Source organism: Achromobacter sp. 2789STDY5608621, from assembly GCF_001299375.1.
Classification (GTDB): domain Bacteria; phylum Pseudomonadota; class Gammaproteobacteria; order Burkholderiales; family Burkholderiaceae_B; genus Achromobacter; species Achromobacter insuavis.
Map to the genome: position 1 here is coordinate 1 of NZ_CYTU01000044.1, position 48,394 is coordinate 48,394.

42 protein-coding genes and 1 other RNA gene are annotated in these 48,394 nt (G+C 67.3%); 11 read left to right on the plus strand and 32 right to left on the minus strand.

Features of this window, described 5'->3' with window-relative positions; translation table 11 throughout:
- A partial coding sequence (mnmD, locus tag AOZ53_RS26980; protein WP_156333543.1) for a tRNA (5-methylaminomethyl-2-thiouridine)(34)-methyltransferase MnmC2 occupies window positions 1-783 on the minus strand: 783 nt, incomplete at its 3' end.
- A gap of 131 nt (window positions 784-914) precedes the next feature.
- On the opposite strand from mnmD, the gene AOZ53_RS26985 reads away from it, so the two are divergent.
- Window positions 915-1,790 carry an inositol monophosphatase family protein gene (locus AOZ53_RS26985; protein WP_054433521.1) on the plus strand — a complete coding sequence of 292 codons (876 nt, stop codon included), beginning with the start codon at window positions 915-917 and terminating at the stop codon, window positions 1,788-1,790.
- A 28-nt stretch (window positions 1,791-1,818) separates the two neighbouring features.
- Here AOZ53_RS26985 and AOZ53_RS26990 read toward each other — a convergent pair whose 3' ends face one another.
- Window positions 1,819-3,519, minus strand: coding sequence for an AMP-binding protein (locus AOZ53_RS26990; protein WP_054433520.1), 1,701 nt, complete (start codon window positions 3,517-3,519; stop codon window positions 1,819-1,821).
- A gap of 76 nt (window positions 3,520-3,595) precedes the next feature.
- On the opposite strand from AOZ53_RS26990, the gene AOZ53_RS26995 reads away from it, so the two are divergent.
- Window positions 3,596-4,792, plus strand: a complete 1,197-nt coding sequence (locus tag AOZ53_RS26995) for a M20 aminoacylase family protein (RefSeq protein ID WP_054433519.1) — start codon at window positions 3,596-3,598, stop codon at window positions 4,790-4,792.
- Window positions 4,793-4,799: 7 nt separating this feature from the next.
- On the opposite strand, the gene AOZ53_RS27000 is transcribed toward AOZ53_RS26995, so the two are convergent.
- Complete coding sequence (locus AOZ53_RS27000; RefSeq protein ID WP_054433518.1) at window positions 4,800-5,699, minus strand: LysR family transcriptional regulator; 900 nt, start codon at window positions 5,697-5,699, stop codon at window positions 4,800-4,802.
- A gap of 140 nt (window positions 5,700-5,839) precedes the next feature.
- On the opposite strand from AOZ53_RS27000, the gene AOZ53_RS27005 reads away from it, so the two are divergent.
- From AOZ53_RS27005 to pagP, 4 genes are all read left to right on the plus strand, one after another.
- Window positions 5,840-6,928 (plus strand): YeiH family protein, encoded by a 1,089-nt coding sequence (locus tag AOZ53_RS27005; protein WP_054433517.1) that lies wholly within the window; start codon window positions 5,840-5,842, stop codon window positions 6,926-6,928.
- Window positions 6,929-7,031: 103 nt separating this feature from the next.
- Window positions 7,032-7,442, plus strand: a complete 411-nt coding sequence (locus AOZ53_RS27010; protein ID WP_006392972.1) for an acyl-CoA thioesterase — start codon at window positions 7,032-7,034, stop codon at window positions 7,440-7,442.
- A 10-nt stretch (window positions 7,443-7,452) separates the two neighbouring features.
- A complete protein-coding gene (gene mgtE / locus AOZ53_RS27015) occupies window positions 7,453-8,925 on the plus strand; it encodes a magnesium transporter (protein ID WP_054490133.1) in 1,473 nt (490 codons plus the stop codon).
- Window positions 8,926-9,056: 131 nt separating this feature from the next.
- The gene (gene pagP / locus AOZ53_RS27020) at window positions 9,057-9,611 is read left to right on the plus strand and encodes a lipid IV(A) palmitoyltransferase PagP (protein ID WP_054433515.1); all 555 of its coding nucleotides are present in this window, start codon (window positions 9,057-9,059) and stop codon (window positions 9,609-9,611) included.
- Between the two features lie 78 nt (window positions 9,612-9,689).
- Here the strand turns inward: pagP and AOZ53_RS27025 are convergent, their stop codons facing one another.
- The 3 genes from AOZ53_RS27025 to AOZ53_RS27035 all read right to left on the minus strand — a co-directional run bounded on the left by AOZ53_RS27025 (window position 9,690) and on the right by AOZ53_RS27035 (window position 11,862).
- On the minus strand, window positions 9,690-10,301 hold the full coding sequence (locus AOZ53_RS27025) for a gamma-glutamylcyclotransferase (protein ID WP_054433514.1): 612 nt from the start codon (window positions 10,299-10,301) through the stop codon (window positions 9,690-9,692).
- 219 nt (window positions 10,302-10,520) lie between these two features.
- A complete protein-coding gene (locus AOZ53_RS27030; protein ID WP_006388798.1) occupies window positions 10,521-10,979 on the minus strand; it encodes an Lrp/AsnC family transcriptional regulator in 459 nt (152 codons plus the stop codon).
- A 103-nt stretch (window positions 10,980-11,082) separates the two neighbouring features.
- Window positions 11,083-11,862 carry an SDR family oxidoreductase gene (locus AOZ53_RS27035; protein ID WP_054433513.1) on the minus strand — a complete coding sequence of 260 codons (780 nt, stop codon included), beginning with the start codon at window positions 11,860-11,862 and terminating at the stop codon, window positions 11,083-11,085.
- Window positions 11,863-12,026: 164 nt separating this feature from the next.
- Between AOZ53_RS27035 and AOZ53_RS27040 the strand changes: the two genes are divergently transcribed.
- Window positions 12,027-12,563: a cysteine dioxygenase family protein gene (locus tag AOZ53_RS27040; RefSeq protein WP_054433512.1), complete on the plus strand. Its 537-nt coding sequence runs from the start codon at window positions 12,027-12,029 to the stop codon at window positions 12,561-12,563.
- 78 nt (window positions 12,564-12,641) lie between these two features.
- On the opposite strand, the gene AOZ53_RS27045 is transcribed toward AOZ53_RS27040, so the two are convergent.
- The 6 genes from AOZ53_RS27045 to AOZ53_RS27070 all read right to left on the minus strand — a co-directional run bounded on the left by AOZ53_RS27045 (window position 12,642) and on the right by AOZ53_RS27070 (window position 20,933).
- A complete protein-coding gene (locus AOZ53_RS27045; protein WP_054433511.1) occupies window positions 12,642-14,336 on the minus strand; it encodes a thiamine pyrophosphate-binding protein in 1,695 nt (564 codons plus the stop codon).
- A gap of 59 nt (window positions 14,337-14,395) precedes the next feature.
- Window positions 14,396-15,385, minus strand: a complete 990-nt coding sequence (locus AOZ53_RS27050; protein ID WP_054433510.1) for a tripartite tricarboxylate transporter substrate binding protein — start codon at window positions 15,383-15,385, stop codon at window positions 14,396-14,398.
- The gene (locus AOZ53_RS27055) at window positions 15,382-16,125 is read right to left on the minus strand and encodes a GntR family transcriptional regulator (RefSeq protein WP_054433575.1); all 744 of its coding nucleotides are present in this window, start codon (window positions 16,123-16,125) and stop codon (window positions 15,382-15,384) included. Before AOZ53_RS27055 ends, AOZ53_RS27050 begins: the two co-directional genes overlap by 4 nt.
- A 182-nt stretch (window positions 16,126-16,307) precedes the next feature.
- The gene (locus tag AOZ53_RS27060; protein ID WP_054490135.1) at window positions 16,308-17,027 is read right to left on the minus strand and encodes a VOC family protein; all 720 of its coding nucleotides are present in this window, start codon (window positions 17,025-17,027) and stop codon (window positions 16,308-16,310) included.
- Between the two features lie 12 nt (window positions 17,028-17,039).
- Entirely contained in the window at window positions 17,040-19,775 is a 2,736-nt protein-coding gene (gene secA, locus AOZ53_RS27065; protein WP_054433508.1) for a preprotein translocase subunit SecA, read from the minus strand.
- Window positions 19,776-19,949: 174 nt separating this feature from the next.
- The gene (locus AOZ53_RS27070) at window positions 19,950-20,933 is read right to left on the minus strand and encodes a M23 family metallopeptidase (protein ID WP_054433507.1); all 984 of its coding nucleotides are present in this window, start codon (window positions 20,931-20,933) and stop codon (window positions 19,950-19,952) included.
- A gap of 127 nt (window positions 20,934-21,060) precedes the next feature.
- On the opposite strand from AOZ53_RS27070, the gene AOZ53_RS27075 reads away from it, so the two are divergent.
- Complete coding sequence (locus AOZ53_RS27075; RefSeq protein ID WP_006392960.1) at window positions 21,061-21,468, plus strand: flagellar hook-length control protein FliK; 408 nt, start codon at window positions 21,061-21,063, stop codon at window positions 21,466-21,468.
- Window positions 21,469-21,666: 198 nt separating this feature from the next.
- Here AOZ53_RS27075 and lpxC read toward each other — a convergent pair whose 3' ends face one another.
- From lpxC to rnpB, 16 genes are all read right to left on the minus strand, one after another.
- Window positions 21,667-22,590, minus strand: coding sequence for a UDP-3-O-acyl-N-acetylglucosamine deacetylase (gene lpxC, locus AOZ53_RS27080; protein WP_054433506.1), 924 nt, complete (start codon window positions 22,588-22,590; stop codon window positions 21,667-21,669).
- Between the two features lie 240 nt (window positions 22,591-22,830).
- Window positions 22,831-24,015, minus strand: a complete 1,185-nt coding sequence (ftsZ, locus tag AOZ53_RS27085; protein ID WP_006392958.1) for a cell division protein FtsZ — start codon at window positions 24,013-24,015, stop codon at window positions 22,831-22,833.
- Window positions 24,016-24,204: 189 nt separating this feature from the next.
- A complete protein-coding gene (gene ftsA / locus AOZ53_RS27090; protein WP_006217473.1) occupies window positions 24,205-25,431 on the minus strand; it encodes a cell division protein FtsA in 1,227 nt (408 codons plus the stop codon).
- 4 nt (window positions 25,432-25,435) lie between these two features.
- Entirely contained in the window at window positions 25,436-26,260 is an 825-nt protein-coding gene (locus AOZ53_RS27095; protein ID WP_054433505.1) for a cell division protein FtsQ/DivIB, read from the minus strand.
- A 12-nt stretch (window positions 26,261-26,272) separates the two neighbouring features.
- On the minus strand, window positions 26,273-27,223 hold the full coding sequence (locus tag AOZ53_RS27100; RefSeq protein WP_054474641.1) for a D-alanine--D-alanine ligase: 951 nt from the start codon (window positions 27,221-27,223) through the stop codon (window positions 26,273-26,275).
- On the minus strand, window positions 27,220-28,626 hold the full coding sequence (murC, locus tag AOZ53_RS27105) for a UDP-N-acetylmuramate--L-alanine ligase (protein WP_054474642.1): 1,407 nt from the start codon (window positions 28,624-28,626) through the stop codon (window positions 27,220-27,222). The genes AOZ53_RS27100 and murC overlap by 4 nt, the downstream gene beginning before the upstream one ends.
- Complete coding sequence (gene murG / locus AOZ53_RS27110; protein WP_054490137.1) at window positions 28,623-29,702, minus strand: undecaprenyldiphospho-muramoylpentapeptide beta-N-acetylglucosaminyltransferase; 1,080 nt, start codon at window positions 29,700-29,702, stop codon at window positions 28,623-28,625. Before murG ends, murC begins: the two co-directional genes overlap by 4 nt.
- Window positions 29,699-30,892, minus strand: a complete 1,194-nt coding sequence (ftsW, locus tag AOZ53_RS27115; protein WP_006392953.1) for a putative lipid II flippase FtsW — start codon at window positions 30,890-30,892, stop codon at window positions 29,699-29,701. Before ftsW ends, murG begins: the two co-directional genes overlap by 4 nt.
- Window positions 30,889-32,421 (minus strand): UDP-N-acetylmuramoyl-L-alanine--D-glutamate ligase, encoded by a 1,533-nt coding sequence (murD, locus tag AOZ53_RS27120; protein ID WP_054474644.1) that lies wholly within the window; start codon window positions 32,419-32,421, stop codon window positions 30,889-30,891. The genes ftsW and murD overlap by 4 nt, the downstream gene beginning before the upstream one ends.
- Window positions 32,418-33,587 (minus strand): phospho-N-acetylmuramoyl-pentapeptide-transferase, encoded by a 1,170-nt coding sequence (gene mraY, locus AOZ53_RS27125; protein WP_006392951.1) that lies wholly within the window; start codon window positions 33,585-33,587, stop codon window positions 32,418-32,420. Before mraY ends, murD begins: the two co-directional genes overlap by 4 nt.
- Entirely contained in the window at window positions 33,577-36,441 is a 2,865-nt protein-coding gene (gene murF, locus AOZ53_RS27130; protein ID WP_054490138.1) for a bifunctional UDP-N-acetylmuramoyl-L-alanyl-D-glutamate--2,6-diaminopimelate ligase MurE/UDP-N-acetylmuramoyl-tripeptide--D-alanyl-D-alanine ligase MurF, read from the minus strand. Before murF ends, mraY begins: the two co-directional genes overlap by 11 nt.
- Window positions 36,438-38,165, minus strand: a complete 1,728-nt coding sequence (locus AOZ53_RS27135) for a peptidoglycan D,D-transpeptidase FtsI family protein (protein WP_054490140.1) — start codon at window positions 38,163-38,165, stop codon at window positions 36,438-36,440. Before AOZ53_RS27135 ends, murF begins: the two co-directional genes overlap by 4 nt.
- Window positions 38,162-38,452 (minus strand): cell division protein FtsL, encoded by a 291-nt coding sequence (gene ftsL / locus AOZ53_RS27140; RefSeq protein ID WP_054490143.1) that lies wholly within the window; start codon window positions 38,450-38,452, stop codon window positions 38,162-38,164. Before ftsL ends, AOZ53_RS27135 begins: the two co-directional genes overlap by 4 nt.
- Window positions 38,452-39,549 carry a 16S rRNA (cytosine(1402)-N(4))-methyltransferase RsmH gene (gene rsmH, locus AOZ53_RS27145; protein WP_054490145.1) on the minus strand — a complete coding sequence of 366 codons (1,098 nt, stop codon included), beginning with the start codon at window positions 39,547-39,549 and terminating at the stop codon, window positions 38,452-38,454. The genes ftsL and rsmH overlap by 1 nt, the downstream gene beginning before the upstream one ends.
- A gap of 7 nt (window positions 39,550-39,556) precedes the next feature.
- The gene (mraZ, locus tag AOZ53_RS27150) at window positions 39,557-39,985 is read right to left on the minus strand and encodes a division/cell wall cluster transcriptional repressor MraZ (protein WP_006392946.1); all 429 of its coding nucleotides are present in this window, start codon (window positions 39,983-39,985) and stop codon (window positions 39,557-39,559) included.
- A gap of 325 nt (window positions 39,986-40,310) precedes the next feature.
- Window positions 40,311-40,716: RNase P RNA component class A (rnpB, locus tag AOZ53_RS27190), an RNA gene on the minus strand.
- 109 nt (window positions 40,717-40,825) lie between these two features.
- On the opposite strand from rnpB, the gene AOZ53_RS27155 reads away from it, so the two are divergent.
- Window positions 40,826-42,661: an ATP-binding cassette domain-containing protein gene (locus AOZ53_RS27155; protein ID WP_054490147.1), complete on the plus strand. Its 1,836-nt coding sequence runs from the start codon at window positions 40,826-40,828 to the stop codon at window positions 42,659-42,661.
- Between the two features lie 119 nt (window positions 42,662-42,780).
- Here AOZ53_RS27155 and pyrC read toward each other — a convergent pair whose 3' ends face one another.
- Together pyrC and AOZ53_RS27165 are read right to left on the minus strand one after the other, a co-directional pair.
- The gene (gene pyrC / locus AOZ53_RS27160; protein WP_156333546.1) at window positions 42,781-43,860 is read right to left on the minus strand and encodes a dihydroorotase; all 1,080 of its coding nucleotides are present in this window, start codon (window positions 43,858-43,860) and stop codon (window positions 42,781-42,783) included.
- On the minus strand, window positions 43,856-45,049 hold the full coding sequence (locus tag AOZ53_RS27165; RefSeq protein WP_054433494.1) for a M20 aminoacylase family protein: 1,194 nt from the start codon (window positions 45,047-45,049) through the stop codon (window positions 43,856-43,858). The genes pyrC and AOZ53_RS27165 overlap by 5 nt, the downstream gene beginning before the upstream one ends.
- A gap of 147 nt (window positions 45,050-45,196) precedes the next feature.
- Between AOZ53_RS27165 and AOZ53_RS27170 the strand changes: the two genes are divergently transcribed.
- Window positions 45,197-45,475, plus strand: a complete 279-nt coding sequence (locus tag AOZ53_RS27170; protein WP_006217453.1) for an SWIB/MDM2 domain-containing protein — start codon at window positions 45,197-45,199, stop codon at window positions 45,473-45,475.
- 419 nt (window positions 45,476-45,894) lie between these two features.
- Here the strand turns inward: AOZ53_RS27170 and gcvA are convergent, their stop codons facing one another.
- Window positions 45,895-46,797 carry a transcriptional regulator GcvA gene (gcvA, locus tag AOZ53_RS27175; RefSeq protein ID WP_054490149.1) on the minus strand — a complete coding sequence of 301 codons (903 nt, stop codon included), beginning with the start codon at window positions 46,795-46,797 and terminating at the stop codon, window positions 45,895-45,897.
- 135 nt (window positions 46,798-46,932) lie between these two features.
- Between gcvA and AOZ53_RS27180 the strand changes: the two genes are divergently transcribed.
- Window positions 46,933-47,541, plus strand: coding sequence for a LysE family translocator (locus AOZ53_RS27180; RefSeq protein WP_054474678.1), 609 nt, complete (start codon window positions 46,933-46,935; stop codon window positions 47,539-47,541).
- 45 nt (window positions 47,542-47,586) lie between these two features.
- Here AOZ53_RS27180 and AOZ53_RS27185 read toward each other — a convergent pair whose 3' ends face one another.
- A complete protein-coding gene (locus AOZ53_RS27185; RefSeq protein WP_035359985.1) occupies window positions 47,587-47,952 on the minus strand; it encodes a DUF4870 family protein in 366 nt (121 codons plus the stop codon).
- Window positions 47,953-48,394 lie beyond the last annotated feature (442 nt).

The window sequence follows — 48,394 nt, forward strand, 5'->3', positions numbered from 1 at the left end:
GCCCGCCCCCACCACCAGCGCGTGGCGGCCCTCCTCGGCCGCCGCGGCCGGCGCGGCGTCGGCGCCGGGCGTGGCGGTGCCCACCGTCATGTGCCATTTGCCGCCATAGCCCGGCGCCCGCCGGACATCGAACCCCGCATCACGCAGGGCCTGGCGCAATTCGCCGGTGCAGGCCCAGGTGGCCACCGTAGCCTGCGGCGCGGCCAGCCGCGCCAGGTCCTTGAGCAAGGCGGCCTGCCACATGCGCGGATTGCGCTCCGGCGCGAAACCATCCAGGAAATACGCGTCGACCCGCGCCGCAAGCCGCGGTGCCAGCGCCTGCGCATCGCCGAAACCGAGCGTCAGCGTCACCACGCCGCCCTCGAATTCCAGCCGGTGCAGGCCGGGCAGCAAGGCCGGCCACTGCGCCGCCAGTTGCGCCGCCAGCGCGGCCAGGGGTTCGGGCGCATGGCGCGCCAGCAAGGCCTGCAAGTCCGCGCGGCCGAACGGGTGCGCCTCCAGCGACACCACGTGCAGGGTGCGCGAGCGCTGCGGATCATCGCGCCACGCACGCCACAACGCCAGGAAATTGAGCCCCAGGCCGAAACCGGTCTCGCAGACCGTGAAGGCGCCGCGTCCGCGCCAGCGTTCAGGCAGGCCGTTGCCGCGCAGGAAAACGTGTTCGGCCTGGCCCAGCGCGCCCGACGGCGAGTGGTACACGTCGCCATAGGCCGGGCTGTAGAGCCGGCCCTGCGCATCGAATTCAGCGACCGCGGGGGTCAGGGGCACGTAGGACGAAGACATGGAAACGGCGGCGATCGGAAAAGATGGATTATCGGCTGGCGCGGCCGGCTGCGTTGGATGCGCGCCACGGGCGTCCGGGCTTTTGCCGCGCCGCCACGGATTTGACGCATGGCTGGGCTTACACTGGTTTCATGGAAACCTATGACCCGCCCCGCTCGCTCGCCTCGCCCGTAGACCTGTGCGCCGCGCTCGACGCCGCGGTCACGGCAGCCCATGCCGGCGCGGCCATCCTGCAATCCTACGCGCATCATCGCGCCGATCTCGTGATCGATCGCAAGGCGCGCAACGATCTCGTGTCCCAGGCCGACCGCGAGGCCGAGGCCGCGATCATCGAGGAATTGCAGGCGCGCACGCCCCAGTTCGGCATCGTCGCCGAAGAGACCGGCGGTCAGGCGCAAGGCGCCGCCACCTGGTACATCGACCCGCTCGACGGCACCACCAATTTCCTGCACGACATTCCGCATTACGCCGTGTCGATCGCGCTCATCGCGCACGCCGGCACCGCGGTGTCCCCCACCGAACGCCTGGCCCGCGAAACGCCCGTGGCCGGCGTGGTCTACGACCCTTGCCGCGAAGAGCTGTTCACCGCCGTATATGGCCTGGGCGCCTGGCTCAACGGCCGCCGCATCAATTGCTCGCGCACCCGCACGCTGGACGACGCCGTGCTGGCAACCGGCTTTCCCTTCCGCGACTTTTCCTTCGCCAGCCAGTACATGCCGATGCTGCATGACGCCATCAACCGCGCCCGCGGCGTGCGGCGCATGGGCGCGGCCGCGCTGGACCTGGCCTGGACCGCCTGCGGCCGTTACGACGGCTATTGGGAAATGGGACTGGCGCCCTGGGACGTGGCCGCGGGCACGCTGATCGTGCGCGAAGCCGGCGGCGCCTGCAACGACATGCACCAGCAGGACTCCTGGCCCATCGGCGGGCGCGTCGTGGCCGGCAATCCCGACATCGAACGCGCCCTGCACGAGATGATCGCCCCGCACCTGGACCAGCCGGGCTGAGGCCCGGCCGCCCGCGCGGCCCGCGCGATCAGGCCGCCTGGCCCTGCGGCGCGGCGGCCTCGGCGTCCGGACGCAATTCGCGCCGCAGGATCTTGCCGACGTTGCTCTTGGGCAGCTCGTCGCGGAATTCGACGAAGCGCGGCCGCTTGTAGCCGGTCAGCTTGTCCTTGCACCACTGCTGCACCTGGGCCTCGGTCAGCGACGCATCCTTCTTCACCACGAACACCTTGACGGCCTCGCCCGAATGCTCGTCCGGCACGCCGATGGCGGCGCATTCGAGCACGCCCGGCATCTGCGCCACGGCCGCCTCGACCTCGTTCGGATAGACCTTGAAGCCGGACACCGTGATCATGTCCTTCTTGCGGTCGACGATGCGGGTGTAGCCCTTGTCGTCCATGATGCCGATATCGCCGGTGCGGAAGAAGCCGTCGGCGGTCATGGCGTGGCGGGTCTCTTCCGGCTTCTGCCAGTAGCCGGCCATGACCTGCGGCCCGCGGATGGCCACTTCGCCGCGCTCGCCCAGCGCCACCTCGTTGCCCGCGTCATCCAGGATCGCGACATCGGTGGACGGCAGCGGCAGGCCGATGGCGCCGGAGTAGGCGTCGGTGTCGGTCGGATTGACCGTGGCCACCGGCGAGGTTTCGGACAGGCCATAGCCCTCGACCAGCGGCCGGCCCGTGACCTTGAGCCAGCGCTCGGCCACCGCCTGCTGCACCGCCATGCCGCCGCCCAGCGTCAGCCGCAAGCCGGAGAAATCCAGCTTGGCGAAATCCTCGTTGTGGACCAGCGCGTTGAACAGCGTATTGACGCCCGGGAACACATTGATGGGCGTCTTGCGCCACGCGCCGATCAGCGATGGCTGGTCGCGCGGATTGATGATCAGCACGTTGCGCATGCCGGCGTGCAGCCCGTACAGGCCGCAGACCGTCATGGCGAACACGTGGTACAGCGGCAGCGCGCTCAGGATCGTGATCTGCTGCCCCGCCAGGTCATGCAGCGCGGGCGAGGCCACCGCTTCCATCTGCATCACGTTGGACGTCAGGTTGCGATGCGTCAGCATGGCGCCCTTGGGTACGCCAGTGGTGCCGCCGGTGTATTGCAGCACCGCCAGGTCGTCCATCGAGATGACCGGCGCCGTGAACGGCAGGCCCGCTCCCCTGGCCAGCACCTTCGGCAGCATCTGCGCGCCGTCGATATGCCACGCCGGCACCAGCTTCTTGATATAGCGCGCCGCCAGGTTCACCAGCGGCGCCTTCAGGCCGCCCAGCAGGTCGCCCGGTCCGGTCACCACGACGTGCTTGAGCTGACCGCGGTCGGTCACGCTCTGCAGCGTGTGGGCGAAATTCTCCAGAATGACGATGACCGCCGCGCCGCTGTCCTGCAACTGTCGCTGCAGTTCATCGGGGGTATAGAGCGGGTTGACGTTGACCACCGCGTGGCCGGCCCGCAGCGTGCCCAGCAGCGCCACCAGGTAGGCCGGCACGTTGGGCATCATCAGCGCGACCCGCGACCCCTTGGGCAGCCCCAGGCTCTGCAGCCAGGCGGCGAACCCGCGGCCATGCGCGTCAAGCTGCGCATAGGTGATGTCGCTGCCCATGGCGGTGCAGGCGATGCGGGTCGCGTACTGCTTGCAGGCCCGGTCCAGCAGGTCGGTGAGCGACGCATAGCCGTCGATGGAGATATCGGCGGGCACCCCTTTCGGGTAATGGGCAAGCCACGGACGGGTCATGGTGTTTGTCTCCATTAAATTGGTTTTTGATTGATGATAACCTTGTTGCGTTCCCAAATTCCGCCTGATTCTTCCCATGAAACTCCTCGATCCCATCGTCGCCTGGCGCGACGATATCTCCCAGATCCGACGCGACATCCACGCGCATCCCGAATTGGCGTTCGAGGAATTCCGCACCGCCGACGTGGTCGCGGCCAAGCTCGAAGAATGGGGCATTGAAATCCATCGCGGCCTCGGCGGCACCGGCGTGGTCGGCATCATCCGCGGCGACCGTCCCGGCGAACGCGCCGTCGGCCTGCGCGCCGACATGGACGCCCTGCCGATGCAGGAAGCCAATACCTTCGCCCACGCCAGCAAGCATGCCGGCAAGATGCACGCCTGTGGCCACGACGGCCACACCGCCATGCTGCTGGCCGCCGCGCGCTACCTGGCGCAGCACCGCGACTTCGCCGGCACGGTCTATGTGATCTTCCAGCCCGCCGAGGAAGGCGGCGGCGGCGCCAAGCGCATGATCGACGACGGCCTGTTCACGCGCTTCCCCATGGAAGCCGTGTTCGGCATGCACAACTGGCCCGGCATGGCGCCCGGCCAGTTCGGCGTGACCGCCGGCCCCATCATGGCCTCCAGCAACGAATTCTCCATCGTGGTCAAGGGCAAGGGCACCCATGCCGGCATGCCCAACCTGGGCATTGACCCGGTGATGGCGGCGGTGCAACTGGCACAATCGCTGCAGACCATCATCACGCGCAACCGCAATCCGCTCGACGCCGCGGTGCTCAGCATCACGCAGATCCACGCCGGCAGCGCCGACAACGTGGTGCCCAACCACGCCGAACTGCGCGGCACGGTGCGCACCTTCACCCTCGAGGTGCTGGACCTGATCGAACGCCGTATGGAAGAGATCTCGCGCCACACCTGCGCCGCCATGGATTGCGAAGTGGAGTTCACCTTCCAGCGCAACTACCCGCCCACCATCAACCATCCCGAGGAAGCCGCGTTCTGCGCCGACGTGATGCGCGACATCGTCGGCGACGACAAGGTCAACGACCACGTGCAGCCCACCATGGGCGCCGAGGACTTCGCCTTCATGCTGCAGGAACTGCCGGGCTGCTACGTCTGGATCGGCAACGGCGTCGGCGACCACCGCGCGGCCGGCCATGGCCTGGGCCCGTGCATGCTGCACAACGGCAGCTACGACTTCAACGACGACCTGCTGGCGCTGGGCGGCACCTATTGGGTGCAGCTGGCGCTCAAGCGCCTGGCCAAGCCCTGACCTCCCGCTAGAAACCGCCCCCCTGCCCCGTCCGCACCGCCAGGCACATCGCCAGGAAGCGCTGGGCGGCGCGGGCGGCGGCATCCGCGTGCGGCACCAGGATGCTCAGCGTGCGCGTCAGCGGCCGCGGCAACAGCCGCAACGCGGCCAGCGCGCCGTCCTCGTGCCGCATCGACATGGCGGACACGAAACCCACGCCCAGTCCGGCGCGCACCGCCTGCTTCACCCCCTCCACCCCGGCCAGCTCCAGCCCGATCGACGGCGCCAGGCCGGCATCGGCAAACGCCCGCTCGACCAGCCGCCGCACGCCTGACCCCGGTTCCCGCATCACCAGCGCCGACAGCGCCAGGTCGCGCAGCGTCACCGCGCCCTTGCCGGCCAGCGCGTGATCGGCGCGCACGATCGCCACCACCTCGTCCTGCCGCCACGCGTGCACCGCGGTATCGGCGGGCAGGCCCGTCGGCACGTCGCCCTCGATGAAGGCCAGGTCCAGCGCGGGCAGGCGCTCGACGATCTCGCGGGTATTGCCATCGGACAGGTGCAGGCTGACGGCCGGGAACGCCTGGCGGAAATCCGCCACCAGGGCGGGCAGCAGGTAGCTGGCGGGCGTGGTGCTGGCCCCCAGCCGCAGCGCGCCGGTTTCCAGGCCGCGCCAGGACTCCCGCACCGCCTGGGCCTGGCGATACACCTGGCGCAGCTGGCGCGCCTGCTCGGCCAGGCGCTCGCCCGCTTCGGTCAGGGCGATGCCGTGGCCGCTGCGGCGGTACAGCGGTTCGCCGAACCATTCCTGCAAGGCGCGCAGCTGGCCCGACACGGCCGGCTGCGACAGGTGCAGCTGCTGCGCCGCGCGGCTGATGTTGCCGGCATCGGCCACCGTGGCAAAGGTGAGCAATTGATCGGGCGTCATGGATCGTTCCAGGCCGGGGCCGCCACGGCGGCTTGATTATCAGAATTTCCGATATTTCATATCAAAAATGAAAATTTTCCAAATAACGGCTATGAAATTAATATTTCGTCCAGTTATTTAGATATGCACAAAGGCCCGCCATGAGCACCGCCAGCACCACCGTCCCCCAACAGGCCGCCGCCCCCGCCGCGCCAGCCTCCCCGGCCGCCACGGCCACGCCCTGGCGCGACAAGCTCAACGGCGTCCTGTTCGTCGGCCTGATGTCGGCCGCGGTCATGCAGCTGGCGGACCTGCCCGCCATCCGCCAGCTGGGCTTTTCGCCGCTGGTGGTCGGCATCGTCTGTGGCATGCTGTACGGCAACTTCCTGCGCGGCACCATGCCGGTCGACTGGGGCGTGGGCGTCAACTTCACCGCGCGCCGCCTGCTGCGCATCGCCGTGGCCTTCTACGGCCTGAACATCAGCATCCAGCAGATCGCCGCCGTCGGCCTGCCGGGCCTGGCGGTCTCGGTGGCGGTGGTGGTGGGCACGCTGCTGATCGGCACCTGGGTCGGCCAGCGCCTGCTCGGGCTGGACCGTGACACTGCCATGCTGACCGCCGCCGGCAGCGCCATCTGTGGCGCCGCCGCCGTGCTGGCCTTCGAACCGACCCTGCGGGCGCAGCCGCACAAGAGCGCCGTGGCGGTCGCCACCGTGGTGCTGTTCGGCACGCTGTCGATGTTCCTGTACCCGGTGCTGTACCACGCCGGCTGGCTGCCGTTCGACACCCAGTCGCTGGGCATCTACATCGGCGGCACCATCCACGAAGTGGCGCAGGTGGTCGGCGCGGCCAGCAACATCGACCCCGCCACCACGGAAGTCGCCACCATCGTCAAGATGACCCGCGTCGCGCTGCTGGTGCCGGTGCTGCTGATCCTCGGCCTGTACCTGCGCAGCGCCGCCAGCCATGCCGGCGGCAACGCCAAGGGCGCCAGGCTGCCGATTCCCTGGTTCGCGGTCGGCTTCCTGGTCCTGGCCATCATCAACTCGCTCAACATCATCCCCGCCGACGTGGTCGCCGCCATCCGCCGCCTGGACGTCTTCGCCCTGACCATGGCCATGACCGCGCTGGGCATCGAGACCCGCTTCGCCAACATCCGCAAGGCCGGTCCGCGGGTGATGGCGCTGGGCCTGATCCTGTACGTCTGGCTGCTGGTCGGCGGCTACGGCATCGTCAAGCTGGCGTCCTGATCCACACCCGCTTCGATAAAGCGTCCCGACGGGGCGCCGGCCCGCGCCGGCGCCCCGTTTTTCCTGCATAATCGGCTGGTTGCCTTGCATTGGAGCCGGCCGCATGACCTCCAGCACCAAAACCCCCTTCACGACTTTGCCCGCCAATCGCGACGCGGTATTGCGCGTCATGCCGATGCCCGCGGACGCCAACATCCACGGGGACGTTTTCGGCGGCTGGATCATGTCCCAGGTCGACATCGCCGGGTCGATTCCCGCCGCCCGCCGCGCGGCCGGCCGGGTCGCCACGGTCGCCGTCAACGCGTTCCAGTTCAAGCAGCCCGTGTTCGTGGGCGACCTGCTCAGCTTCTATACTTCCATCATCAAGACCGGCAAGACCTCCATCACCGTCTCGGTCGAGGTCTACGCGGAACGCCAGCGCCTGGATGCCGAAGTCGTCAAGGTCACCGAAGCCACGCTGACCTACGTCGCCACCGACGAAGCGCGGCGCAGCCGCCCTCTCCCCATTCTTTGAGCCGTATCGCATGACGCAGTCCGCCGCCGCGCAGAAACCGCCCGCGACGCCCCGCCGCCTCGACCCGGAAGACGCGCAGCACGCCCTGGCGGAAGTCCAGGAGCGCCTGCGCCGCCAGCAGCTGGTCGCCGACCTGGTGCATCGCCAGGAAGAAGGCGACGCCAAGGCCAACCTGGTCGAAGACCTGGTGCACCGCCAGCACGAGGCGGAGCTCAAGACCCTGCTGGACGGCCTGCACCCCTCGGACATCGCCTTCATCCTCGAATTGCTGCCCAAGGATGAACGCCAGACGATCTGGAAGCTGGTCAGCCCCGAGCACGACGCCGACGTGCTGCTCGAGGTCGAAGACTGGGTGCGCGAATCGCTGATCGAGGCGATGGACCGCCAGGACCTGGTAGCCGCCACCGGCAACATGGACGCCGACGAACTGGCGGACCTGGCGCCCGACCTGCCGCCGGACGTGGTGGCCGAGGTCCAGAAGGGCCTGACCGAGGAAGAGCGCGCGCAGCTGCTGGAAGCCATGGGCTATCCGGAAGACAGCGTCGGCGCCATCATGGACTTCGAGATGGTCCGGGTGCGCGAGGACGTCACGCTCGAAGTGGTGCTGCGCTACCTGCGCCGCCTGCATGAACTGCCCGACCACACCGACCAGATCTTCGTGGTCGACCGCCAGGACAAGCTGCAGGGCATCCTGCCGCTATCGCGGCTGTTGGTCAGCGAACCTGAAACCGAAGTTCGCGCGGTCATGAACGCCGACTTCCTGACGCTCAACCCGCTGGATTCCGATGCCGACGCCGCCGGCGCGTTCGAACGCTACGACCTGGTGTCCGCCCCCGTGATGGACGACCAGGGCCGCCTGATCGGCCGCGTCACCATCGCCGACGTGGTCGACGTGATGCGCGAAGACTCGCAGGAACAGGCCCTGTCGCGCGCCGGCCTGCAGGAGGAAGACATCTTCGCCCCGGTCAGCACCGCGCTGCGCAACCGCGCCCCCTGGCTGCTGTTCAACCTCTGTACCGCGGCCACGGCGTCGTTCGTGGCCTCGCAATTCGAAGGCACGGTCAGCCAGATCGTGATTCTGGCGTTCCTGATGTCCATCGTCGCCGGCATCGGCGGCAACTCGGGCAACCAGACCATGACGCTGATCATCCGCGCCCTGGCGATGGGCCGGATCACCGGCCGCAACCTGTGGCAGCTGGTCAAGCGCGAACTGTTCGTGACCCTGATGGTGGGGCTGTGCGGCAGCCTGGTGGCGGCCCTGTTCGCCTGGGTGATTTCGCACTCGCTGTCGATCGCCCTGGTGATGATGGCCGCCATGGTCTGCAACATGCTGGTGGGCGCCTCGGTCGGGGTGCTGGTGCCGATGGTGCGGGCCCGCTTCGGCAAGGATCCGGCCATGGGATCCTCGGTCCTGCTGACCTTCGCGACGGACTCCCTGGGGTTTTTCATCTTCCTGGGCCTGGCCACGATTTTCCTGCTGTAGCGCGTCTGCAACGGACCCACGCACGAATGTTTCACGGGATGTCCTGAACGCTTATTTGACAGCGGCATGACAGTCAATATGGCGACTGCTCCGTTACAGTAACGAGGTTGTCATCATTTTCTGTCCCTGCAATGACCGCCAGACTCCGGGCAGCGCTTTTTTGCCTGCTGCTCTCCACTTTCAGCGCCGCCGCGCACGCCTGCGACAACCTGCCGTCGTGGGCCCAATCCGCCTGTCAGCGCCTTGACCAGATCTGGTCCGAAGGCGGCAACGACCTCTATTTCAGCGGCTACGCCTGGCACAACCGCGCCATGTACAGCCGCGAAAAAATCAACAGCTTCAATGAACTGGCCTGGGGCGGCGGCTATGGCCGCAGCATCTACGACGAAGACGGCGACTGGCAGGGCCTGTACGCCATGGCCTTCCTGGATTCCCACAGCAAGGTCGAGCCGATCGCCGGCTATGGCTTCCTGAAGATCGGACGGGTCAGCGAGAATTTCCGGCTGGGCGCCGGCTATACGGTCTTCCTGACCGCGCGCCACGACATCATGAGCTACGTGCCCTTCCCCGGCGTGCTGCCGCTGGTCTCGGCCGGCTACAAGGACACCATGCTGTACGCCACCTACATTCCCGGTTCGCGCGGCGCGGGCAACGTGCTGTTCATGTTCGGCCGCTGGGCCTTCTGACGGCCCGGCGCGACGCCGCGGGACTTTCCCAGGCGCCCGCCGCAGGGCGTTCCAATGGCCCGCCGGCGGGCCGCCCGTTCAGCAGGGCTGCAGGCCCAGCCGGCGCACCAGTTCGCCCAGGCGCCAATCATCGATGCCGTGGGCGCGCAGCGCCTTCTCGGTTTCCACCACGTAATCCAGGCACGGGCCCGAATGCCCGACCGCATTGCGCACCGACGCCAGCAGGCGGTCGTCGCTCAGGTCGGCGGCGTATTCCTGGCAGGCGCGATTCAATAGGAACACCAGCCCGCGCACCGGCGCCTGTTCGGTATGGCAGGCCAGCCAGCGCGGCGTGTAGGCGCCGGTGACCATCTCGCGGCGCCACAGCGCCTCGAACACCGCAGGCACGTCACAGGCGGCAATCTGGAACGCCACGCCGCGGCAGCAGCCGCCGCGATCCAGGCCGAACACCAGCCCGGGATTGTCGGGCGAGCCGCGATGGTCGTGCGACCACAGGCACAGCGAGCGGTGATAGCCGCGCACCGTGGCCAGGCGCCGTTCGCGCCAGGCAAAACCGGGATGCCAGATCAGGGAGCCGTAGGCGAACACCCACAGGTCGTCGGTGCCGTTCCATCCCACCAAAAGCTCTTCCACCGACGCGGGTTGCGCCTTCGCCAATCCGGCACAGCCGGCGGGTACTGCCAACGACATAGGGTCCTCTGATATCCCGGGTTCATTCCCATGGCGGGAATGACGGATATGCTACGCCGCCTGCCGCGCAAAAGAATTGCGAGATGGGCCGCGCGCAACACGCCGAAAGAAATTTGTATTCGCCGGAAGGCGGCGCCAGGGAAAAAAAATTGCGCTCCGCCCCAAGGACCGCTTTCACCCCGGCCGGACGGCCGCCGGCAGCCCGGCCGGCCGGTCCGCCTAGAGCGCGTCCAGCGGCAGTTCGGTGGTGCTCTTGATGACTTCCATCGAGAAGCTGGCGCTGACGTCCAGCAGGTCGACCGCGGCGATCAGGCGGCGGTAGAAGCGGTCATAGGCCGCCATGTCCTCGACCACCACCTTGAGCAGGTAGTCGATGTCGCCGGCCATGCGATGGAACTCGACCACATTCGGCAGCGCCATGACCGCGTTGATCAGGCTCTGGGTCCATTTCTCGTTGTGCTGGCTGGTCTTGATCGAGACGAACACGGTCAGGTTCAGCCCCAGCGCGCGCGGGTCCAGCAGGATGGCGTTGCGGGCGATGACGCCATCGTCCTTGAGCTTCTGGATGCGGCGCCAGCAGGGGGTGACGGACAGATTGACCTGCTCGGCGATCTCGGCGACCGAGCAGGTGGCGTCCTTCTGCAGCAACGCCAAGATCTTGATGTCCGTCTGGTCCATGGGGATTCCTCAAGCGATATCGCCGCAATCTTGCCCTGACACCCCGCCCGCGTCCAGCCGCGGAACACCCTAAGCGGCCCCACGGACCGCCCGGGGCGCGGATTCAGTACGTGCCGGGGTAGCCGCCGCCATCGAGCAGGATGTTCTGCGCCGTCATGTAGCCCGCGTGCGCCGAGCAGACATAGGCGCACAGCGCCCCCAGCTCCTCGGGCTGGCCGTAGCGGCCGGCCGGGCTGGCGCGGCCGCGCTCGTCCCACAGCTGTTCGAAGGTCTTGCCGCCTTCCTCCAGCATGCCGCGGATGTGGCGCGCCTGCGCGTCGGTGGCGAAGGCGCCCGGCAGCAGGTTGTTGATGGTGACGTTGTGGCGCACGGTCTGGCGCGCCAGGCCGCTGACGAAGCCGATCAGCCCGGCGCGCGCGCCGTTGGACAGCCCCAGCTCGGCGTGCGGCGCCTTGACGCTGCGCGAGACGATGTTGACGATGCGCCCGAAGCGCCGCTCGATCATGCCGTCGACCACGCGGCGGATCATGTCGATGGGGCCCAGCATCATGGAATCGAGCGCCGCGATCCAGTCGTCATGGCTCCAGTCGCGGAAATCGCCGGGCATGGGGCCGTCGGCGTTGTTGATCAGGATATCGGGGTGCGGGCACGCGGCCAGCGCGGCGTCGCGCCCCTCGGGCAGCGTCAGGTCGGCCGAGACCCAGCCCACGCCGATGCCCGTGGCGCGCGCGATCTCGGTCGCGGCCTGCTCCAGTGTCTGCGGATTGCGCGCCGCGATGGTCACCGCCACGCCCTCGCGCGCCAATTGCAGGGCACAGGCCCGGCCCATGCCGCGGCTGCCGCCGAATACCAATGCCGTCTTGCCGCTGATCCCCAGATCCATGCCTGACTCTCCAGAGTGGTGCCGTGAAGCGGACCAGTATAGGAGCGGCGGGCCGCCGCGGGGGTGGAAATTTTTTCTAATGTTCGGGCCGGGACGGCCGAATTTGGCAAAGGCATTCCAGCGCAAATCCCTAAGATGAAACCTTGTCATCCAGGGGCCTGCCCATGACCTCCGTCCAACTTGCCACCGCAGACCTGCGCTCGCTGTGCGAATCGGTGCAGGCCGCCCAGATGAACGCGGCCCGCGCCCTGCTGCGCGAGCTGGCCAGCAGCGTCGCCAATGCCGGCGATATGCTGCGCGCCCTGCCCGAAGACCTGCGCGCCGGCCGCGCCGACACCTACACCCGCCACATCGCCTACGCCGATCCGCATGGCGCCTTCACCGTCGCCTACCTGATCTGGCGCCCGGGGCAATTCAGCCCGGTGCATGGTCACAAGACCTGGTGCACCTACCAGGTCCTGCAGGGTGAACTGGCCGAAACCCACTACCGCTGGGACCCGGTCGCCGCCGCGGCCATTGCCTGCGGCGAGGTCAGCCGGCGGCCGGGCGACGTCGTCACCGCCGCCCCGGGCCTGCGCCAGATCCACCGGCTCGGCAATGCCGGCCCCGGCGTCGCGGTGTCCCTGCACATCTATGGCGTGGACCAGGCCGACCTCTGCACCGGCGTCAATCACCTGGTGCCGACGCCCGCCACGCATTGACCGCGGGATGCCAGTCTTCGCAACGGGATCCCCATAAAAAAAGCGGGGCCAATGGCCCCGCCCTGTCTTGCCTGCGCCTCAGCCCATCCACTGGCTGACCGGCGCCGCCGCATCCTGCAGCGGCTGCGCCACCACGTCGATCAGCGCCGGGCCGTCGTGCTCCATGGCCGCCTTGATGGCCGCGTCCAGCTTGGCCGGATCCTCGACCCGCCAGGCCTTCACGCCATAGGCTTCGGCGATGCGGGCGTGGTCGGTGCGGTCGAAGTCCACGCTGTAGTAGCGCTTGTCGTAGCCGGCCTTCTGGCTGGCCTTGATCCAGCCATAGACCGAGTTCGAAAACACGATCATCAGCAGCGGCGCCTTGTGGCGCACGATGGTCTCGAGCTCGCCGACGGTGAAGCCGAAGCTACCGTCGCCCATCACCGAGACGCACTTGGCGTTCGGCCGGCCGACCCAGGCGCCCAGCGCCGCCGACATCGAGAAACCCAATGCGCCATGGGCGCGGTTGGTGATGAAGTGGCGGCCGGGCCGCGACACGTCGTAATAGGCCGAGAAATACGGGCACGGCGTGCCGGGGTCGGCGCACACCACGGCGTCGTCGGGCAACAGGCGATTGAGCGACTGCACCACGCGCTCGGGGCGGATCGGCGCATCCAGGCTGTTCGCCAGCGGCTCCAGCTGCGCGCGGCGCGCGGCCTTGGCGCGGCCGGCCAGCACCGCGCCGTCGGCGGCGTCGGACGGCCGGTGCGCCAGGCGCGCCTGCACCTCGGCGCCCAGCGCCTGCAGGGCCAGCTTGGCATCGCCCACCATGCCGACTTCGGTCAGGTAGTTGGCGCCGATCACCATCGGATCGATGTCGATGTGCAGGATCGGCACGTCGCGGTTCGGGAAGCGCCAGTGCTCGGTCGAGGTCGACCCCGCGCGGCAGCCGACGAACAGCACCACGTCGGCCGCGGCCACCACGTCGCGCGTCGCCATCACGCCGCCGTTCGAGCCCACCACGCCCGCGTTCAGCGGATGCGTGTCGGCCAGGCTGCCCTGGCCGCTGACGGTCACGCAGACCGCCGCCTTCAGGCTCTCGGCCAGTTCCTGCAGCGCGCCGCTGGCGCCGGCGATCACCACGCCGCCGCCGCAGATGATGACCGGCGCGCGCGCGCCGACCAGGCGCTGCGCCGCGCGCGCCACGTCGGCCGGATCCGGCGCGTAGCGCAGCGAGGGGAATTGCGCGTGTTCCGGCTGGGCCCAGACATCGGCGCCATCGACCTGCTGCTTCATCACGTCATACGGGAAGCACAGGTGCGCCGAACCGGGCTTGCCGGTGGTCATGGCGCGGAACGCCGCGCGCACCATGCCGGGAATCTGGTCGGCGCGGTCGATGGTGCGGTTCCATTTGGTCAGCGGCCGGTACAGGGCCTCCTGGTCCAGTTCGGTCAGCGGGTACTTGCCGCGCGAGCCCACCGCCACGTCGGACGTGATGCCCAGCACCGGGATGGACGACTCGTTGGCCTCCACCAGCCCGGGCAGCAGATAGGTCGCGCCGCCGCCGCTCGGCCCTTCGCACACGCCGACCTTGCCGGTCACGCGGGCGTAGGCGTCGGCCATGTAGCCGGCGCTGCGCTCGTCCCGGGTCAGGATGTGCTGCATGCCATGATCGAGCCGGTAGAGCGCGTCGTAGAACGGCAGGCTGGTATCGCCGCACAGGCCGAAAATATGTTTGACGCCGTTGTGTTGCAGCATCCGCACCATTGCTTCGGCGCCGGTCAAGGTATCCATGTCTTCTCCACGCGATGCGCGGACCGGGCGGGACGCGATCGCGCCCCGCCGCCGGCCGCTCAGTTATCCAGGTTGATGTTGCTGCTCTTGATGAACTTGCTCCAGCGGTCGTATTCCGCCTTCACGTAGGCATCCAGCGCCGGGCCGTTCGACGCCACGATCTCGAAGCCCGCCTCTTCCAGCTTCTTCTTGACGTCCGGATCGGCCAGCACGGTGTTGAAGGCCTGCGTCAGCTTCTTCACGGTCGCCTCCGGCGTGCCCTTGGGGGCGAACATGCCGCTCCACGAATAGGCGACGAACCCGGGGAAACCGGACTCGGCCACCGTCGGCACGTTGGGCAGGTCGGGCAGGCGCTTCTCGCCGGCCACCGCCAGCGGCTTGATCTTGCCGGCCTGGATCTGGCCGCGCAGCGCGGCGAAGCTCAGCCAGGTCATGTTGGCCTGACCGCCCACCACCGCCTGGATGGCCGGTCCGCCGCCGCCGTACGGCACGTGCAGCAGCTCCACCTTCGACAGGCGCTTGAGTTCCTCCGGCGCCAGGTGATTGAGCGAACCGACGCCGGTGGAGGCGTAGTTGAACTTGTTGGGCGGCTGCTTGGCCGCGGCCGCCAGGAAGTCCTTCAGGTTGTCGCCCGGCACGCCCGGGTTGGCGCCCAGCACCAGCGGAAAGCGCACGGTCTGGGTGATGGCGACGAAGTCCTTGAAGGTGTCGTAGGGCAGCTTGGGTTTGACCGCCGGATTGATGCCGTGGTTGTCGAAGCTGACCAGCAGCGTGCTGCCGTCGGGCTCGGCCCGCGCCACGAAGGCGGTGGCGATCTGGCTGGCGGCGCCCGGGCGGTTTTCCACCACCACGGCGCGCCCGCCCAGCTCCTTGGACAGCCGCGGCTGCAGGATGCGGGCCAGGATATCGGTGCTGCCGCCCGGCGGATACGGCACCACCAGGATCAGCGGCTTGTCTTCCGCCCGGGCGGGCGCGGCGGCCAATCCGCCCCCCAGCGCGGCAAGCGCGCAAACGGCCGCCAAGGCGCGCCGCATCGTTGTGTAGGTCATGTTTTTTCCCCTGCTGTTGTGGTGTTGGCCGGCGCTACCGTGGCGGGTTCGGCCTGGTCCCGCATGTAAATCGTTGAAAAGCCGGTGCGAATGACATCGGTGATCTGGTCCAGCCGCCGGCCGATGTGGCTGCGCATCATGTCCGGCAAGGCGTCGATGTCGCGCCGCTCCAGCGCCTGGACGATGCGCATGTGCTCGCCCTGGGTATGGCTGCGGCGGCCCTGCTGCATGTCGATCCAGCGCACGAAATGGATGCGGGCATTGACGCTTTCCAGCGCCCGCACGAATTCCTCGTTGCGCGAATAGCGCGCCAGCGTCAGGTGGAATGCCTCGTCCAGCTCCAGCAGGCGGGTCGCGTCGCTGTCCTCGGGCACGTCGCGCGAGCGTTCGACAAACGCGCGCAGCGCCGCCAGTTCCTCGTCGGTGGCGCGCTCGCAGGCGGCGCGCACGATGCCGGCCTCGAGCACCGCGCGGTATTCATAGAGGCTGTGGATCTGCTTGGCGTCCAGCAGCCGCGCAATGAAGCCGCGGTTCACCGAACGGGTCAGGAAGCCCTCCACCATCAGCTGGTTGAGCACCTCGCGCAAGGGCGTGCGGCTCACGTTCAGGCGCCGGGCCAGCTCGACTTCGTTGATGCGTTCGCCCGGCTTGAACTCGAAACTCACCGCCATCGCCTTGACGGCGTTGTACAGCTCGGCCTGGCCGGCCATGGTGCGGGCTGCGGGTCGGGATGGCGTCATGAGAGTGTCGGCCGCCTGGGCGCTCCGGGTGGGGATGAAGTGCATACTAAAGTGCATACACTTTGCGCCACAACCCGGGTTTGCCCGCAAGACGCGCGACAACAATCCGTCCCCAAAAATTTGGGAACGGGGAGATCAGACAGGGAAAAGACCCGCGCGCCAACCGCGCGCGGAAGTCAGGATCAGACGCCCGTGTCGAGCGTGTAATGAGCGCCGTCGCGGTTTTCCAGCGTCAGCGTGGACAGCACCGGCGTCACCGCCGTGGCGTCCTCGCGCACGTGGATATGCAGATTGGCCAGCGGCACGTCCCAGCCGCCCGCGGCGGCTTCGGCCGTCACGCCGGCCACCAGCGCCAGCCGTTCGGCCACCTGGCGCGCCTGGGCGGCGCGGGCGTCGATCCGCAGCAGGCCGCGGGCGCCGTTGGGATGCGCCATCAGCTCGGGCGACCAGACGCACTCGGGCGTCAGGTGACGACAGAAATACATGCGGATGCCGGGCAGCGGTTGCTCGGCGAAACGCACGGTATGGAAACGGGCCTCGACTTCCTGGCCATCCAGCATGGCGGGACGGGACAGTTCCTGCATCGGATTGACGGCGAAGCCCGCCTTGAGCAGGCGCTCGCGCGTGGCCTCGGCGTCATAGGTGCGGAACACCAGCGCCTCGAGCCCGAAGGGCGAATCGGCGATTTCCTTGCGCGCCGGCGGCGCGCCGGGCGGCCAGCCCAGCAGTTCGACGTAGGTGCCTTCGAGCACGATCAGGCGGTTGCACGAACCGAGGTTGTGCACCGCCTTATCGCTCAGGTGGAAACCCTGGCGCTCGAAGTGCGGCGCCAGCGCATCCAGCCGGTCCCGCACCATGACCACGGCGTGGTCGAACTCGGTCTGGCCGACGGCATGCAGCATGGCGTTATCCGCTCAGACCAGCTTGCCGTGGCACTGCTTGTACTTCTTGCCGCTGCCGCACGGGCACGGATCGTTGCGGCCCACCTTGGGCAGCACGTTGCGCACCGGCTGGGCGCCCGTGTCCTCGGCCGACTGGGCCAGGGCCTCGTCGTAGTCGGAGTGGTGATACTGCACGTTCTGCACGTGGGACTGGGCGGCTTCGGCCTCGGCCTGCTCGACCTGTTCGGACGACTGCACGCGCACCGTCATCAGCACGCGCACCACGTCGTCGCGGATGCGGTCCAGCATGCCCGAGAACAGTTCGAAGGCTTCGCGCTTGTATTCCTGCTTGGGGTTCTTCTGCGCATAGCCGCGCAGATGGATGCCCTGACGCAGGTAATCCAGCGCCGACAGGTGTTCGCGCCAGTGCGTGTCGATCGCCTGCAGCATGATCGAACGCTCGAACTGCGACCACGACTCGGTGCCGACCTGGTCGACCTTGCCCTGATAGATGTCGCGGGCCGCCGCGATCACGCGTTCGCGCAGATCCTCGTCGGTCAGGTTGGCTTCCTTCTCGAGCATCTCGGTCAACGGCAGGTGGACCTGCCAGTCGGCCTCCAGCGCCTTTTGCAGGGCCGGGATGTCCCACTGCTCTTCCACCGATTCCGGCGGCACGTAGGTGTTGAACAGGTCGACCACCGCGGCGTCGCGCAGGTTCTCGACCGTGGCGCCGACGCTGGCCGCTTCCAGCACGTCATTGCGCTGCGAGTACAGCACCTTGCGCTGGTCGTTGGCGACGTCGTCATATTCCAGCAGTTGCTTGCGGATGTCGAAGTTGCGGCCTTCCACCTTGCGCTGCGCGGTCTCGATGGAACGCGTCACCATGCCGGCCTCGATCGGCTCGCCCTCGGGCAGCTTGAGGCGCTCCATGATGGCGCGCACGCGGTCGCCCGCGAAGATGCGCATCAGCGAATCTTCCAGCGACAGGTAGAAGCGCGACGAACCCGGGTCACCCTGGCGGCCGGCACGGCCGCGCAGCTGGTTGTCGATACGGCGCGATTCGTGGCGCTCGGTGCCGATGATGCGCAGGCCGCCAGCGGCCTTCACCTGCTCGTTGAGCGGCTTCCAGTCGGCGCGAACCTTCTCGATGCGCGCGGTCTTTTCGGCTTCGGACAGCGATTCGTCGGCGCGGATCAGGTCGATCTGCTTGTCGACGCTGCCGCCCAGCACGATGTCGGTGCCGCGGCCCGCCATGTTGGTGGCGATGGTGATGTGGCCCGGCTTGCCGGCTTCGGCGACGATCTCGGCTTCACGCGCATGCTGCTTGGCGTTCAGCACTTCGTGCGGCAGCTTGGCCTTTTTCAGCAGGCCCGACAGCAGCTCGGAGTTCTCGATGCTGGTGGTGCCCACCAGCACCGGCTGGCCGCGTTCGTGGCAGTCGCGGATGTCTTCGAGGATGGCGTTGTACTTTTCCGCATCCGTCTTGAAGACCTGGTCGTTCTGGTCCTTGCGGATCATGGGCTTGTTGGTCGGGATGATGACCGTCTCGAGCCCGTAGATTTCCTGGAATTCGTACGCTTCCGTATCGGCCGTGCCGGTCATGCCGGACAGCTTCTCGTACATGCGGAAGTAGTTCTGGAAGGTGATCGACGCCAGCGTCTGGTTCTCGTGCTGGATCTTCACGCCTTCCTTGGCCTCGACCGCCTGGTGCAGGCCATCGGACCAGCGGCGGCCCACCATCAGGCGGCCGGTGAATTCGTCGACGATGATGACTTCGCCGTCCTGCACCACATACTGCTGATCGCGGAAGAACAGCGTATTGGCGCGCAGCGACACCATCAGGTGGTGCATCAGCGCGATGTGGCGCGGGTCGTACAGCGACTCGCCCTCGGGCAGGATGCCCAGGCGCGCCAGGATGCCTTCGGCGTTGACGTGGCCGGCTTCCGACAGGTAGACCTGCTGGCTCTTCTCGTCGACCCAGTAGTCGCCCTCGGGTTCCGGTTCCTGCGGCTTGGGCTCGCTGGCCATGCGGGTCAGCAGCGGCGGCACCGCGTTCATGCGGATGTAGAGCTCGGTGTGGTCTTCGGCCTGGCCGGAGATGATCAGCGGCGTGCGCGCCTCGTCGATCAGGATCGAGTCCACTTCGTCGACGATGGCGTAGAACAGGCCGCGCTGGCGCCGGTCGTCAACACGGTATTCCATGTTGTCGCGCAGGTAGTCGAAACCGAATTCGTTGTTGGTGCCGTAGGTGATGTCGGCGGCGTAGGCGGCCTTCTTTTCCTCGTTCGGCTGCTGCGGCACCACCACGCCCGTGGACAGGCCCAGGAAGTGATACAGGCGCCCCATCCACTCGGCGTCGCGGCGGGCCAGGTAGTCGTTCACCGTGACCACGTGCACGCCCTTGGCGGCGATCGCGTTCAGGTAGACCGGCAGCGTGGCCATCAGCGTCTTGCCTTCACCCGTGCGCATTTCGGCGATCTTGCCGCTGTGCAGGGCAATGCCGCCCAGCAGCTGCGCGTCGAAGTGGCGCATGCCGAATACCCGTTTGCCAGCCTCGCGCACGACGGCGAAAGCTTCGGGCAGCAGGTCGTCGAGCGACGTGCCCTGTGCATGGCGGGAACGGAATTCCGCGGTCTTGGCCGCCAGCTCCGCATCGGAGAGCGCGGAGATCTTGGGCTCCAGCCCATTGATCTGGGTTACCAGCTTGCGATACTGCTTAAGCAGCCGGTCGTTGCGGCTACCTATGAGTTTTTTGAGCAGAGAAACCATGCGTATGTCGGCCGCACGAGCCCCGCCGCGCCCGCATGGGGCCAGGGCGGCGTCGCCCGTGACTTGATTTATTTGGTTGAGCGGGGGTCCGCTGGGAAACGAACCAGTTTAACGCACCTGGCGCGTAATAGCCTGGACCTATGGCCAGGGTGGCACTGTAGCCCGGATCGGGCGTCAGCGCGCGGCGCTGCCGCCGCCGGCTTGCGCCACCGTCGGCGGGGCATTCTGCTGCGGCCCGAGGAACAGCCGCGGATCCAGCGGCTGCCCGGCCAGGCGGACCTCGAAATGCAGGTGCGGCCCGGTGGAACGGCCGGACGAACCGACCCGCGCCACCTGCTGGCCCCGCTCGACCAACTGCCCCTGCTTGACCATCAGGGACGAGGCGTGGGCATAGCGTGTAATCAGACCGTCTCCATGGTCGATCTCGACCATGTTGCCGTAGCCGGGTTGAAACTTGGCTTCCAGCACCACGCCGCCCGAGGCCGCCAGGATCGGCGTGCCCGGCGGCGCGGCGAAGTCCAGCCCCTCATGCATGGCCGAGCGCCCGGTCACCGGGTTGCGGCGCCAGCCGTAGGAAGAGCTGAGATAGGGGTAATCGGTGATCGGCATCGCCGTCGGCATGCGGGCCTGGTCGGCCGAACGCCGGGTCAGCGCCGCGTCCAGCAGCTTGAGGTTGTCGGTCTGCAGGGCCAGCCGCTCCTGGATCTCGTCCAGCTGGCGGCCCAGGGCTTCGGCCGAGGCGGCGCTGGGCGGCGTGCCCTCGGTGAACAGATCGTCCATCACCTGGGTGGCCTCGGGGGCATGTTGGGGGTCGGCCGGGACCGACGTCAGCTGCTTGGCCACTTCGGGGTCGGTGTAGGCCACGCCCGCCACCTTGGCCACGCGCTGGCCCAGGCCATCGATGCTGGCCAGCTTGGCCTGCAGCGCGCCCACCTTGGCGGCCAGCAGGTTCATGTTGCCGCGCAGGAAGTCCGCATCGCGTCCCGGCTGTTCCGACAGCGGCCAGCCGACCGTGTGTACGGCGGGCAGGATGGGTGTAATGTAGCGCTGAAGGGCGGCGCCAAAGATGGCGGCCGTCATCAGCGCGCCCCCCAGAAACAACGCCAAGCGCGCGCCTCCCAGGGTGAAATGCCCGTCCTGCCCGTCGCGGGCGTGCATAATCACGATTTTCAAGGTTTGCTTCCTAATTCTCAGAGCCGGGATGAATAGACCCACTTCATACCGTCAACGTTCCAGTTCCAGCCGGCGAGGGGAAAATACCGCCCTGGGATGGCTGGGTCATGACATGCGGGGCGCCGGGGTACTGGCGACCGCCCGCAAGCACTTGCAAATCCAATATGCGGTGGCGGCGATCCTGCCCGCCCCGTTGGGCTCCGTCTGCCAGGTCGGCAAGCTGGAAAACCAGCGCCTTCAACTGGTGGTGCCCAGTGCCGCGCACGCGGCGAAGATGCGTCAATTGGCCCCGCGCATCGCGCAGGCCTTGGCGGACCAAGGCTGGAACCTTAACGAAATTGCGGTGAAGGTACAAGCCGGCCTGCCCAAGCCCGGCGCCCGCAAGCCGCTGCCGCCCAAGGAGGCCCAGCCGCTCGGAACAACCGCGCTGGGCGCCTTCGAGACCCTGCACGACAACCTGCGCCCCGGCCCGCTGGCCGACGCGGTCGCCAAGCTATTGAAGCACCACAAGGGTAGCTGAGATAACCGGACTTGTCCGGACGCCCGCCATCGGGATGGCGCCTTCGGACCGATGTCCGGGTGTGGCGCGCCCCGCGGATTGCACCTGGACGGCGCTGGCGGGCACAAGGATGGCGACCGGCGCCATCCAATGAAAATGGCCGGATGTCAGCCGGGGACTGTCCCCGGCGCACCGGCCATCAGCGACGACAAACCAGCCTCAGGCCAGCTGCCATTCGTGCCGGAACGCCTGCGGCGCTTCGGCTTGCGATTCGTAGGTCACCAGTTCCCAGGCGTCGCGCTGCGCCAGCAGCGCGCGCGCCAGCTGGTTGTTCAGGCCGTGGCCCGACTTGCACGCCACGTAGCGCGCCACCAGCGGCTTGCCCAGCAGATACAGGTCGCCGATGGCGTCCAGGATCTTGTGCTTCACGAATTCGTCGTCGTAGCGCAGGCCGTCGCTGTTCAACACCCGGTATTCGTCCATGACGATGGCGTTGTCCAGGCTGCCGCCGCGGGCCAGGCCCATCGAGCGCAGCGCCTCGACTTCGTTGACGAAGCCGAAGGTGCGGGCGCGCGCGATCTCGCGCACGTACGAATGGGTGGCGAAATCGATTTCGGCGAAATTCGCGGTCGAGTCGATGGCGGGGTGGCGGAAGTCGATCGAGAAGGCCAGCGCGTACCCTTCATGGGGTTCGAGCCGGGCCCACTTCTCGTTGCGGCCTTCGCCCTCGCGCACTTCCACCGTCTTCAACACGCGGATGAACTGCTTCGGCGCGTTCTGCTCGACGATGCCGGCCGAGCGCAACAGGTACACGAAGGTTGCCGCACTGCCGTCCATGATGGGGACTTCTTCGGCAGTGAGGTCGATATGCAGGTTGTCAATGCCCAGGCCGGCCAGCGCCGACATGAGATGTTCCACCGTGGACACGCGCACGTTGCCCTGCTGCAGCACCGAGGCCATGCGCGTATCGCCCACGCCGGTGGCCTGCGCGGGCAGGTCGACGACTTCGGGCAGATCGACGCGGTGGAACACGATGCCCGTATTGGGCGCCGCCGGGCGCAGGGTGAGCTCGACCCGCCGTCCGGAGTGGACGCCGACGCCTGTCGTGCGGACGAGATTCTGAATGCTGCGCTGTCGGAACATGAGACTAAGGTATTTTGAGCCAGGAAGCCGGCAAGATGACAAGAGATTGCCGGCGTAACTGACGTATTGTAACTCTGTCCGGTTCTCAACGCCATCAAAGCGTCAGGACCGACCGATAAAACCGTCCCCTATTCAAGCCGTGCAAGGGAAACACGGGCCGCTCCGCCTCCGGCTTGCCTGCGGGGACAGGCAAGCCGGAGATGAGGGAGTGCATGTAGAGCCTGAAACCAGGCTCCAGGTTCAATCCGCCTGCTTACGCAGGAACGCCGGGATGTCGAAATGATCCATGCCCGAGCTTTCCAGCGCGCGCACCTGGGCCGATGCCTGGCTGCGCGGGTTGCGCATGACAGACGGCATGTCCAGATTGCGGTAATCACCCTGACCGGCGGCCGGCATCGTGCCCATGGGCATGTTGTCGGTGCCGGTGCGCAGCACTTCAGCGGTGGTCTGCACCAGTTGCGGACGCGCCTGCGCACGGCCCAGGCCGGTCGCAACCACGGTCACGCGCAGGTTTTCACCCATCGATTCGTCGTAGGCGGTGCCGAAGATCACGGTCGCGTCGTCCGAAGCGTAGCTACGGATCGTTTCCATGATTTCGCGCGTTTCGCGCATCTTCAGCGAGCGGCTGGCGGTGATGTTGACCAGCACGCCGCGCGCGCCGTTCAGGTCCACGCCTTCCAGCAGCGGGCAGGCAATCGCGTGCTCGGCGGCGACGCGGGCGCGGTCAGCGCCCGAAGCCGATGCCGTGCCCATCATGGCCTGGCCCTGCTCGCCCATGATCGTCTTGACGTCTTCGAAGTCGACGTTGACGTTGCCTTCGACGTTGATGATTTCGGCGATACCCGCGCAAGCATTGTGCAGGATGTCGTCGGCCGAACGGAAGCAGTCTTCCTGCGTCGCGTCCTCGTCCATCAGCTCATACAGGTTCTCGTTGAGCACCACGATGAGCGAATGCACGTGCTTGGCCAGTTCGGCGATGCCGTCCTCGGCCATCTTCAGGCGCTTGTTGCCTTCGAACGTGAAGGGCTTGGTGACCACGCCCACCGTCAGAATGCCCAGCTCCTTGGCGACTTCGGCCACGACCGGGCCTGCGCCCGTGCCGGTGCCGCCGCCCATGCCCGCGGTGATGAAGACCATGTGCGCGCCGTTCAGGGCGGCACGGATCTCTTCACGCGCGGTTTCGGCCGACGCGCGGCCTTGTTCGGGCTTGGCGCCCGCGCCCAGGCCGGTGCGGCCCAGGCGGATCTGCACCGGGGCGTTGGTCGCCGCCAGTGCCTGCGCATCGGTGTTGGCGCAGATGAAATCCACGCCGTGCACGCCGCTGCGAATCATGTGCGCCACGGCATTGCCGCCCGCACCGCCCACACCAACGACCTTGATTACGGTCCCTTTGGTGTTGTTCTCAAGCATCTCAAAGTTCATCATGATGACTCCCTCACAAGTCCGATTTGCAAATCACAAAAATTCCCCAACAACCTATATTTTGTGAATCGCCTCAAAGCCGAAGCCGACTGCTTTGGTCCGCAACGGGTTTGAGACGCCTCCCCTTTCTGGCCCGACCCGCCCTACCGCTGCGGATCGTGCCAAGGAGCAGGCCCCAACCTGCCCCCCTCTTTAATTCATGAACCATTCCTTCATGCGCGCCAGCAGGCTCTTGAAATTGCCGGTCTGCGCGGCCACCTTGCGGCCGCGCACACGCTGCATGCGCGCTTCCTGCAGCAGGCCCATCACGGTCGAGAAGCGCGGATTGCGCATCACGTCGGCCAGGCTGCCTTCGTATTCGGGCACCGCCACGCGTACCGGCTTGAGGAACACGTCCTCGGCCAGTTCGATCATGCCGGGCAATTGCGCCGAGCCGCCGGTCAGCACCACGCCGGAAGCCAGCAGGTCCTCGTAGCCAGAGTCGCGCACCACCTGCTGCACCAGCGTGAACAGCTCTTCGACGCGCGGTTCGATCACGGCGCCCAGCGCCTGGCGCTTGACCTGGCGCGGGCCGCGGTCGCCCAGGCCCGGCACTTCCACCGACTCGTCCGGGCTGGCCAGCACCTGCTTGGCCACGCCGTAGCGCAGCTTGATTTCCTCGGCATCGGGCGTCGGCGTGCGCAGCATGGCCGCGATGTCGTTGGTGATCTGGTCGCCAGCGATCGGCAGCACGGCGGTGTGGCGGATCGCGCCGCCGGTGAAGATCGCCACGTCGGTGGTGCCGCCGCCGATGTCCACCAGCACGACGCCCAGTTCCTTTTCGTCGGCGGTCAGCACGGCCAGGCTCGAGGCCAGCGGCTGCAGGATCAGGTCCTGCACTTCCAGGCCACAGCGGCGCACGCACTTGACGATGTTCTGCGCGGCGCTGACGGCGCCGGTCACGATGTGCACGCGCACTTCCAGGCGCAGGCCGCTCATGCCGATCGGCTCGCGGATGTCTTCCTGGCCGTCGACGATGAACTCCTGCGTCAGCACGTGCAGCACCTGCTGGTCGGTCGGGATATTCACCGCCTTGGCGGTCTCGATGACGCGGGCGACGTCGGTGGCGGTGACTTCCTTGTCCTTCACGGCGACCATGCCGCTGGAATTGAAGCTGCGGATATGGCTGCCGGCGATGCCGGTGTAGACGTCGCGGATCTTGCAATCCGCCATCAGCTCGGCTTCTTCAAGCGCGCGCTGAATCGAATTCACAGTGGTCTCGATATTGACGACCACGCCCTTGCGCATGCCGCGCGATTCATGCTGGCCGAGGCCGAGCACTTCGAATCGCCCTTCGGGCAGGATTTCAGCCACCACAGCCACCACCTTGCTGGTGCCGATATCGAGGGCGACGATAAGGTCCTTGATGTCACGGGTCATGGCGTTAGCGTTTCTTGGGAGGTTTCGGTGTGGATTTGGGTTTGTTTGCTGACGGAGGCAACGGGGCCAGCGCCAGGGCGAAACCATTGGGATAGCGCAGGTCGGCCTGTGTGATGGTGCGCCCTTCCAGGCGCCCCGCCACGGCGGGCCAGGCCTGCACGAAACGTTGAATGCGCGCCGCGAACGGCAGCGCGCCGGGCAGGCCGTGCGGATCCGGCGCATCGGCGCCCGGATCGCGGCCCAGGTCCAGCAGCATGCCGTTGGACAGCACCACGCGCCAGGCGTAGCGCGGACTCAGCTCCAGCTGCTTGACGTGCATATCGAGCGGCGCGAACCAGCGCGCCAGTTCGGCGTAGCGTTGCACCACCAGCGACTCGGTGCCCTCGGGCCCGGAGAACTGCGGCAGCACCGTCTCGTCGTCCACCTCGCCCGTGTTGGCCGTGAACGCCTCGCCCCAGGTGTTGATCATCTGGTTCTCGTTCCACAGCGCCAGCGGCTGCTGCTCCTCGATGCGCACGCGCAGCACATTGGGCCAGATCCGCCGCACGGTGGCATGGCGCACCCACGGCACCGACTCGAAGATCTCGCGCGCGTCGTCCAGGTCCACCGTGAAGAAGTTGCCCTTGAAGCGCCCCGCGATCGCCGCGCGCACCGCGCCCGGCGACACATAGTGCAGCTCGGTGTCCGGCGTGGACTCCAGCTCGATCGCCGACAGCGTGAAATACGGACGCTGCGCCACCCACACCACGCCCGCCAGGAGCATGGCGCAGACCGCCAGCACGGCGAGCGTGTTGGCGATCAGGTTGGTCGTGCGAGCGTCGTTCCACACAGAATGTCCGGGTCAAGTATTGCGGGCGGCGCTGTGCAACTTGCACGAGGCGTCGGCCAAGATCGCCACGCACAGCTCGGCATAGCTCATGCCGGTGGCGCGGGCCGCCATCGGCACCAGCGAATGGCTGGTCATGCCGGGCGAGGTATTCATTTCAAGCAGCCAGGGGCGGTTGTCGGCGTCCAGCATGAAGTCGGCGCGGCCCCAGCCCTCGCAACCCAGCACGCGATAGGCGCGCACCGCGATGTCGGCGACTTCCTCGGCCACGGCCGGCGGCAGCGCCGCCGGGCAGAAGTACTGCGTGTCGTCGGAGAAGTACTTGTGCTCGTAGTCGTAGTTGCCACCGGGCGCGGCGATCTCGATCACCGGCAGCGCGCGCGCGGTCTTGCCGCTGCCCAGCACTGCCACGGTCAGCTCGCGGCCCTGGATGAACTGCTCGGCCAGCACCTCGGCGTCGAACTTGGCGGCCAGGGCGTAGGCGTCCTTCATGTCGGAATAGCCCACGACCTTGGTGATGCCCACGGTCGAGCCCTCGTGCGGCGGCTTGATGATGAGCGGCAGGCTCAGGCGGTCCGGCACCAGGCGCAGCTCGGTGTCGGCGTCCAGCAATTCGAATTCCGGCGTGGGCAGGCCGTGCTGCAGCCAGACGCGCTTGGTCATGGTCTTGTCCATGGCCAGCGCCGAGGCCAGCGGGCCGCTGCCGGTGTAGGGAATGCCCAGCAATTCCAGCGCGCCCTGGATCGAGCCGTCTTCGCCGAAGCGGCCATGCAACGCGATGAACACGCGCTCGAAGCCTTCGGCGGCCAGCTCGGCCAGGCTGCGTTCGCCCGTGTCGAACAGGTGCGCGTCGACGCCGGCGCTGAGCAGCGCCTGGTGCACGCCGGCCCCGGACATCAGGGACACTTCGCGTTCGGCGGAACGGCCGCCGTACAACACACCCACCTTGCCGAATTTCGCGCTCATGCCAATTCTCCAACTTGGGCCGGGACCTTGCTGATCGAGCCCGCCCCCATGACGATCACCACGTCGCCATCGCGAACGAAATCGACCACCGCCTGCGGCAGGTCGGCCACGTCCTCGACGAACACCGGCTCAACCTTGCCCGCCACGCGCAGGGCGCGCGACAGCGCGCGGCCGTCGGCGGCCACCAGCGGCGGCTCGCCGGCGGAATAGACCTCGGTCAGCAGCACCGCGTCGGCCGTGCCCAGCACGCGCACGAAATCCTCGAAACAGTCGCGGGTGCGCGTGTAGCGGTGCGGCTGGAACGCCAGCACGATGCGGCGGTCGGGCCAGGCGCCGCGGGCGGCGGCCAGTGTGGCGGCCATTTCCACCGGATGGTGGCCGTAGTCGTCGATCACCGTGAAGGTGCCGCCGCCATGCGCGGCCGGCACCGGGAATTCGCCCGTCTGCGTGAAGCGGCGGCCCACGCCCTTGAACGAGGCCAGCGCATCGCAGATGGCTTCATCGGCCACGCCCAGCTCGGTCGCCACGGCGATCGCCGCCAGCGCGTTGCGCACGTTGTGCAGGCCCGGCAGGTTCAGTTCCACCTGCAGCGGCGGCAGCAGCGTGTCGCGGTGGCTGCGCTGCACGTTGAAGCGCATGCGCGTGCCGTCGGCCTGGACCTCGTAGCCGCGCACCATCGCGTCTTCGTTCAGGCCGTAGGAGGTGATCGGACGCGACACGAACGGCATGATCTCGCGCACGTTGGCGTCGTCGGTGCACAGCACCGCGCTGCCGTAGAACGGCAGGCGCTGGGTGAATTCGATGAACGCGCTCTTGAGGCGGGCCACGTCGTGGCCGTAGGTGTCCATGTGGTCCGCGTCGATGTTGGTCACGATGGCCATCACCGGCAGCAGGTTCAGGAACGAGGCGTCGGACTCGTCGGCCTCGACCACGATGTAGTCGCCCTGCCCCAGCCGCGCGTTGGCGCCGGCCGAATTCAGGCGCCCGCCGATCACGAAGGTCGGGTCCAGGTCGCCCGCGGCCAGGATGCTGGCCACCAGGCTGGTGGTGGTGGTCTTGCCATGCGTGCCGGCCACCGCGATGCCGCGCTTCAGGCGCATCAGCTCGGCCAGCATGATGGCGCGCGGCACCACTGGAATGCGCGCGGCGCGGGCCGCGATGACTTCGGGGTTGTCGCCCGCCACCGCCGTCGACGTGACGATGGCGCCGGCGCCGGTGACGTTGCTGGCGACGTGGCCGATGGCGATGTTCACGCCCAGGCCGGCCAGGCGGCGCGTCACGGCCGACTCATTCAGGTCGGAGCCGCTGATGGTGTAGCCCAGGTTGAGCAGCACCTCGGCGATGCCGCTCATGCCGGAACCGCCGATGCCTACGAAATGGATATGCTGGATTCTGTGTTTCATGATGAACGCCCCGCTGCTTGTTCACAGACGTCGGCGATATGCGCCGCCGCTTCCGGGTGCGCGTGCGCGCGGGCCCGTTCTGCGACGGCTTGCAGTTCTTGACGGGAACGCTGCCCCAGCCAGTCCGCCAGCCACTCGGGGCTGAAGGCGTTCTGCGGCTGCAGCCATGCGGCCTGCGCGTCGCTCAGGAAGCGCGCGTTGGCGGTTTGATGGTCATCGATGGCATGCGGCAGCGGCACGAACAGCGCCGCCACGCCGACGGCGGCCACTTCGGACACCGTCATGGCGCCCGCGCGGCAGACCAGCAGGTCGGCATCGCCCATGGCGCCGGCCATGTCATCGATGAAGGCGCGGCAGTCGGCCGCCACGCCCGCCTGGGCGTAGGCCTGCTGCAGCGCCGGCAAATGTTGTTCGCCGGCCTGGTGCACCACCACCGGACGGTTTTCCTGCGGCAGGCGCGCCAGCGCTTGCGGCACGGCGGTATTGAGCGCCTGGGCGCCCAGGCTGCCGCCCACCACCAGCAGCCGCAGCGGACCGCTGCGGCCGGCATAGCGCTGCGCCGGATCGGGCAAGGCGCACAGGTCGGCGCGCACCGGGTTGCCCATGGCTTCGCCCTTGGGCAGCACGCCGGGGAAGCCGCTCAGCACGCGGCGCGCCATCCTGGCCAGCCACTTGTTGGCGGTGCCGGCCACCGCGTTCTGCTCGTGCACCACCAGCGGCGTGCCGCGCAGCGTCGCGATGACGCCGCCGGGGAAGGCGACATAGCCGCCCATGCCCAGCACCACGTCCGGACGCACCGACGACAGCCGCGCCCAGGCCTGGGCGAAGGCGCGCACCAGCAGGAACGGCAGCTTCAGCAGCGCCGTCACGCCCTTGCCGCGCACGCCGGCGAAACGCAGCGGCACCAGTTCGATGCCGCGCGGCGGCACCAGCTTGCCTTCCATCTTGTCCGGGTTGCCCAGCCACATCACGCGCCAGCCGCGCTGGCGCAGCACATCGGCCACGGCCAGGCCGGGCATGATGTGGCCGCCGGTGCCGCCGGCCATGATCAGGATGGTACGCGACGACGCGGTCATACCCGTCCTCCGCGCATCATGATGCGGTTTTCCACATCGACCCGTATCAGCATGGCCAGGGCGCACAGATTCATCACCACGCCCGAACCGCCATAGCTCATCAGCGGCAGCGTCAGGCCCTTGGTCGGCAGCAGCCCCAGGCACACGCCCATGTTGATGAAGGCCTGTACCCCGAACCACATCGCCACGCCGTGCGCCACCAGGCCCGCGAACGTGCGTTCCATGGCAATGGCCTGGCGGCCGATGTCGAAACCGCGATAGACGATGATGGCGAACAGCGTGATCACCAGCATCACGCCGGCGAAACCCAGTTCCTCGCCCACCACCGCCATCAGGAAGTCGGTATGCGCTTCGGGCAGGTAGTGCAATTTCTCGACGCTGGCGCCCAGGCCCACGCCCAGCCATTCGCCGCGTCCCAGGGCGATCAGCGAATGCGACAGCTGGTAGGCGCTGCCGTAGGCGTTGTCTTCGTTCCAGGGATCCAGGTAGGCGAACAGGCGCGCGCGGCGCCACGGCGACAGCCAGATCAGCATCAGGAAGGTGCTGACCAGCACCGCCAGCAGGCTGCTGAAGTACTTGCCGTTGATGCCGCCCAGAAACAGGATGCCGATCGCGATCGCCACGATCACCATGAAGGCGCCCAGGTCGGGCTCGAGCAGCAGCAGCATGCCGACGCCGGCCAGCGCGAACGCCATCGGCAGGAAGCCGCGGGCAAAGGCCTGCATGTGTTCCTGCTTGCGCACCGTGTAATCGGCGGCATAGAGCAGCGCGGCCAGCTTCATCAGTTCGGACGGCTGGAAATTCAGCGGACCCAGCGGAATCCAGCGATGCGCGCCGTTGACCTCGCGGCCGATGCCGGGCACCAGCACCGCCACCAGCAGCACCATCGCCACCACGAACAGCGGCACCGCCAGGCGTTGCCACACGCGGATCGGAATCGCCAGCACGACGGCGCCCGCCACCAGGCCGGCGGTGACGAACAGGCCGTGGCGGATCACGAAGTAATAGCGGCCATAGGAGGCATAGCGCGGGCCGTCGGCCAGCGCGATCGACGCCGAATACACCATCAGCAAGCCGAGCAGCAGCAAGGTCGACGCCGCAATCGCGAGCGGCATGTCGAAGTTACGCATGCGGGTACGGCCGGGCCGTACGGCGTTGACGCTGGCGGTGAGATCGGCGATCAGGCTCATGCCACCTCTCCCCGGTCGCGGGCCAGGTCTTCGACCTCTTCCACGAACACTTGCCCGCGGTGCGGGTAATTGCGGAACATGTCCATGCTGGCGCAGGCGGGCGACAACAGCACGGCGTCGCCGGGCTGCGCCAGGTCGGCGGCGCGGCGCACGGCGTCGCGCAGCGAGTCCACGGCGATGCAGTCGACGCCGGTCGCGGCCAGCACGCGGCCGATCTCCGGACCGTCCTGGCCGATCAACAGCACCGCGCGCGCATGGCGCGACACCCCCGGGATCAGCGGCGAGAAGTCCTGCCCCTTGCCCAGCCCCCCGGCGATCAGCACCACCGGCTGGCCCAGGCCTTCCAGCGCGGCCACGGTGGCGCCGACGTTGGTGCCCTTGCTGTCATTGATGTAGTCGACGCCGCCGATGTTGCGCACGAAGGCGGCGCGATGCGGCTCGCCCGCGTACTCGCGCAGGGTGCGCAGCATGGCGCCCCAACCCAGGTCCAGGCAGCGCGCAAGCTGCAATGCGGCCAGCGCGTTCAAGGCATTGTGGATGCCGCGGATGCGCAGCGCATCGACCGGCATCAGGCGGCTCATGCGGCCCTTGGCGCGCACCGGCTCCGGCGCGTCCTTCTTGCGGCGCACGGGCGCCACGGGCTCGTCGAAATCGACCGGTTCGGCCGCGACCAGCCAGGCCACGCCCTGGCCCAGCTCCAGGCCCATGTCGCCGACCAGCGCCGGCACGTCACGGCCGAAACTGCGCACGGGCATGGCGTCCAGCGACGGCACCATGTCCACGGTATACGGATCGTCGCGGTTGACGATGGCGATGCGCGCCATCTTCAGCAGGCGCGCCTTGGCGCGGGCGTAGGCGTCCATGCCGCCGTGCCAGTCCAGGTGATCCTGCGTCACGTTGAGCACGACGGCGGCATCGGCCATCAGCGTGTGCGTGGTCTCGAGCTGGAAGCTCGACAGTTCCAGCACCCACGCCTGCGGCAGGTCGTCGGCGTCCAGCGCCCCCATCAGCGCGGTCAGCGCGGCCGGGCTGATGTTGCCCGCGGCCAGCACCGACAGGCCGCTGGCCTCGAGCAGGTCGCGCGTCAGCGCGGTGACGGTGGTCTTGCCGTTGGTGCCGGTCACGGCCAGCACGCGCGGACGGTATTCACGGGTCTCGGCCAGCTCGGCCAGCGCCCGCGCAAACAATTCGATCTCGCCGATGACTTCGATGCCGCGGGCCTTGGCCTCGCGCAGCAGATCGCCGGCCGGCGCGCCTTCGGGCGCCAGTCCCGGGCTGATGACGACCTGGTCCACGCCATCCAGCAGCGCGACATCGAAAGACGTGTCGCAGCCCAGGCGGTATTCCACCTCGGCCTGCGCCAGCGCGTCTTGCAGCGCCGCCAGGCCGCCCGGCTCCGCGCGCGTGTCGGCCACCCGCAGGCGGGCGCCCTGGCGGGCGCTCCAGCGTGCGGCGGCGACACCCGACTCGCCCAATCCGAGGATCAGGACGAGCGGCGCATCGGCGCGGGAGGTTTCCATCGTATTCATCGCAACTTCAGGGTTGAGAGGCCAATCAGCACCAGCATCATGCTGATGATCCAGAAACGCACGACCACCTGGGTTTCCTTCCAGCCGCCCACTTCGAAGTGATGATGCAGCGGAGCCATGCGGAATATGCGTCTACCTGTTCCATAACGTCGCTTGGTGTACTTGAACCACGTCACCTGGATCATCACCGACAGGGTCTCGACCACGAACACGCCGCCCATGATGAACAGCACGATCTCCTGGCGCACGATGACCGCGATGGTGCCCAGCGCGCCGCCCAGCGCCAGCGCGCCGACGTCACCCATGAAGACCTGCGCCGGATACGCGTTGAACCATAAAAATGCCAGCCCCGCGCCGCCGATCGCCGCGCACAGCACCATCAATTCCGACGCGCCGGGGATGTACGGGAACAGCAGGTACTTCGAATAGTCGACGCGGCCGACCACGTAGGCGAAGATGCCGAGCGCGCTGCCGACCATCACGGTGGGCATGATCGCCAGGCCATCCAGGCCGTCGGTCAGGTTGACGGCGTTGCTGGTGCCGACGATCACGGCCCAGGTCAGCGCCACGAAGCCGAGCACGCCGAGCGGATAGCTGACGGTCTTGAAGAACGGCACGATCAGGTCGGCGCGCGTCGGCAGCGACATGGTGAAGCCGCTTCCCACCCAGGCCTTGAAGAGCGGCCACAGCTCGGTGTTGGCGGGCGCCGACACGGCGAACGCCAGATAGACCGCAGCCACCAGGCCGATGGTCGCCTGCCAGAAGAACTTCTGGCGCGCCGGCATGCCTTCCGGATCGCGATAGACCACCTTGCGGTAATCGTCCATCCAGCCGATCCAGCCGAAGCCGAACGTCACCAGCAGCACCACCCACACGAAACGGTTGGTCCAGTCGGCCCACAGCAGCGTGCTGATGGCGATGGAAATCAGGATCAGCACGCCGCCCATGGTGGGGGTGCCGGTCTTGACCAGGTGGGTTTCCGGACCGTACGAACGCACGGCCTGGCCGATCTTCATCTCGGTCAGCTTGCGGATCACGCGCGGACCGGCCACCAGGCCGATCAGCAACGCCGTGGCGCACGCCAGCACCGCGCGCAGCGTGATGTACTCGAACACGCCCAGCGCGCGCACATCATCGGAAAGCAGACGGGCGATCTCAAGCAGCATGGTTGTCCCCCTGCCCCTTGGACGCTTGTCCGTCATTGGAAATAAAAGCCGTCACTACCCGCTCCATGCGCATAAAGCGCGATCCCTTTATCAATACGCAGGACGCGCGCAGGCCGCGCAATGCGGCAACGACTTCGTCTACCGATGCGCAGGCGTGCGCGCCCGTGCCGTAGGCGGCAGCGGCCGCCCGGCTGGCATCGCCTAGCGTGATGAGCGCGTCGAGGCCAAGCTCGCGCGCGTAATTGCCCACCTCTTCATGCATGGCGGGGCCGTTGTCCCCGACTTCGCCCATGTCGCCCAGTACCAGGACACGCGTGCCGGCCATGCGGGCCAGCACATCGATGGCCACGCGAACCGAGTCGGGGTTGGCATTGTAGGTGTCATCAATGAGCAACGTTCCGTCACTCAATTTCTTGTGCTGCATGCGGCCCGCGACCGGGCTGAAACCGGCCAGCGCCCGCACGGCGACATCGAGCGGCGCGCCCGCGGCGATGGCGCTGGCGATCGCCGCCAGCGCATTGCGCAGGTTGTGCACGCCGGGCACCGGCAGCGTCAGGTCGGCGCTGCCCATCGGCGTCACCACGCGGCAGCGCGTCGAATCGACGTCCGCCAGGATCTGCTCGGCATAGACATCCAGACCGGGCTGCAGGCCAAAACGCAGCGCGCGGCGCGGCGCGGCCAGCTTGTCCCAGATCGCCGCGTAGGGCTCGTCGCCGGGATAGACGGCCACGCCGTCCGCCGGCAGCGCCGCGATGGCGGCGCCGTTTTCCAGCGCCACCGCTTCCACGGTGTGCATGAATTCCTGGTGTTCGCGCTGGGCATTGGTCACCAGCGCCACGCTCGGCGCCGCGATGGCGGCCAGCTGGGCGATCTCGCCCGGATGGTTCATGCCGAGCTCGAACACGGCGGCGCGATGTTCCGGACGCAGGCGCAGCAGCGTCAGCGGCACGCCGATGTCGTTGTTCAGGTTGCCGGCGGTCGCCAGGCGGCCCGCCTCGCCGCGCCAACCCGCCAGCATGGCCGAGATCATTTCCTTGGTGGTGGTCTTGCCGTTGCTGCCGGTCACCGCCACCACAGGCAGGGTGAAGCGGGCGCGCCAGGCCGCGCCGATGCGCATCAGCGCCACGCGGGTATCGCCCAGCACCAGTTGCGGCAGGGTCGAATCCGGCACGGCATGCGCCACCACCGCGGCGCAGGCGCCACGCTCGGCGGCCTGGTCCAGGTAGTTGTGGGCGTCGAAGTTGTCGCCCACCAACGCCACGAACAGCTCGCCGGCGCCGATGCGCCGGGTGTCCGTCGACACGCCCTTGACCAGCGGCAGCAGCAGCGCCAGCCGCGCCCACTCACGGTCATCGAACGGCAGTTTCTCGCCGCCAATGTCCTGGTAGGTTTCGTGACCCTTGCCCGCCAGCAGCACCACGTCTTCAGGCGCGCTGGCCCAGACGGTCTGCATGATGGCGCGGGCGCGGTCGACCTGGACGTCGGCGCCAGCCTCGGCCGGAATGCCCGCCAGGATCTGCGCCACGATGGCCTCGGGCGATTCGCTGCGGGGGTTGTCGCTCGACACCACCACGTGATCGGCCAGCTCGGCGGCGATGCGGCCCATTTCCGGACGCTTGCCCGGATCGCGCTCGCCGCCGCAGCCGAACACGCACACCAGGCGGCCGGCGCGCGCCTGCGCCACCGGACGCAGCGCGGTCAGCGCGCGCGCCAGCGCGTCGGGCGTATGGGCATAGTCGACCACCACCAGCGCGCCGCGGCCGGCATTGGCCTGGGTGCTGGCGGCAACGGGTTCCACCGTCTGCAGGCGGCCATCGACCGGATCGGTCGCGGCCAGCTCACGCGCGATCTGCGCGAACGGCAGGCCCAGCTTGTACAGCACGCCCGCCACCAGCAGCAGGTTGGAGACGTTGTGCGCCCCCAGCAGGCGCGTCACGATCTGCGCCTCGCCATGCGGCGACACCAGGGTGAAGATCTGTCCTTGCGCGGTGGCCTGCAGGTCACGCGCGCGCATCGCGGCCGGAATCGCCGGATCCGCGCTCAGGCTGTAGCCCATCACCGACAGGTCGGACGGCAGCGAAGCGATCAGGCGGCGGCCGGCTTCGTCGTCGGCGTTCACCACCGCGGCGCTCAGGCCGAGCCAGCGGAACAGGCGCGCCTTGGCGGCCTCGTAGCGTTCCATGGTGCCGTGATAGTCGAGATGATCGCGGGTCAGGTTGGTGTAGGCGGCCAGCGCCACCCGCACGCCGTCCATGCGGCCCTGCTCGATACCGATCGACGACGCCTCCATCGCCACCGCCTTGGCGCCGGCGTCGCGCATGGCGGCCAGCAGGCGGTGCACGGTCAGCACGTCGGGGGTCGTGAGGCTGCCGCCCAGCGTCTGCCCGTCGGGCAGCACGGCGCCCAGGGTGCCGATGGTGCCGCAGGGCTTGTCGTTGCGGCCCAGAGCGTGGGCGATCCATTGCACCGACGAGGTCTTGCCGTTGGTGCCGGTCACGGCCACCACGGCCAGCGCCGACGACGGCCGGCCGTACCAGGTGTCGCCCAGCTCGCCCAGCAGGGCGCGCAGGCCGGTCACCGGCAGCATCGGCGTATCGCCAGCGGCCGCCGCGGCCTCGATGGCCTCGGTCGCGGGCGCTTCGAACAACACCGCGCTGGCGCCCAGCGCCAACGCTTTCTCTATATATAGACGGCCATCGCTGGACAGCCCCGGGCAGGCGACGAACACATCGCCCGGCTCGATCTCGCGGGAGTCCAGCTTCAGGTGCGCGGTCAACGACACGCGCGAATGCAACCACGCCACGGCTTGTTCGACCGTGGCGGCGGGGGATGAGAGGAAGCCTTTGGCGCTCATCTGCCTGGCTCCTTGATACCAGCAACAATTGTCGATTCGAAGGGCGCGTCCGGCCGCACCCCCATCAGCCGCAGACTCCCGCCAACGATATGGGAGAACACGGGCGCGGCGATCGCGCCGCCGTAATAGCCGCCGACCGTGGGCTCGTCGATCGAGACGGCCACCACGATCTTGGGATCGGACACCGGGGCAAAGCCCACGTACGAGCTGCGGTAGCGCTGCATGCTGTACTTGCCGTCGACGATCTTGCGCGCGGTGCCGCTCTTGCCGGCCACGCGGTAGCCCTGGACCTGGGCGGCTTTGGTGCCTTCCGGACCGGCGGCCGCTTCCAGCATGCCGCGCACCAGCGCGGTGGTCTTGGGCGTGTAGATCTTGACGCTGGTCGGATCGCTGTCGCGCTTGACCAAGGTCAGCGACACCATGTCGCCGTTGCGGGCGAACACGGTATAGGCGCGCGCCACCTGCAGCAGCGACACCGACAGGCCGTAGCCATAGGCCATGGTGGCCTTCTCGATCAGGCGCCAGCGGTCCCACGGACGCAGGCGGCCAGGGGCCGCGCCGGGGAATCCCACCTGAGGGGCCTGGCCCAGGCCCAGTTCGGTGAAGCGATCCCACATTTCACGGGATTCCAGCTTCTCGGAGATCATCGTCATGCCGATGTTGCTGGACTTGCGCAGCACGCCGGCCACGTCCAGCGTGCCGTTGCGGCTGACGTCGCTGATCGTGCTGCCCTGGTAGGTGAAGCGGCCGTTGCCGGTCTCGAACAGGGTCGAAGTGGTGATGCGGCCCAGGTCCAGCGCCAGTGCGGCGGTGAACGGCTTCATGATCGAGCCGGGCTCGAACGTGTCGGTGATGGCCTGATTGCGCAGGTTGGCGCCGTGGAAGGTCTCGCGCTTGTTCGGGTCGAAGGTCGGCACGTTGGCCAGCGCCAGGATCTCGCCGGTGTGGACGTCCACGACCACGGCAGTGGCGCCCTTGGCCTGATGCTTGTCCATGGCGTCCTTCAGTTCCTTGAACACCAGGTACTGCAGGCGGGTATCGATCGACAGGCGCAGGTCGCGGCCGTCCACCGGCAGCGTCACGGCCTGCACGTCCTCGATGACGCGGCCCAGCCGATCCTTGATGACGCGGCGGCTGCCCGGGCGGCCCGACAATTGCTGGTTGAAGGTCAGCTCGACGCCTTCTTGCCCCTGGTCCTCGACGCTGTTGAAACCCACCACGTGGGCCATCACGTCGCCGTCCGGGTAGTAGCGGCGGGTCTCGGGCTGCTGGTGCACGCCCGGCAGGCCGAGCTGCTTGATCTTGTCGGCCACGTCCATCGACACCTGGCGCTTCAGGTAGACGAAGTTCTTGTCTTCCTCGACCCGGCGGCGCAGATCGGCGATCGGCGTTTCCAGCAGCTTGGCCAGCGAGTCCAGCTGGCCGGGCGCGGCCTGCTTCAGATCTTCGGGGATGGCCCAGATAGCGCGCGCCGGCACGCTCGAGGCCAGCACCGCGCCATTGCGGTCCATGATCTTGCCGCGCGTGGCGGACAGCGTCAGGGTGCGCTCGTAGCGGCGCTCGCCCTGCTGCTGCAGGAATTCGGTGGACAGCCCCTGCAGGAACAGCGCGCGGCCGGCCAGCACGGTAAAACCGCCGAACAGCAGGATCAGCACCAGGCGGGCGCGCCAGGTGGGCAGTTGCCCGCGCAGCACCGGATTGTCGAAGAACGGGACGCGCTTCATTGGGCCCCTCCGCTCGCCGGCACCGGCGCCTGGTTCAGGTACAGCGTGCGGTCCGGCACGATGGGAATCATCTTCAGGCTGTCGCGCGCGATCACGTCGACGCGGGCATTGCGCGCCAGCTCGGCGCGTTCCAGCTGCAGGCGCCGCCAGTTGGTTTCCAGGTCGCGCGCCTGCGCCTGATCGCGGCCCAGCTCGACGAAGAGCTGGCGCGACTGATACCGGCTGGTGACCAGGGAAATGGCCGACAGCATCAGCAAAGCCGCAACGATCAGGTTGACGCGACCCATCAGCGGCGCCCTCCCTTGCCGCCGCGACGCGGCGGCGGAGCCAGGTCGCTGCCGGGCAGCGAACCGATTTTCACGAACGCCATGCCGCCCTCGGCAGACAGGGGCGTGGCGGTGCGCTCGGCGACGCGCAGCACCGCCGAACGGGCGCGCGCGTTGGCCGAGACTTCATCGTCCTCGGCCAGCACGCGCCCCAGGGAACGCAGCACCGGTTGGGGCATTTCGCTTTCGCGCAGGGGCAGGCGCGCATGCGCGGCAGCCGGACGAGCCGCCGCCGCGATGCACTGCTTGACCATGCGGTCTTCAAGCGAATGAAAGCTGATCACCGCCAACCTCCCCCCCGGGGCGAGCAGGTCTAGAGCTGACGCGAGGGTGCGCGCGAGCTCTTCGAGTTCCCGATTGATGTAAATCCGTAGAGCTTGAAAGGTGCGTGTGGCCGGATGCTGCCCCTTTTCGCGCGTGCGGACGGCGCTGGCGACGCACTCGGCAAGTTCGAGCGTGGTGCGCAGCGGCCTTGTTGCGCGGCGAGCAGCAATCGCCTTTGCAACCTGAAAAGCAAACCGTTCTTCGCCATAATCCGCTATGACCTCCCGCATCTCATCCACACTGGCTTGCGCCAGCCAATCCGCCACCGTGGGTCCACGAGTGGTGTCCATCCGCATGTCGAGCGGGCCGTCCCGCATGAACGAGAAACCGCGCTCGGCATCATCGATCTGAGGCGACGACACGCCCAGATCCAGCATCACGCCATCGACCTTCTCGATGCCGAGCTGCCGCAATTCTTCGGCCATGGTGGCAAAGCCGCCATGCACCACCGTCACCCGGGAGTCCGCCGCCGCCAACGCATTGGCTACCGCGATCGCCTCGGGATCCTTGTCGAACACCACCAGGCGCGCCGCCGGGCCCAGGCGGCCAAGCAGTTCGCGGCTGTGACCGCCGCGACCAAAGGTGCCGTCCACGAAGACGCCGCGTTCCGCACGCGTAGCCGCGGCCGGCTCGTCGCCGGGCTGCGACCGTGCCGCGCCCTTGCCGCCGAAATCGGCCAGCAACAGCGCGTCCACCGTCGGCTCCAGCAGGACGGGCCGATGTTCGAATTCCATAACTCTTTCAGAACGAAAACTGATTCAACACATCCGGCATACCCTTGGCCAGATCCTCAGCCTCGCGGCTGGCCAGGGTAGCGGCATCCCACAGCTCGAAGTGGGCGCCCAGACCGAGCAGCATCACATCGCGCGTCATACCGGAAGCGTTGCGCAGTTCAGGCGCGATCAGGACGCGGCCGGAGCCGTCCAGTTCCACGTCCTGAGCGTTGCCCAGCAACAGCCGCTGCAACGCACGCGCCGTCATGGGAAAGGCGGCAATCTGCTCGCGCTTCTTTTCCCACTCGGGCCGCGGGTACACCAGCAGGCAGCCGTCTGGGTGGCGGGTCAGGGTCAGGCGGCCTTCCGCCTGCGCCATCAGCGCGTCACGATGCCGGGTCGGAATCGAGATCCGTCCCTTGGCATCCAGCGTGAGCGCGCTGCTTCCCTGAAACACCACTTTTACCCCACTTAATTGCACAATTTCCTACTATTTCCCACTCTACGGTATGGCAATGGGGCGGTCAAGCGCGCGGTTGCAATTTTTTCAATCACAACAAGGACTTAGAGCAACTTGTAAATGCGCAAAAAGAAAAACCTCCCAATAAATCAGGAGGTTGCGTCACTATCTAAAAGTGCTTCTTAAGAAGTGGCGGCTAACAATGCCTTTGCATTGTTTTACCCAGCCCGCTTGCCAAGGGTTGACGGGCGTTCCGCGCCAGATGGCGGATGGCCGGGCTTGAAAAAAGCCGGCCGGCGGCCCCGCTCCGATGAGAAATCCAATGCAAGACGGGTCTATAGGCCGGATTCTGTACGCCAGGTTTCCCTGGCGGGCGATCATTCCTCTGCGCGGATCATTGCTGAGCCGCTGTAGCCACCTACCCGCATGCTTGGACGGAGCCGCCCTTCGCGGCCCGAAAGCCGCACGCATGCCTATTTGATGTTGCTCCGGGTAGAGGTTGCCGCGTTTCACCCTGCGATGCCGCCGGCCGTTGCCGACCGGCGCGATACGGAGATGGCCGTATCGGTGCGCGACTGGCGCGCCCGCCCCGCAGACTCGTCTCTGTGGCCCTATTCCTCGACCGCGCCCGAAGACGCGACCGGACGGCCGTTAGCCGCTACCCTGCCCTGTGGAGTCCGGACCTTCCTCGATGGACTTGCATCCACCGCGACCGCCCGACCCGCCTTGCGGTGCGTATTCTAGTACAGGTCGCCGCTCCGTCCCCGAACCCCGGCGCGGGTTCCTGCGACAATACCGGTCTGATCCGCTCATCCGCCGCAAGAACGACCTCACTACATGGCTCTCGCAACGCTCATCACCCTGACCGACATCCAGCTGGCCTATGGCCACCATCCGCTGCTGGACCACGCCGACTTCGCCATCCAGGCCGGCGAGCGCATCGGCCTCATCGGCCGCAACGGCGCCGGCAAGTCCTCGCTGCTGCGGCTGCTCGACGGCCGCACCGTGCCCGACGATGGCGACATCGCCCGCACCTCGGGCCTGCGCGTGGCCACGGTCGAACAGGAACCGGAACTGGACGAAAACGCCACCGTCTTCGACGTGGTCTGCAATGTCGACGGCGACCATGAAGACTGGCAACGCCCGTCGCGCGTGCGCGCCGTGCTGGAAAAACTCGGCCTGCCGGCGGACGCCCAGATCGCCGGCCTGTCGGGCGGCACCCGCAAGCGCGTCGCGCTGGCCCGCGCGCTGGTCGAGGAACCCGATCTGCTGCTGCTGGACGAGCCCACCAACCACCTCGACTTCGACGGCATCGCCTGGCTCGAAGAGATGCTGCGCACCTGGAAGGGCGCCGCCGTCATCATCACCCACGATCGCCGCTTCCTGGATTCGGTGGCCACCCGCATCGTCGAACTGGACCGCGGCCGGCTGCTCAGCTTCCCCGGCAATTTCTCGCAATGGCAGGAGCGCAAGGCCCAGTGGCTGGAATCCGAGCGCCTCGAACAGGCTCGCTTCGACAAGCTGCTGGCCCAGGAAGAAGTCTGGATCCGCAAGGGCGTGGAAGCCCGCCGCACCCGCAATGAAGGCCGCGTGCGGCGCCTGGAACGCCTGCGCGTCGAACGCGCCGAGCGCCGCGAGCGCGTCGGCGATGTGTCGCTGGCGCTGGCCGAGGGCCAGCGTTCGGGCAAGATGGTGGCCGAGCTGGAACACGTCGGCAAACGCTTCGGCGAGAAGACCGTGGTGGACGACTACTCCACCACCATCCTGCGCGGCGACCGCATCGGCATCATCGGCCCCAACGGCGCCGGCAAGACCACGCTGCTCAAGCTGATCCTGGGCGAAATGCAACCCGACAGCGGCAAGACCCGCATGGGCACCAACGTGTCGGTGGCCTACTTCGACCAGATGCGAGCCCAGCTCGACGAAAACGCGACGCTGGTCGACATCATCAGCCCGGGCAGCGAGTGGGTCGAGATCGGCGGCACCCGCAAGCACGTCATGAGCTATCTCGGCGACTTCCTGTTCTCGCCCGCCCGCGCCGGTTCGCCGGTGCGCAGCCTGTCGGGCGGCGAGCGCGCCCGCCTGCTGCTGGCGCGCCTGTTCGCGCGTCCCGCCAACGTGCTGGTTCTGGACGAACCCACCAACGACCTCGATATCGAAACGCTGGAGCTGCTCGAAGAACTGCTGCAGGAATACTCGGGCACGGTGCTGCTGGTCAGCCACGACCGCGCGTTCCTGAACAACGTCGTCACCCAGACCATCGCCTACGAAGGCAACGGCCACTGGCGCGACTACGTCGGCGGCTACGACGAATGGGTGGCCCAGCGCCCCGCCCCGGCGCCTGCCGCGGCGGCGGAGGAAGACGCGGCCAAGGCGGCGCGCGCCGCCGACGAAGCCGCGGCCCGCGCCAAGGCCGCCAAGCCCAAGCCGGCCCGCGCCGCCAAGATGAATTCGTGGGAACTGCGCGAACTCGAAGGCCTGCCCGAAGCCATCGCGGCGCTCGAAGCGCAGCAGGCCGAACTGGCCGGCAAGCTCGCCGACGGCAGCCTCTATCGCGATGCGCCGGCCGAAGTCGAACGCATCAACAGCGAGCTGTCCAAGCTGGAAAGCGAGCTCGAGGAAAAATTCGCGCGTTGGGAATTGCTCGAGGCGCGCCGCGAAAGCGCCCTCTGACGCGATAGCGGGACCGCCGCGACCGCGGCGGGTCCGTCACCGCGCCATCGACTTCAGCGCCCTCTATATATAGAGGGCGGCCGCCACCCACCATGTCCACATGGCGGCGGCCGGCATGCTCAGACTGCCGCGCGCCAGGCCAGCGTCTCGCCAGCGGCCAGCGGCACCAGTCCGGTGTCGCCGAACGGCACTTCATCCGGAATCTGATAGCTCTCGCGCACCAGCGTCAGCTTGCCGGTATTGCGCGGCAGGCCGTAGAAGTCCGGACCGTGGAAGCTTGCAAAGCCTTCCAGCTTGTCCAGCTTGCCGACCGCGTCGAACGCGGTCGCGTACAACTCCATCGCATGCAGCGCGGTATAACAGCCGGCGCAGCCGCAGGCGTGCTCCTTCAGGCCGCGCGCATGCGGCGCGCTGTCCGTGCCGAGGAAGAAACGCGGGCTGCCGCTGGTGGCCGCTTCCACCAACGCCAGCCGGTGGGTTTCGCGCTTGAGGATCGGCAGGCAGTACCAATGCGGCCGCACGCCGCCCTGGAAGATCGCATTGCGGTTGTACAGCAGGTGCTGCGGCGTGATCGTTGCCGCGATCGGCCCCTCGGCATCGCGCACGTATTCAGCGCCTTCCTTGGTGGTGATGTGCTCGAACACCACCTTCAGCGCCGGGAACGCGCGGCGCAGCGGCTTCATCACGCGCTCCACGAAAATCGCTTCGCGGTCGAACACGTCGATCGACGGATCCGTCACTTCGCCGTGCACCAGCAGCGGCATGCCGCATTTCTCCAGCGCTTCCAGCGCCTTGGCGCATTTGCCCAGCAGGTCGGTCACGCCGGCGTCGGAGTTGGTGGTCGCGCCCGCGGGATACAGCTTGACCGCGTAGACCTGGCCCGACTCGTGCGCGCGGAAGATCTCTTCGGCCGAGGTGTTGTCGGTCAGGTACAGCGTCATCAGCGGCGTAAAGGCGTCGGCATCACCGCCCGCCTTGGTCAGCGCGGCCAGGATGCGGCTGCGATAGGCCAGCGCCTGCTCGGTGGTGGTCACCGGCGGCTTCAGGTTGGGCATGATGATGGCGCGGGCGAATTGCCTGGCCGTGTCGGCCACCACCGCTTCCAGCGCCGCGCCATCGCGCAGGTGCAGGTGCCAATCGTCAGGGCGGGTGATGATCAGTTGATTCGTGTTTTGCGTGGACATGGAGAGCTTCTTAATCTGCCAGCGGCATGCCCCGTTCGGCCAGCGCGCAGAACATCGCGCTGCCCAGGGGGATGACGGCATCGTTGAAATCGAAATGCGAGTTGTGCAGCACGCAGCCGGAATCGGCCCCGCCCTGCCCCAGCCGGAAATAGGCGCCAGGCTTGCTTTGCAGCATGAAGGAGAAATCCTCCGACCCCATCGACGGTACCAGATCACGCACCACGTTTTCCTTGCCGATCATCTCGGTGGCGATGTCGGCGACCAGGTTGGCGTGCTGCGGCGTATTCAGGGTCGCGGGATAGATGCGTTCGTAGGTCAGTTCGGCGGTGCCGCCAAAGGCGCTGGCAATCGCCGTGACCAGTTCGCGCATGCGCGTCTCGACCATCTCCTGCACCGACTTGCGGAACGTGCGCACCGTGCCCACCATCCGGGCCTCGCGCGGAATCACGCTCATCGCGCCGGGATGGCCCGCCTGCAGCGAGCCGATGGACACGACGGCGGAATCCAGCGGATTGACGTTGCGCGACACGATGGTCTGCAGCGCCGTGATGATCTGGCCGGCGATCGTCACCGGGTCGATCGTCTGATAAGGATGCGCGCCGTGGCCGCCGCGGCCGGTGATCAGGATCTCGAAGCGGTCGGCCGCCGCCATCATCGGCCCCGGATTGATGCCGATGGTGCCAGGCTTCAGGCCGGGCCAGTTGTGCAGCGCATAGATGGCGTCACAGGGAAAGGTGTCGAATAACCCATCCTCCATCATGGCTTTGGCGCCGCCGCGCCCTTCCTCGGCCGGCTGGAAGATGAGGACGGCCGTGCCATCGAAATTGCGCGTCTGCGCCAGGTACTTGGCGGCCCCGATCAGCACCGCCGTATGGCCGTCGTGGCCGCAGCCGTGCATCAGGCCCGGCTTGGTCGACTTGTGCCCGAACTCGTTGTCCTCCGTCATCGGCAGCGCATCCATGTCGGCGCGCAGGCCGATCATGCGGCCGCTGTCGCAGCGCTTGCCGCGGATGACGCCCACCACGCCGGTCTTGCCGATACCCCGGTGCACCTCGATTCCCAGCGCCTCGAGCGCGCCGGCAACGATCCCGGACGTCCGGACTTCTTCGAAGCCAAGCTCGGGATGGGCATGCAAGTCGCGCCGCAGCGCCGTCAATTCGTCATGAAACAGCCGAATTGATTCCAAAGGAGAACGTGCGTACATAGGAGGTTACAGAATGACGTGAGAGGGGGGACAGTCGGGATATTTTAGTTGCTACAGAGGATAAATGCCTTTGTCTTTACCGGAGAGACACGTTATGCTCCGGCCGCAGGACAATTTTTCCAACAGCCAGAGAAGGAGCGCCGCATTATGGCCACAACCTCCAAACCCGCGACCGCGCGCAAGCCGAACGCTGCATTCATGAAGCCCCTGACTCCCAGCGCCGAACTGGCTGCTGTGATCGGTTCGGAAGCCGTGCCGCGCACCGAGGTCACCAAGAAGATCTGGGAATACATCAAGAAGCACAACCTGCAAGATGCGAGCAACAAGCGCAACATCAACGCCGATGCCAAGCTGCGCCCGATCTTCGGCAAGGATCAGGTCACGATGTTCGAACTGACCAAGCTGGTCAACGCACATCTGAAGTAAGCAGGCAAAGGGCGTACCCGGTACGTCCCTGCCTCGATACTGTCGCGACGCCCTGGCTTGAACGCCGGGCGGACCCGACTTCCGGCGCTTCCCGCCACCGCAGGCTTTCCGCCTTGCGCGGCCAGTCCCACACCCGCGATGGGCACGGCTCTCCTCCCCCTCCATATCCGTTTGCATGCGAACGCTGTCGCGTCCAATCGCTTGGACAACGTCGTCCCGGTCTTGATCGTTCGAGAGATACGCGCCCGTTCTGAATGCGTGTTGCACAGCGAAGGCCCGCGATATCTCGCGGTTCGCAATGTCCGACACGCCATGGCCTCCCCTCATCCCCTTGCGCGGAACGCCCTGTACGGCATCGCATCCGCGATGCCGTCGATCACATTAGTCATTGCCCGCAAAGCCTTGCCCAGCCTGGCTCTTCAGCGTTTCGCCAGCGCCGGCGAGAGGCGCGATTTGCGCGCCTCCTCGAGCAACCAGGCGCGAAATGCCTGTGCGTCCGGCCGCTGTGCGGCCGTGCGCGAAGATACCAGCCAATAGCTATAGTCGTTGGGCAGCACCTGATCGAACAGGCGAACCAGCTTGCCGGCGCGCAGATCATCCGCCGCCAACATCAAGCGCCCCAGCGCCACGCCCACCCCATCGGCCGCCGCTTGCAGCACCAGCGCGGCATCACTGAATTGCACGCCCTGCGTCAGGTCCAGCGACACCCGCGCCAGTTCGCACCACTGGCGCCATGCCGCGCGTGGCTCGTCGTGCAGCAGCATGACGTTCGCCAGGTCGGCGGGCTCGGACAAGGCCGGCGGGCCTTCCGCCAACCGGGGATGGCACACCGGACTCAGATACTCCCGCGCGATCAAGTCCGACTTCAGTCCCGGCCAACGGCCCAGGCCGGAGCGGATGCCAAGATCGAATTCATCATCGCCCGGCCACAAGCGCGCCGAGCTGGCGACACGGAACTCGATCTCGGGATGACGTTGGCGAAACGCCGGCAGACGCGGCAACAGCCAACGCGAGGCAAAGGAAGGCAGCGCCGTGATCCGCAACGGCCCCTCGCGATGCTCACGCGCCTGCTCCGTGGCGGCCGCCATGCGGTCAAATGCGAGCGATAGCTCATCCAGATAAGCCTGCCCCTTATGCGTCAATGCCAGCGCATGACCACGCCGGACGAACAGCTCCCGGCCCAGCCATTGTTCCAGCGCCCGCACCTGGTGGCTGATGGCCGCCTGCGTTACGCACAGCTCGGCCGCGGCACGCGTGAAACTCAGGTGACGCGCAGCGGCTTCAAAGGCGCGCAAGGCGCCGAGCGGAGGCAAGCGTCGCATGAACTCGATTAGCCTGAGTTATCGAAGGCATGAGAATAGATCGTTTTGCCAGCCTCGGTAAGCCCCGTTTAATGGCGGCTTCGCCGGTGCTCAGCCCAATACGCGCGCCGGTCCACGGCCAGCCAAGGAGCGGCAATGACGGGATGGGAAGTCTGGATGGCGTTTGTCGGGTATGCGGTGCCCATGATCATCAGCCCCGGGCCGGGCAATACGCTGCTGGCCACCGCGGGTGGCCGCTACGGCTTGCGGGGGTCCGTGCCCTTCTGGGTCGGATTCGAAGCCGCGAACCTGGCGCTGTGCGCGCTTTACGGCCTGGGCCTGGGCGGCGCCCTGCATGAGCATCCGCAGATCCACGTCGTGCTGAAGTGGATGGGCGTCCTCTACCTGCTTTATCTGGCCTGGGGCTTCTTTCGTGCATCGGCCAAACCCGCAAGCCAGGCCGCCGACACCCGGCCGCTCGGCTTCGTCGACGGCTTCATCTGCGTGATCCTGAATCCGAAAATCCACTCGATGATCGCGGTCATGTTCGCCCAGTTCCTCATGCCCGGCGTCAGCCTGTCGCTGCAGGTCGGGCGGCTCAGCGCAGCATTCGTGATCCTGGGCCTGTTCTGCCATTTTCCCTGGATCTACGGTGGCAAGGTCATCCTGGGACGCTTCAATTCGCCGCAGGCGCTGCGCATCCAGGCCAGGGTATTCGGCAGCGCCATGTTGCTGGTCGCGCTGTACGTCGTATTGAACGGATAAAAAAAGGCCGGCATCAGCCGGCCTTTTTTGCTCGAGAACCTGGAATCAGGCGTAGGAGGTCGGCGCAACGCCGTCCAGCAGGGCCAGCCAGCCCTTGATCAGGCGGTACAAGCCCCACACCACCGTCGCGACCACGCCGATCCAGCCAATATAGATGATCAGCGCCAGGCAGCTGATGGCCAGCCACAGCAACGCCCACCAGAAGGTGCGCAGCAGCCAGTCGAAATGGGCGGCATAGACGGTGCCGGCGACGTCCGAACGCTTCAGGTACATCAGCACGACGGCCGCCAGCGTGGCGATGCCCAGGAAACCACTGGTCAGAAAGCCCAGGGCGAACAAACCATAGGCCACATGGGTCAGCGTGCGCAGGTCTAATGCCGTACCGGGCGCGGGGGTCTGGGTATCACTCACGATTACGCTCCAACAATTGACTCGGTCAATCTTACCGCACAAACCCAGCCGGCCCACGAGCGTTGTTATTTGGGCACATTCAATGCTGGCGCGGGTTGCAGGCTTGCTCAAGGTGATTTTGACAGGCCGTTTTCAGCGTTCGGAAGATCACGGCGTCGATGATTACGCCGTCGTGGCGGCGTCTTGAAAACCGCTGCGAAGGCGGCAATGCGGCGTCTTGAAAACGCTGCGAAAGCGGCAATGGACGGTCAGCGGCCGCCTTGCAAAGGCTTCAAATGCGTTAATGGAAGGCCAGACGGAAGATCAACCCCACCAGCAAAAACCCCCGTGCGGCGTCAGCCGCACGGGGGTTTCTTTTTGGGGTTTTCCGCGCGCACCAAAGACAAAACCCCACAGGCGAGAGCCTATGGGGTTTTGCGGAATAAAAGCCTGACGATGACCT

Excerpts from the sequence above, each read along its gene's own strand:
- AOZ53_RS27180 (WP_054474678.1), top strand. The coding sequence starts at position 46,933 with ATGACGGGATGGGAAGTCTGGATGGCGTTTGTCGGGTATGCGGTGCCC.
- ftsL (WP_054490143.1), bottom strand. The coding sequence starts at position 38,452 with ATGGGTCGCGTCAACCTGATCGTTGCGGCTTTGCTGATGCTGTCGGCC.
- secA (WP_054433508.1), bottom strand. The coding sequence starts at position 19,775 with ATGGTTTCTCTGCTCAAAAAACTCATAGGTAGCCGCAACGACCGGCTG.
- AOZ53_RS26990 (WP_054433520.1), bottom strand. The coding sequence starts at position 3,519 with ATGACCCGTCCGTGGCTTGCCCATTACCCGAAAGGGGTGCCCGCCGAT.
- lpxC (WP_054433506.1), bottom strand. The coding sequence starts at position 22,590 with ATGTTCCGACAGCGCAGCATTCAGAATCTCGTCCGCACGACAGGCGTC.
- AOZ53_RS27100 (WP_054474641.1), bottom strand. The coding sequence starts at position 27,223 with ATGAGCGCGAAATTCGGCAAGGTGGGTGTGTTGTACGGCGGCCGTTCC.
- AOZ53_RS27170 (WP_006217453.1), top strand. The coding sequence starts at position 45,197 with ATGGCCACAACCTCCAAACCCGCGACCGCGCGCAAGCCGAACGCTGCA.
- ftsZ (WP_006392958.1), bottom strand. The coding sequence starts at position 24,015 with ATGATGAACTTTGAGATGCTTGAGAACAACACCAAAGGGACCGTAATC.
- AOZ53_RS26985 (WP_054433521.1), top strand. The coding sequence starts at position 915 with ATGGAAACCTATGACCCGCCCCGCTCGCTCGCCTCGCCCGTAGACCTG.
- AOZ53_RS27050 (WP_054433510.1), bottom strand. The coding sequence starts at position 15,385 with ATGACCTACACAACGATGCGGCGCGCCTTGGCGGCCGTTTGCGCGCTT.
- pagP (WP_054433515.1), top strand. The coding sequence starts at position 9,057 with ATGACCGCCAGACTCCGGGCAGCGCTTTTTTGCCTGCTGCTCTCCACT.
- ftsW (WP_006392953.1), bottom strand. The coding sequence starts at position 30,892 with ATGAGCCTGATCGCCGATCTCACCGCCAGCGTCAACGCCGTACGGCCC.
- murC (WP_054474642.1), bottom strand. The coding sequence starts at position 28,626 with ATGAAACACAGAATCCAGCATATCCATTTCGTAGGCATCGGCGGTTCC.
- AOZ53_RS27135 (WP_054490140.1), bottom strand. The coding sequence starts at position 38,165 with ATGAAGCGCGTCCCGTTCTTCGACAATCCGGTGCTGCGCGGGCAACTG.
- AOZ53_RS27010 (WP_006392972.1), top strand. The coding sequence starts at position 7,032 with ATGACCTCCAGCACCAAAACCCCCTTCACGACTTTGCCCGCCAATCGC.
- AOZ53_RS27155 (WP_054490147.1), top strand. The coding sequence starts at position 40,826 with ATGGCTCTCGCAACGCTCATCACCCTGACCGACATCCAGCTGGCCTAT.
- AOZ53_RS27045 (WP_054433511.1), bottom strand. The coding sequence starts at position 14,336 with ATGGATACCTTGACCGGCGCCGAAGCAATGGTGCGGATGCTGCAACAC.
- AOZ53_RS27060 (WP_054490135.1), bottom strand. The coding sequence starts at position 17,027 with ATGCTGCATGCCGTCGGCCAGACCGAGTTCGACCACGCCGTGGTCATG.
- murD (WP_054474644.1), bottom strand. The coding sequence starts at position 32,421 with ATGAATACGATGGAAACCTCCCGCGCCGATGCGCCGCTCGTCCTGATC.
- mraY (WP_006392951.1), bottom strand. The coding sequence starts at position 33,587 with ATGCTGCTTGAGATCGCCCGTCTGCTTTCCGATGATGTGCGCGCGCTG.
- AOZ53_RS27165 (WP_054433494.1), bottom strand. The coding sequence starts at position 45,049 with ATGTACGCACGTTCTCCTTTGGAATCAATTCGGCTGTTTCATGACGAA.
- AOZ53_RS27070 (WP_054433507.1), bottom strand. The coding sequence starts at position 20,933 with ATGCACGCCCGCGACGGGCAGGACGGGCATTTCACCCTGGGAGGCGCG.
- AOZ53_RS27040 (WP_054433512.1), top strand. The coding sequence starts at position 12,027 with ATGACCTCCGTCCAACTTGCCACCGCAGACCTGCGCTCGCTGTGCGAA.
- rsmH (WP_054490145.1), bottom strand. The coding sequence starts at position 39,549 with ATGGAATTCGAACATCGGCCCGTCCTGCTGGAGCCGACGGTGGACGCG.
- ftsA (WP_006217473.1), bottom strand. The coding sequence starts at position 25,431 with ATGACCCGTGACATCAAGGACCTTATCGTCGCCCTCGATATCGGCACC.
- AOZ53_RS27000 (WP_054433518.1), bottom strand. The coding sequence starts at position 5,699 with ATGACGCCCGATCAATTGCTCACCTTTGCCACGGTGGCCGATGCCGGC.
- gcvA (WP_054490149.1), bottom strand. The coding sequence starts at position 46,797 with ATGCGACGCTTGCCTCCGCTCGGCGCCTTGCGCGCCTTTGAAGCCGCT.
- AOZ53_RS27035 (WP_054433513.1), bottom strand. The coding sequence starts at position 11,862 with ATGGATCTGGGGATCAGCGGCAAGACGGCATTGGTATTCGGCGGCAGC.
- AOZ53_RS27075 (WP_006392960.1), top strand. The coding sequence starts at position 21,061 with ATGCGGGGCGCCGGGGTACTGGCGACCGCCCGCAAGCACTTGCAAATC.
- AOZ53_RS27005 (WP_054433517.1), top strand. The coding sequence starts at position 5,840 with ATGAGCACCGCCAGCACCACCGTCCCCCAACAGGCCGCCGCCCCCGCC.
- AOZ53_RS27030 (WP_006388798.1), bottom strand. The coding sequence starts at position 10,979 with ATGGACCAGACGGACATCAAGATCTTGGCGTTGCTGCAGAAGGACGCC.
- mgtE (WP_054490133.1), top strand. The coding sequence starts at position 7,453 with ATGACGCAGTCCGCCGCCGCGCAGAAACCGCCCGCGACGCCCCGCCGC.
- AOZ53_RS27055 (WP_054433575.1), bottom strand. The coding sequence starts at position 16,125 with ATGACGCCATCCCGACCCGCAGCCCGCACCATGGCCGGCCAGGCCGAG.
- AOZ53_RS26995 (WP_054433519.1), top strand. The coding sequence starts at position 3,596 with ATGAAACTCCTCGATCCCATCGTCGCCTGGCGCGACGATATCTCCCAG.
- AOZ53_RS27025 (WP_054433514.1), bottom strand. The coding sequence starts at position 10,301 with ATGTCGTTGGCAGTACCCGCCGGCTGTGCCGGATTGGCGAAGGCGCAA.
- murF (WP_054490138.1), bottom strand. The coding sequence starts at position 36,441 with ATGAGCGCCAAAGGCTTCCTCTCATCCCCCGCCGCCACGGTCGAACAA.
- murG (WP_054490137.1), bottom strand. The coding sequence starts at position 29,702 with ATGACCGCGTCGTCGCGTACCATCCTGATCATGGCCGGCGGCACCGGC.